Below are 52,743 nucleotides of genomic sequence, written 5' to 3'. Positions count from 1 at the left end.
AGTTGGCCTCGGACTCATTGACGTTCGGCGGCAGCACCTTGATGCCCATACGACGGCACTCGTTCAGATAGACCGCCGACTTGTCCTTGTCGTCACGCACCGAGGTGAGCAGCGCCGCCATGTACTCGGCGGGGTAGTTGGCCTTGAGATACGCGGTCCAGTAGGTGACCAGGCCGTACGCGGAGGAGTGCGCCTTGTTGAACGCGTATCCGGCGAACGGGACCAGGACGTCCCACACCGCCTGGATGGCCTCGTCGGAATACCCCTTGTCGCGGGCGCCCTGCTGGAAGGGCACGAACTCCTTGTCCAGGACCTCCTGCTTCTTCTTGCCCATGGCACGGCGGAGCAGGTCGGCCTGGCCGAGCGAATAGCCGGCGAGCACCTGGGCGGCCTTCTGCACCTGCTCCTGGTACACGATGAGGCCGTGGGTGATGCCCAGGACCTCCTTGAGCGGCTCCTCCAGCTCGGGGTGGATCGGGGTGATCTCCTGCTGCCCGTTCTTCCGCAGCGCGTAGTTGATATGCGAGTTCATGCCCATCGGGCCCGGCCGGTAGAGGGCCGAGACGGCGGAAATGTCCTCGAAGTTGTCGGGCTTCATCATGCGCAGCAGGGAGCGCATGGGGCCGCCGTCGAACTGGAAGACGCCGAGGGTGTCGCCGCGGCAGAGGAGTTCGAAGGTCTTGGGGTCGTCCAGGGACAGATCGAGCATCTTCAGGTCGATGCCCTTGTTGGCGCGCACCATCTTGACGGCGTCGTCCATGATGGTGAGGTTGCGCAGGCCCAGGAAGTCCATCTTCAGCAGGCCGAGCGACTCACAGGTGGGGTAGTCCCACTGGGTCACGACCTGGCCGTCGTTCTTCGGCGAGAAGACCGGGACATGGTCGGTCACCGTCTCGCTCGACATGATCACGCCGGCGGCGTGCACACCCATCTGGCGCACCAGGCCCTCGATACCGCGCGCGGTGTCGATGACCTTCTTCACATCCGGCTCGTTCTCATACATCCCGCGCACCTCGCCCGCCTCGCTGTAGCGGGGGTGCTTCTCATCGGTGATGCCGGAGAGCGGGATGCCCTTGCCGAGGACGTCGGCGGGCATGGCCTTGGTGATGCGGTCGCCCATCGCGTACGGATAGCCCAGCACGCGGGCCGAGTCCTTGATGGCGTTCTTGGCCTTAATAGTGCCGTAGGTGCCGATCTGGGCGACCTTGTCGTGGCCGTATTTCTCGGTGACGTACCGGATGACCTCACCGCGCCGACGCTCGTCGAAGTCGATGTCGACATCGGGCATGGACACACGCTCGGGGTTGAGGAACCGCTCGAAGATCAGCCCGTGCTCGACCGGGTCGAGGTCGGTGATGCCCATCGCGTACGAGACGATCGAACCGGCCGCGGAGCCTCGGCCGGGGCCGACCGCGATGCCGTTGTTCTTCGCCCACATGATGAAGTCGGCGACCACGAGGAAGTAGCCCGGGAACCCCATCTGGATGATGACGTCCATCTCGTACTCGGCCAGCTTCTGACGATCCTCGGGGACGCCGCCGGGGAAGCGGCGGGCCATCCCCTTGCGGACCTCCTCCTGGAACCAGGTGACCTCGGTGTACCCCTCGGGGACGTCGAACCGCGGCATCAGGTCGCGCTTTTCGAACCATCCGGTGGCGTCGATCTGCTCGGCGACCAGCAGGGTGTTGCGGCAGCCCTCCTGCCAGGCGTCCGAGGAGTCGATGGCGTACATCTCGTCGGTGGACTTCAGGTAGTAGCCGGTGCCGTCGAAGCGGAAGCGGTCCGGGTCGGAGAGGTTCTTGCCGGTCTGGACGCACAGCAGCGCGTCATGGGCCACGGACTCGCGGGAGTAGGTGTAGTGCGAGTCATTGGTGACCAGCGGGGGGATGCCCAGCTTCTTGCCGACCTCCAGCAGCCCGTCCCGGACCCGGCGCTCGATCTCGATGCCGTGGTCCATCAGCTCCAGGAAATACCGGTCCTTGCCGAAGATGTCCTGGTACTCGGAAGCGGCCTTCACGGCCTCGTCGAACTGGCCGAGCCGGAGCCGGGTCTGCAACTCGCCGGAGGGGCAACCGGTGGAGGCGATCAGGCCCTCGGACCACTGGGCGATGGTCTCCTTGTCCATCCGGGGCCACTTGACGAAGTAGCCCTCCATATAGGCGTCGGAGGAGAGCCGGAAGAGATTGTGCAGACCGGTCTTGTTCGCCGCCCAGATCGTCTTGTGGGTGTAACCACCGGAACCGGAGACGTCATCGCGCTTCTGATGCGGCTGGCCCCACTGGACACGCCGCTTGTAGCGCCGCGACTCGGGCGCCACATACGCCTCGATCCCGATGATCGGCGTGACCCCGGCGCCCGTCGCCTGCTGGTAGAAGTCGTACGCGCCGTGGAGGTTGCCATGGTCGGTCATGGCGATGTGGGTCATGCCCATCTCGTTGCACGCGTTGAACATGTCCTTGAGCCGCGCCGCACCGTCCAGCAGCGAGTACTGGGTATGGACATGCAGGTGCGTGAAGGGCGGCTTGGTCACGGTGGAAGACCTCCGGCGAACAATCGATGACGGCAGGGCGAGACAGCTCCGAAGGTTACCCCTCCGCACTGACACCAGCCGGGCACTCACGAGTAGCCTCAGGCGTTGATCCCGACGGGTCATCCGGTCTTCCCGCGCACCCGGCGCGACGGAACATACCCTGTCGTATCTGCCACACCGATCACATCCCTCATGCCCCAGGAGGCGTTCCGCGATGCCGAACCAGCAGACCCAGGCGGAACAGCGCGGCGAGCACATCCTCGCCGTATTCGACACCGCCTTCGGCGAGCTGCTCGCCGCCGACCCGGCCGCCTTCCGCGTCAAGTTCCGGAAGATGGCCGCCTCGGCGTTCGCGTTCTACCGCGGCACCGCCTGTCTGTTCTATTCCGATGTGGAGCGGGAGCGCGCCGGCGGGCCGTACCTGGACGACCGCACCAGCCGGGTGTGGATCCACGGTGACCTCCACGCCGAGAACTTCGGCACCTACATGGACGCCAACGGCCGGCTGATCTTCAATGTGAACGACTTCGACGAGGCATACGTCGGCCCCTTCACCTGGGACCTGAAGCGCTTCGCCGCCTCCGTGGCGCTCATCGGCTACACCAAGGCGCTCAGCGACGAGAAGATCACCGAGCTGGTGCGGACGTACGCCGACGCCTACCGCGAGCGCGTTCACGCCCTGGCCACCGGCGCCAAGAACGACGAGGTGCCGCCCTTCACCCTGGAGACCGCCGAGGGCCCGCTGCTGGACGCGCTGCGTGACGCCCGCTCGCTGACCCGCTTCGGGCTGCTGGACTCGATGACCGAGATCCGCGACTTCGAGCGCCGCTTCACGGCCGGCGGCGGGTCCATCGAGCTGGACGCGGCCACCCGCTACAAGGTCCTGGCCGCCTTCGACGGCTATCTGGAGACGCTCCCCGAGTCCAGTCTCTCGCGCCCGGACTCCTACCGCGTCAAGGACGTCGTGGGCCGCCGGGGCATCGGCATCGGCAGCGCCGGGCTCCCCTCGTACAACATCCTTCTGGAGGGCAACAGCGACGCCCTGGAGAACGATGTGGTGATCTACATGAAGCAGGGGCAGACCCCGGCGGTCTCCCGGCACATCACCGACGAGCAGGTGCGGTCGTACTTCCACCACGAGGGCCACCGCACGGTGATCTCCCAGCGCGCGCTGCAGGCCCACGCCGACCCGTGGCTGGGCTGGACCGAGCTGGACGGGGCGGGGCAGCTGGTCGCCGAGGTGTCGCCGTACGCGGTGGACCTCGACTGGTCCGACATCGACGACCCGGCCGAGATCGCGGCGGTCGTGGCCGACCTGGGGCGGGCCACGGCCACCATGCACGCGGCCGCCGACGACCAGAGCGGCCACTCGCTGGTGCCGTTCTCCACCGAGCGCGCCATCGACGCGGTGATCGCCGCCGACGAGGACGGCTTCGCCGACCTCCTGGTGGACTTCGCGCACTCTTACGGTGCCCGCGCCCGGGCCGACCACCAGATCTTCGTGGACCTCTTCCGCAACGGCCGCATCCCCGGCCTCTGATCGTCACACCGGCCTCTGATCGTCACACCGGCCTCTGATCGTCACACCGGCCCCTGATCGTCCCCCGGCCATGGCCGCGGTCTGCTCGCCCCTCTATCGTTACCCGTCATGTGGCCTGGACAGCAGCCGCCGGGGGGCGAGCAGAACCCGCAGCAGAACCCGTACCAGCAGCCGGAGCACCCGCAGCCGGCTCATCCGCCGCCTCCGGCCCAGCCCCCGGGCTTCCCGCCCGGTCCCCCGCCGCCCGGCCCGGGCGGCGGGCCCTGGGGTGGCGCTCCCGCCCCGGCGGACCCGCAGCGCAAGGCCGGGCTCACGGCCGTGGTGGCGGTGACGGTGGCCGCCGCGGTGGTCGCGGGCGTTCTCATGATCACGGATGACGACAAGGACTCCAGGGCCGGTTCCGTGGACGATGTCGTCCAGGGCCCGACGGGCTCCGGCGGCTCCAGCGGTTCGGACAGCTCGGAGGACCCGGGCGGAGCGGGCGGCTCAGGGGGCTCGCGGAAGCTCGTCCTGCCCGCCCACAGCTCCGGTCCGAGCGGCACCACCGTGGTGATCGGCGAGGCCGGTGCCGGGCACACCCTCGACGTCTACGCGGACGTCCGCTGCCCACCGTGCGCCACCTTCGAACAGGAGGTCGGGCCCACCATCGCGAAGGACATCGAGGCCGGTAAGTACAAGGTCTCGTTCCACTTCGCCACCATCATCGACAAGAGCATGGGCGGCAGCGGCTCCAAGAACGCCGTGAGCGCCCTCGGGGCGGCGCTGAACGTGAGCACCGACGCCTTCCTCGACTACAAGGCCGCCCTGATGTCGCCGAAGAACCACCCCGAGGAGAGCGAGGACCTCTACGCCGACGACAACCAGCTACTGACCGTCTCCCAGGAGGTGCCCGCACTCGAGCGGAACGACTCCTTCCGGGAGGCTGTACGCGAGGGCACCTACGTCCCCTGGGCGCAGGAGATGATCACCGACTTCGACGCCTCCGGGGTGAACAGCACCCCCACCGTCAAGCTCGACGGCTCCCAGCTGACCGGCAGCGGCGGCTCCACCCCGATGACCGCGACGGAGTTCACGGAAGCGGTGAAGAAGCAGCTCAAGGGCGGTTAGCCGGCCACCGGGGCCAATTCTTCACATGGTCCCTACAGCCGTTCATGGCAGAATTCGAAGTCATGGACGGCACCGGACCGCAGCTGAGGGCAGTGCGCGCGGCGCTCTTCACGGCGCTGTGCGTCACGCTGTCCTCGGCTTCGCATGTCCTGCTGTCGCGGACTCCGCTGCCGCTGGGCACCGTCGCCGCGCTCTCGGTGGCCGTCTTCGCCGTCGCCTACGCCCTCGCGGGGCGGGAGCGGGGCTTCTGGTCCATAGCGACCCTGCTGATCCCGCTGGAGCTGGCGGCCGACACGATCTTCACCACCGGCCAGCAGGCGTGTTACGGCCAGTCCGGCGGCCCCGTGGCGGGCTCCCTGCGCTCCATGGGGGTCACCGTGCTGTGCGGCGGCGGCGATCTCGGCAGTCCGCTGCCCGGGGTCTCCCAGAACGGCGTCGGCACCCCGCTGGCGGCCGCCGTGAGCTCCGCCACCCCCTGGCTGCTGCTCGCCGCGCACGTCGCGGTGGGTCTGATCGCCTCGGCCTGGCTGCGGCGCGGCGAGGCCGCCCTGAGCCGTCTGCTGGCCTCCCTGGCCGCCTTCGCCTTCCGGCCGCTGCTGCTGGCCGTCGCGGTCCACGCCGCGGCCCTGCGGCCCCGTCGTCGCCCGGCCCCGCGGACCGTACGGCCGGTACGCCCGGCGCCGGCGCTCCCTCTCCTCGTGCACTCCGTGGTGCGTCGTGGACCGCCCTGCTCGGCCGCTGCCTGAGCACAGCGATCCACACCCCCGTACGCCTCACTGACGACGCACACCCACGGAGATCGATCCATCATGAGCAACCGCAACAACCAGCAGAACAAGCAGGCCGCGCGCGAACGGCTGCGCGCCGAGCGTGAGCGCCAGGCCAAGAAGGACCGGACGCGGCGCCAGCTGTTCGTCGGCGGCGCGGTCGTCGCGGTCCTCGCGATAGCCGGCGGCATCGGCTACGCCGTCACCAACATGGACTCGGACGACGCCAACCAGAAGTGGCGGGCGGCGGCCGAGAAGAAGACGTTCGCGAAGCCCGCCAACGCCACCGGCTCCCAGGGCACGACGGTCGTCATCGGCGACAAGAAGGCCAAGAACACCCTGCACGTCTACGAGGACATGCGCTGCCCGGTCTGTGCCCAGTTCGAGAAGTTCACCGGCCCGACCGTGCTCAAGGACATCAAGGACGGCACCTACAAGGCGCAGTTCACCATGGGCACCTTCCTCGACGACAACAAGCAGATGCCCGGCGCCGGCTCGAAGAACGCGCTGAGCGCGCTCGGCGCGGCCCTCAACGTCAGTCCGCAGGCGTTCCTGGACTACAAGGAGGCGCTGTACGCGCCGAAGAACCACCCGGAGGAGACCGATGACGCTTTCGCGAACGACCAGAAGCTGATCGACGTCGCCCAGCAGGTCAAGGAGCTGAAGGGCAACACGGCCTTCGAGAAGGCCGTGAAGAACGGCACCTACGACCGGTGGGCGCTGGCCATGTCCAAGTCGTTCAACGACACCAAGGACGTCGACGCCACCCCGACCTTCAAGCTGAACGGGAAGAAGCTGCAGGTGGGCCAAAACCCGCCGATGACTCCGGACCAGTTCACCCCGCTCGTCAAGCAGGGGCTCGAGAAGTAGCGTCCGGCTCTTCCCGGCCGAGTCGGCGGGCGTGCCCCTGGGGCGCGCCCGCCGACGGCGTTGTGGCCCGGCGACGACGGCAGCGGCAGCGGTGACCCGGCAGCCGCGGTGGTGACCTCACGCCCACGACGGGGGTGACCTGGCGGCGACGGGTGGGCGAACATCCCCCAAGCCCCCTGTCCGTGCCCGCTACTTGTCAGTAATGTCCTCGGCCGTGACCGACCTCCACATCTCGCGCCGCAGCGCCGTCACGGCCGCGGCGGCTGCCGCCGCCCTGCTGCCCCTCGTCTCCGGACCCGCCGCCCACGCCGGCTCCGGGCCCGCCTTTCTGCACGGCATCGCCTCGGGTGACCCGCTGCCCGACGGGATCCTGCTGTGGACCCGTATCACGCCCGCCCCCGACGCCGTGCCCGGTTCGGGGCTCGGCCCGGCCATCGAGGTGACCTGGGAGGTCGCCGAGGACCGGGACTTCCGCTCGGTCGTCGCCCGCGGCACCGTCAAGGCCGCCGCCGGCACCGACCACACCGTCAAGGCCGATGTGCGCGGGCTGCGGCCCGCCACCGACTACTTCTACCGCTTCGGCGTGGACGGTGGCGTCCGCTCCCCCGTGGGGCGCACCCGCACCACCCCCGCGCCCGACGCCGCGGCCGACGGGGTCCGCTTCGGCGTGGTCTCCTGCGCCAACTGGGAGGCGGGCTGGTTCGCCCCGTACCGCCATCTGGCGGCCCGTACCGACCTGGACGCGGTGCTCCATCTCGGTGACTACATCTACGAGTACAAGAGCGGCGAATACCCGGAGGCGAAGGGCGTCGTCCGCCCGCACGCCCCCACCCACGAGATCGTCACGCTCGCCGACTACCGCGTCCGGCACGGGAACTACAAGACCGACCCCGACGCCCAGGCGCTGCACGCCGCGCTCCCCCTGATCGCGATATGGGACGACCACGAGTTCGCCAACGACGCCTGGTCCGGCGGGGCGGAGAACCACACGCCCGGCACCGAAGGGGCATGGGCCCAGCGGGTGGCCGCCGCCAAGCAGGCGTACTTCGAGTGGATGCCGGTGCGCCCCTCCACCCAGGGCACCACCTACCGGCGGCTGCGCTACGGCACCCTCGCCGATCTCCATCTGCTCGATCTGCGCTCGTTCCGCTCCCAGCAGGCGGCCACCGGCAGCGGCGACGTGGACGACCCGGAGCGCACCCTGACCGGCCGCGCCCAGCTCGACTGGCTGAAGTCGGGCCTGACCGCCTCGGACACCACCTGGCGGCTGGTGGGCAACTCGGTGATGATCTCACCGGTCGCCTTCGGGGCCCTCCCCGCCGAGCTGCTGGGCCCGCTCGCCGAGCTGCTGGGGCTGCCCAAAGGCGGCCTGGCCATCAACACCGACCAGTGGGACGGCTATACGGACGACCGGCGCGAGCTGCTCGCCCACCTCACCGACCACGCGATCGGCAACACGGTCTTCCTCACCGGTGACATCCATATGGCGTGGGCCAACGACGTACCGGTGAAGGCCGCCACCTATCCGCTCTCCCAGTCGGCCGCGACCGAGTTCGTGGTCACCTCCGTCACCTCGGACAACCTCGACGATCTGCTCCATGTGGCACCGCACACGGTGTCCTTGGCCGCGGCGGCCGCGATCAGGGTCGCCAACCGCCATGTGAAGTGGGTGGACATGGACTCGCACGGCTACGGCGTGCTCGATGTCACTCCCCAGCGGGCCCAGATGGACTACTACACCGTCTCCGACAAGACCGATCGCAACGCCACGACCGCCTGGGCGCGGTCGTACCGCACCCAGGCGGGCAGCCAGCGGGTCGAGCGCGCCGACACACCGGTGCGCTGAGGCACCCGTGCGCTGAGGCACCCGTGCGCTGACCCGGCGGTTCACAGACGATTTACGGGCTCAGGGGCCGGCCAGGAAACCGAGCGCCACCCGCCAGGTGGCCTCGGCGGCCTCCTTGTCGTAGTCCGGCAGCTCGGGGTCGGTGAAGATGTGCCCGGCCCCGGCGTAGCGGAAGACCTCCACATCGGCACCGGCCCGCCGCATCCGCAGATACCAGGCATTGAGCCAGTCGTGTGGCTCGAACGGGTCGGGGTCGGCCACATGCAACTGCACCGGCAGCTCATCGACCGTGGTGTCGTCGGCGATGTCCGAGGTGCCGTGCAGCAGAAGCAGTCCGCGCGCCTTGTCGTCGGCCAGCGCCAGATTCTGCGCCAGGGCGCCGCCGAGCGAGAAACCGGCGTAGACCAGCCCGCGGTCCGAGTACGGCGCGGCGGCGGTGATGGCCCGTTTCAGCAGCTCGTCGCGGCCGATCCGCTCCTTGATCACCATGCCGTCCTCGACGGTTTCGGCGGTCTGCCCCTCGTACAGGTCCGGCACGACCACCTCATGCCCGGCCGCACGCAGTCGGTCGGCCGCCTCCTGTACGGCGGGCCGCAGCCCGTACGCGGAGTGGAACAGAACAATCGTCGAGGTATCGGCCACCGCTGTCACTTTCCTTTCCGTGGATCGCCCCCTCCCATCGTGCCAGTCGCGGTCTGAGGACACCCGATCCGGGGAAGGCGGGACAGGACACCCGGAGTCTCCCTGAGGGAAGGATGAGGTAGGTGTCCATGGAGGACGTGCTGCGTCCGCTCGTCGTCATCGGCGGCTCACTGGCCATCACGCTGTTCATCGGCTGGGCCGTCGACTGGCTGCTGCGGAGGGTCGATGCCCGGCACCCCGAGACCCCCTTGTGGGGCCATCTGCGCCGCTGCCGGCTTCCGCTGCAGGTGACCGTGTGCACGGCGCTGCTGAGCGGTTCGTACGACAAAACACAGGCGAGGGTCGTCCAGGAGCATGAGTCGGCGATCGGCCGGCTGCTCGCGCTGGTGCTGATCGCGGCCACGGCGTGGCTCGTGGTGCGGGTCTCGTCGGCCGTCGTGGAGTCCTCCTACTTCCGCTACGCCTCCAGCGCGCACGACGCCGCGCGGGTGCGCCGGGTGCGCACCCAGGTGACGCTGATCCAGCGGGTGGTGGCCGCGATCGTCGGCGTGGTGGCGGTCTCCGCCATGCTGCTGACCTTCCCGGCGATGCGCACGGTCGGCACCTCCATGCTGGCCTCCGCCGGGATCCTCGGTGTGGTCGCCGGTGTCGCCGCCCAGTCCACGCTGGGGAACCTCTTCGCGGGGCTGCAGATCGCCTTCGGCGACATGGTGCGGATCGGCGACACGGTGGTGGTGGACGGCGAGTGGGGCACGGTCGAGGAGATCACGCTGACCTTCCTGTCCGTACGGACCTGGGACGAGCGCCGGATCACCATGCCGGTGTCGTACTTCACCAACAAGCCGTTCGAGAACTGGTCGCGGGGCGGCACCCAGAAGGTGGCCACCGTCCTCTTCCATCTCGACCACACGGCGCCGATCGAGGAGATGCGGGAGCGGCTGCGCGAGATCGTGCAGAAGTCCCCGGCCTGGGACGGCCGGGACTGGAACCTGGTGGTGACGGACACCACCCCGAGCACCATCGTGGTGCGGGCGCTCATCACGGCGCGGGACCCGGACGACGCCTGGACCGTGCGCTGTGAGGTGCGCGAGAAGATGATCACGTGGCTGCGGGACGCCCATCCCCACGCCCTGCCGCGTATCGCCACCGCCCCGGCCGCCCAGCCCCCGCCGGCACGGCTGGAGCGCGAGCGGGGCCGTGAGCTCCACGACCGCCAGGGCAGTCATGACCGTCTCGCCCGCTTCGAGGACGGGCTCCGTAAGGACGCCCCACGGTGACGGCCCCACGGTGACGGCAGAGGTCCCGCGGGCTCTGGCGGGCCGCTACAACGGCCGTCGCATCGCGCGGTGGGGGATGCCGCTGCCCTCGTCGAACTCCGGGCCGAACGCCTCGTAGCCCAGCCGCTCGTAGAAGCCGAGCGCATGGGTCTGGGACTCCAGATAGACCTCGGCCAGGCCGCGCCGGTGGGCCTCCGCCTCGACGGCCCGGACCAGGTCGGCTCCCAGCCCCGTGCCCCGCGCCGCCTTGGCCACCGCGAGGCGGCCGAGAACGGCGGTGGTGGCGCCGTCGACACCGGCGTGGGCGTACTTCTTGTCCGCGGCGGCGCCGTGCAGAAAGCGCGCGGTGCCCACCGGGCTGCCCGCGCCGTCGGTGGCCAGGAGGTGGACGGCGTGCGCGTCGTACGCGTCCATCTCCTCCTCCTCGGGGATCCGCTGCTCCACCACGAAGACCTCCCGGCGGACAGCGAAGCAGCCGGACAGGTCCCCGTCGGCCACGACCTCGATCACGCGCTCTCGGCCTTCACGATGTCCAGCGCCCCGCGCAGATCGTCGGGGTAGGCGCTCTCGAACTCGACCCACTCGCCGTGCGCGGGGTGCTCGAAGCCGAGCCGCATGGCATGCAGCCACTGCCGGGTCAGCTTCAGCCGCTTGGCGAGCGTCGGGTCCGCGCCGTAGGTGAGGTCGCCGACGCAGGGGTGGCGGTGGGCCGCCATATGCACCCGGATCTGGTGGGTGCGGCCGGTCTCCAGCTTGATGTCCAGCAGGCTCGCGGCCCGGAACGCCTCGATGAGGTCGTAGTGGGTGACGCTCGGCTTGCCGTCCGCCGTCACCGCCCACTTGTAGTCGTGCTGCGGGTGGCGCCCGATCGGGGCGTCGATGGTGCCGCTCAGCGGGTCCGGGTGGCCCTGGACCAGCGCGTGGTAGCGCTTGTCCACGGTGCGCTCGCGGAAGGCCTGCTTGAGCACGGAGTACGCGAGCTCGGACTTGGCGACGACCATGAGCCCGGAGGTGCCGACGTCCAGCCGGTGCACGATGCCCTGGCGCTCGGCGGCGCCCGAGGTGGAGACGCGGAAGCCGGCGGCCGCGAGCCCGCCGATCACGGTGGGGCCGGTCCAGCCGGGGCTGGGGTGGGCGGCGACGCCGACCGGCTTGGAGACGACCACGATGTCCTCGTCGTCGTGCACGATCGCCATGCCCTCGACGGGTTCGGCGACAACCCGCACCGGCGGCGCGGCCTGCGGCAACTCGACCTCGAGCCAGGCCCCCCCGGAGACCCGGTCGGACTTCCCGGCCACGGTGCCGTCGAGCTGCACCTTTCCGGCGGCGGCCAGCTCGGCCGCCTTGGTCCGGGAGAAGCCGAACATGCGGGCGATCGCGGCGTCGACGCGCTCGCCCTCCAGACCGTCCGGTACGGGCAGGGTGCGGATCTCGGGAATCGTACTCACCCGACGAGTATGCCGGACCGGAAGCACCGGTTCGTACGCCCGTCGGATACCGGCCGCCCGGCCCTCGTCAGTCCTTGTGGACCGTGCCGTCCGGGTCCAGACCGCGGAAGGACAGGATCACGATCAGAAAGCCGCCGCAGACGATGGCCGAGTCGGCGAGGTTGAAGACCGCGAAGTGGGAGGGCGCGATGAAGTCCACGACCGCCCCCTGGAAGTCTCCGGGCGCCCGGAAGATCCGGTCGGTGAGATTGCCGAAGGCGCCGCCGAGCAGCAGACCCAGCGCGATGGCCCAGGGCAGGCTGTGGAGCTTGCGGGCCAGCCGCGCGATCACCACGATGACGCCGACCGCGATCACCGTGAAGACGATGGTCATGGCCTCGCCGAAGCCGAAGGCCGCGCCCCGGTTGCGGATCACCTCGAACTGCAGCCAAGTGCCGATCACCTCGACCGGAGCGTGGTGCTCCAGCTTCGCGACCACGGCCAGCTTGCTGACCAGATCGATCAGATAGGCCAGCGCCGCGACCGTAAGGAGCACGCCGACGTGCCGCTTCCCCCTGCCCGCCGCGGCCTCATCGGCTCCGGCAGCGCTGGGCCCGGCACCCTCCTCTGCCTTCCCCGCATCCGGCGTACCGATGGCCTGCTCCGCCTCTGTCACGTGAGTCCCTCAACTCGTCCGGGCCAGTCTCCCCCTGTGAGGGACGAGGGTACGGCACATGCGTACGGGCGTCAGCGCCGCTCCTGGCGCTGCTTGCACTCGACGCACAGCGTGGCCCTGGGGAACGCCTGCATCCGGGCCTTGCCGATCGGATTGCCGCAGCTCTCGCACAGCCCGTAGGTCGCGGTGCCCAGCCGCTCCAGGGCCCGCTCGGTCTGCAGCAGCATCTCGCGGGCGTTTCCGGCCAGGGCCATCTCATGCTCGCGGGTGATGTTCTTGGTTCCGGTGTCGGCCTGGTCGTCACCGGCGCCGTCACCGGAGTCGCGCATCAGCCCGGTGATCGCCTGCTCGGAGGCGAGGATCTCGGCGCGCAGCCGGCCGGCCTCGGTCAGCAGCCCGGCGCGCGCCTCGTCCACCTCCTCGGCGGACCAGGGGTCCTCGCCGGGGCGGACCGCGAGCTCGCTGGGGTCGGCGGGCGCGCCCACCGCACGGGCCTTGGGCAAGGGGGATGCGGTCGTCGTGGCCTTCTTGTCGGTCGGCGCACCACCCGGAGTCTTCTTCGCAACCACTTTCCTGGCTCCCGTCTTCTTCGCGGGCACCGCCTTGTCGGCGGGCGCGGCCTTCGTGGCCGTGGTCCTACCGGCCGTGGCCCCGGCCACGGTCTCCTCGGCCACGCCCTCCTCGGTCGGCGCGACCGTCTTGGCGGATGCGTGCTTCCTGGTGGGCGTCTCCGAGTTCTTCCTCGGGGCGCTCTTCCTGGCCGCCTTGGCGGCGCCTTGCGCGGCGGCTCCGGCGGGCGCCGCGGTCTTGTTGTTGACGGCCTTCTTGCCCGAGGCGCTCTTCTTGCCGGGCGCGGCCTCCGTCGCCTTCGCCGTGCTCTTCTGCACGGCGGTCTTTCTCGCCACCATGGCCGCGGCCCCTTCACATATTGTGATCTTGCGCGCGAATCGTTCCGGAACGATAAATCGACTCCGGGCGGGCGGCAACGGGGCACGCCGCCCGATTCGCCCGGCTTGCCCGTACGACAACCCGGTCCCCACCTTTGTGCCCCACTCCGCGTCCGGTAATCCGTCCGGAATCCGGTACCCGTCGGTGACCCAGCGTGACGACCGCGGCCACGACACCCGGCGTATCGCCATTCGGGTCAATCCCCGGAGCCGGCCGTCCCCCACTCGGCGCAGTGCCGTATTCGGGTGGGCCCCGCTCCCCTCGGCCCCGTACACTGGGGCGCAGCGAGAGGCGTGGATGGGGACGAGTAGCGTCGTAGGCGGCCCAGAGCGACCCGGGGACGGTGTGAGCCCGGGGGCGAGCGCGATGTGAAGGATCACCCCGGAGCCGCCGGAAGAACGCCCGCACTGGGTCAGTAGAACCGGCATCGCGATCCCAATGAGGGGGCCGGGAGCCGACCAGCTACCGGTCAAGGAGGGTGGTACCGCGGGAGCGCACGGCTCTCGTCCCTCCGACGGAAACGGAAGAGCACGTGTCCGCCGGAGGAAGAAGAGCCCCGATGACGCCGCAGTACCGCCAGGTGCCCGCCCAGGTCGACCTGCCCGCCCTCGAGCACGCCGTGCTCGACTTCTGGCGGGAGAACAAGATCTTCGCCCGTAGCCTCGAGCAGTCCGAGGGACGGCCCGAGTGGGTCTTCTACGAGGGCCCCCCGACCGCAAACGGCATGCCGGGCGCCCACCACATCGAGGCCCGCGTCTTCAAGGACGTCTTCCCGCGCTTCCGCACCATGCGGGGCTACCACGTCGACCGTAAGGCGGGCTGGGACTGCCATGGCCTGCCGGTCGAGCTGGCGGTCGAGAAGGAGCTGGGCTTCAACGGCAAGAAGGACATCGAGGCGTACGGCATCGCCGAGTTCAACGCCAAGTGCCGGGAGTCCGTCACCCGGCACACCGACGCCTTCGCCGAGCTCACCACGCGGATGGGCTTCTGGACCGACCTCGACGGCGCGTACTGGACCATGAACCCCGGCTATATCGAGTCGGTGTGGTGGTCCCTGAAGGAGATCTTCAACAAGGGGCTGCTGGTCCAGGACCACCGGGTCGCCCCCTGGTGCCCGCGCTGCGGCACCGGGCTGTCCGACCACGAGCTGGCCCAGGGCTACGAGACGGTCGTCGACCCCTCGGTCTTCGTCCGCTTCCCGCTGACCTCGGGCCCGCTGGCGGGCGAGGCGGCGCTGCTGGTGTGGACGACCACGCCGTGGACCCTGGTCTCCAACACCGCCGTGGCCGCGCATCCGGAGGTGCGCTATGTGGTCGCCACCAACGGCGAGGAGAAGCTGGTCGTCGCCGAGCCGCTGGTCGGGCAGGCGCTCGGCGAGGGCTGGACCGTCACCGGGGAGTCCTTCACCGGGGCCGAGATGGAGCGCTGGACCTATCGGCGCCCCTTCGAGCTGGTGGAGATCCCCGACGCGCACTTCGTCGTCAACGCCGAGTACGTGACGACCGAGGACGGCACCGGTCTGGTCCACCAGTCCCCCGCCTTCGGTGAGGACGACCTGCTGACCTGCCGTGCCTACGGTCTGCCGGTGGTCAACCCGGTCCGCCCGGACGGCACCTTCGAGGAGGGTCTCGACCTGATCGGCGGCCAGTTCTTCAAGAAGGCCGACGAGGCGCTCACGGCGGACCTGAAGGAGCGCGGGCTGCTGTTCCGGCATGTGCCGTACGAGCACAGCTACCCGCACTGCTGGCGCTGCCACACAGCGCTGCTCTACTACGCCCAGCCGTCCTGGTACATCCGCACCACCGCGATCAAGGACGCGCTGCTGCGGGAGAACGAGAAGACCAACTGGTATCCCGAATCGGTCAAGACCGGTCGCTATGGCGACTGGCTCAATAACAACATCGACTGGGCGCTGTCGCGCAATCGCTACTGGGGCACCCCGCTGCCCATCTGGCGCTGCGCCGAGTCCCATCTCACCTGCGTCGGCTCCCTCGCCGAGCTCTCCGAGCTGACCGGCACCGACCAGAGCGGTCTTGACCCGCACCGCCCGTACATCGACGACATCACCTTCACCTGCACCGCCGACGGCTGCTCGCTGACGGCCGAGCGGGTGCCCGAGGTCATCGACGCCTGGTACGACTCGGGCTCGATGCCGTTCGCGCAGTACGGCTACCCGTACCGGAACAAGGAGCTCTTCGAGAGCCGCTACCCGGCGCAGTTCATCTCCGAGGCCATCGACCAGACCCGCGGCTGGTTCTACACGCTGATGGCGGTCGGCACGCTCGTCTTCGACAAGTCCTCGTACGAGAACGTGGTCTGCCTCGGTCATATCCTGGCCGAGGACGGCCGCAAGATGTCCAAGCACCTGGGCAACATCCTTCAGCCGATCCCGCTGATGGATCAGCACGGCGCCGACGCGGTCCGCTGGTTCATGGCCGCGGGCGGCTCGCCGTGGGCGGCCCGGCGGGTGGGCCACAGCACCATCCAGGAGGTCGTGCGCAAGACGCTGCTCACCTACTGGAACACGGTCGCCTTCCAGGCGCTGTACGCCCGCACCTCGGGCTGGGCGCCATCCGCGGCCGACCCGGCCCCGGCCGAGCGGCCACTGCTGGACCGCTGGCTGCTGGGCGAGCTGGGCACGCTCACCGAGCAGGTCACCGAGGCCCTGGAGGCGTATGACACCCAGCGCGCCGGAAAGCTGCTGTCGGCCTTCGTCGACGATCTGTCCAACTGGTACGTGCGCCGCTCCCGCCGCCGCTTCTGGCAGGGCGACGCCGCCGCGCTGCGCACCCTGCACGATGTCATCGAGACGGTCACCCGGCTGATGGCGCCCCTGGTGCCCTTCATCACCGAGCGGGTCTGGCAGGACCTGGTCGTCCCGGTGGTCCCGGAGGCCCCCGCCTCCGTGCACCTGACCACCTGGCCGGAGCCGGACCGGTCGATGATCGACCCGGCACTCTCGGTGCAGATGGCGCTGGTGCGGCGCCTGGTGGAGCTGGGGCGCGCGACCCGCGCGGAGTCCGGTGTGAAGACGCGCCAGCCGCTGTCGCGCGCGCTGGTCGCGGCGGCCGGCTTCGAAACCCTCGGCGCCGAACTGCGCGCCCAGATCGAGGAGGAGCTGAACGTCTCCTCGCTCGCGTCGCTGAGCGAGGTCGGCGGCTCCCTGGTCGACACGACCGCGAAGGCCAACTTCCGCGCGCTGGGCAAGCGGTTCGGCAAGGGCACCCAGCCGGTCGCCAAGGCGATCGCGGAGGCGGAAGCGGCCGCGCTGTCGGTCGCGCTGCGCGAGGGGAACGCGTCGGTCGTGGTGGACGGCGAGACGGTAGCCCTCTCCCCCGACGAGGTCATCATCACCGAGACCCCGCGCGAGGGCTGGTCGGTCGCCTCCGATGCGGGCGCCACGGTCGCCCTCGACCTGGAGATCACCCCGGAGCTGCGCCGCGCGGGTCTCGCCCGTGACGCGATCCGGCTGATCCAGGAGGCCCGTAAGAACAGCGGGCTGGACGTGGCCGACCGGATCGCGCTGCGGTGGGAGACGGCGGACGAGGAGCTGCGGCAGGCGCTCATGGATCACGCGGGCCTGATCGCGGATGAGGTCCTCGCGACCGACTTCGCCACAGGCGAGGCCGACGCCGCGTACGGCACCCCCTTCGAGGACGCCCCCCTGGGCCTGACGTTCCGCCTCCGCAAGGCGTAACGCTCCGGCGGGGGTTCTGTTCCCCTACCCGCCCTTTCCCGAACCAGGGGCTTCGCCCCTGACCCCGGACGCCCTTCGGGCGTGTCCTCAATCGCCGGACGGGCTGATATTCAGCCCGTCCGGCGATTGAGGACCGGGGTCCGGGGCAGAGCCCCGGTTACGGGAAGGGGCGGGTAAGGGAAAGCCTCCGGCAGTCCGCATGCACGGCAAGGGCCGGGCCCCAGGAGTCTGCTCCTGGGGCCCGGCCCTTGTGATTGCCGAACGCTCCGCGCTAAACGGCCCGCGTCAGTTGTCGTCCTCGTCGATGAGGAAGCCCCGCATCGGGCTGGGCGCCTGCTGCATCGGCTGCGGACTCTGCGGCCGCACCGGTGCCATCGGCTGGGTCATCGCGGGAGACATCTGCTGCTGCCCACCGTAGGACGGCGCTCCGCCGTTCGGGTTGTGGCCGCCCATGGTCTGGTTGCCGCCCATGGTGTGGCCGCCCATCGAGCCGGCGCCGGCCGAGGCCATGGAGCCGCTCATCGACGGGGACGGCGGCAGCGAGGCGGTCGCCGGGGTACGCGGCGGGGCGAGCGAGTCGTCGGCCTGGTTCTCCAGCTGGCGCAGCTGGCTCTCCAGGTACGACTTCAGCCGCGTGCGGTACTCGCGCTCGAAGCCGCGCAGGTCCTCGACCTTGCGCTCGAGCGTGGCACGAGCGGACTCCAAGGAGCCCATCGCGACACGGTGCTTCTCCTGCGCGTCCCGCTCCAGAGCGTCGGCCTTGGCGCGGGCGTCCCGCTCCAGGCCCTCGGCGCGGCTGCGGGCCTCGCCGACGATCTTGTTGGCCTCGGAACGGGCCTCCGCGATCGCCTGGTCGGCGGTCTGCTGCGCGAGCGAGAGCACGCGCGCGGCGCTGTCGCCGCCCGGGCCCTGACCCGGCTGCGGCAGCTGCGGGCCACCGGGGCCGCCAGGACCGCCGGGACCGCCCATCGGGCCACCCATGGGACCGCCGGGACCCATGGGGCCGTTCTGGCCCATCGGACCGTTCTGACCCATGGGGCCGGGTCCGCCCTGCTGCATCGGACCGGGGCCACCCTGCTGCATCGGACCGGGTCCGCCCTGCTGCATCGGACCGGGGCCACCCTGCTGCATCGGTCCGGGGCCGTTCTGGCCCATCGGACCCGCCGGCAGCTGCGGGGCTCCGCCCGGGAGTTGGGGCGGACCACCCATCTGCTGCTGGCCGGGCGGCACCGGCTGCGGTCCGGATATGGCGGCGGGCACAGGCGCGCCGGGCCTCTCCTGCTGTTCGGGAGGCTTGCGCATACCTTGTTGCTGGCTCTGGGCGGCGGCACGGGTCGCTGCGGCCAGCTTGGCGCGCAGGTCCTCGTTCTCCCGTAGCAGCCGGGTCAGTTCGGCTTCGACCTCGTCGAGGAAGGCATCGACCTCGTCCTCGTCATAGCCTTCTCGGAGGCGGACGGTCGTGAACTGCTTGTTCCGCACGTCCTCGGGGGTCAACGGCATCTCTACTTCACCTCAACGTAGTCGTCGGCAATCGGCAAGACCGTATCGTTCACACCCTGCTCGCAAAATTGCTCACGACGGTGATCAGGATCCAGACGATGATCATCAGCACGAAGAAGGACAGGTCGAGCGCCACACCCCCGAGACGCAGCGGCGGAATGAACCGCCGTAGCAGCTTGAGTGGCGGATCGGTGACAGTGTAAGTGGCCTCGAGGATGACCACCATCGCCCTACCGGGTTGCCACGAGCGCGCGAACTGGAAGACATAGTCCATCACGAGCCTGAAGATCAGCACGATCAGGTAGCAGTAGAGCGCGATGTAGATCACCTGTAGTGCGATGCCCATCCCGCGCGTCCCTCTCCCCTGGTTCGTACCCGGCCTTTCGGCCTCGGATGACTCGGTGTTGCCGGTTTGCCGTTTTTGCGTCTCAGCTCTGGTTGAAGAACCCGCCCTCTGCGATACGGGCCTTGTCCTCCGCCGTGACATCGACGTTAGCAGGAGACAACAGGAACACCTTCTGCGTCACCCGCTCAATGCTCCCATGGAGACCGAACACCAGACCGGCGGCAAAGTCGACAAGTCGCTTCGCATCCGTGTCGTCCATCTCCGTCAGATTCATGATCACGGGAGTGCCCTCACGGAAGTGTTCCCCGATAGTACGGGCCTCGTTGTAGGTCCGGGGGTGCAGTGTGGTGATGCGGTACGGCTCCCGCTCGGACACAACCTTGGGCATGATCACTGGCGCGTTCTTCTCCAAGTTCTGACGTTCAGGTGTGATGGACGCCACGGGGGCAATTCGCGCGGGTCGCCCGGTTTCCACCGCAAGAGGAGCCGGTTCACGTTGTGCGGGAGGGTGGACGACTCGCACAGATTCGCCCCTTTCCGGCCGCGGTTCGGTCTCCACTACCTGATGACGCCGACGGTCCCGCTCCCGTTCGGGCTCCGGCTCGGGCTCGAAGTCGTCGTCGGGGTCGAATCCCCGGCCGTCGTACCCATCGTCCTCCACGAGGCCGAGGTAGACCGCCATCTTGCGCATCGCGCCGGCCATTCTCTGCGTCCTCCGCTCTGTGGTGGATCGGCTCCGCCACCGGATGCCATGGATCCACGTGGCCAGCCCGCCTTTTGACGGGAATGACCATATTTTCTGCTGTGGTCCGACTTCTTCGCGACGTTACCGGAGGCTGGGTCGGACTCCGAGTACCGCAGTGCCGACGCGCACATGTGTCGCTCCCGCCGCCACGGCTTCCTCAAGGTCCGAGCTCATCCCCGCCGAGACCATGTTCGCAGCCGGATGAGCCACGCGCAGGCGGGATGAGATTTCCATCAGCCGGTCGAACGCCGCCCGCGGCCGCCCCTCGTAGGGGCCCGTCAGCGGGGCGACGGTCATCAGACCGTCGAGCCGGAGCCCTTCGGCCTCGGCCACGGACTCCGCGAGCCGTTCCACTCCGCCCGGTCCCACGCCCCCGCGCGCTCCCCGTTCATCGGAGTCCGCGTCGAGCGCGACCTGAATCAGGACGCCCATCTCCCGCGCGGCCCCCACAGCCGCACGGGAGAGCGCATCGACCAATCGCTTACGATCGACAGATTGCACCACATCGGCATAACTGGATACGGAACGCACCTTATTGGTCTGCAATTGCCCGACAAAGTGCCAGATCAACGGCAGATCCGCGCATTCCGCGGCTTTGGGGGCGGCCTCCTGATCGCGGTTCTCGGCGACATGCCGTACGCCGAGTTCCGCGAGCAAACGAACATCGCTCGCCGGATAGGTCTTGGTGACCACGATCAGGGTCACCTCTTCGCGCTTGCGACCGGCCTCGGCACAGGCGGCAGAGATACGTTCCGTCACCCGTGCCAGATTCGCGGCCAGTTCCGTCTTGCGATCCGTCACAGCTCAGCCGCCCAACCAGACGTAGCTCGCGAGCCGCCCCGTGGTGTGCTCGCGCCGGTACGAGAAGTGGTCCGCCGACTCCAGGGTGCAGATGTGAGATTGTCCATCCTTCTCGTCCATCCGCACACCCACGCGGGTCAGTTGGGCCCGCACACCGGCCGCCACATCCACCGCCGGGGTACCCCACCGGGTCTCGGCCCACGCCTCCGGCACGCTCTGCGCGACATCGGCGCGCATATCCGCGGGAACCTCGTAGCAGCGGCCGCAGACCGCGGGGCCGGTACGGGCGACGATCCGGGCGGTCTCGGCGCCCTGTTCGGTCATCGCCTTGACCACCGCTGGGACCACTCCGGCGACCAGTCCCGGCCGGCCCGCGTGGGCGGCGCCGACGACTCCGGCCACCGGATCGGCCAGCAGCACCGGGGTGCAGTCGGCGGTGAGGACGGCCAGGGCGAGCCCCGGACGCCGCGTCACCACCGCGTCCACCGCCGGAATCTCGTCGTCCGACCACGGTCCGTCGACCACCGCGACGTCCCGGCCGTGCACCTGGTTCATCCATACGACGGCCGCCGGGTCCAGGCCCATCGCCTTGGCGGCCAGTTCGCGGTTGGTCCGTACGGCCTGGGGGTCGTCGCCGACCGCCCCGCCGAGATTGAGCTCGTCATACGGAGCGGCGCTCACCCCGCCCCACCGGTCGGTGAAGGCGAAGTGCGCGCCGCTCGCGTCGTGCTGTTGCGCTATCACGTCTGATTCACTTCAAGGTCGCCGTCGAGCCATGCCGGACGGCTCACTTCAGGAAGTCCGGGACGTCCAGCTCCTCGGCCTGGCTCTCCGGGTAGGGGCGGGCCGGCGGGACCTGGGGGTGCGGGGTGGGCACCGGGGGCGGCGGCACCTCGGCGACCGGGGCCGGGTCCGCCGGGGCGGACTCCTCGTCGCGTGAGGTGACGCTGCCGAGCCCGCCGAAGGACGGGCGGCTGTTCTCCTGGCCGGACGGGCGGCTCGAAGAGCTGCCGGACCCCTCCTCGCGGCCGCCGCCGTAGGAACCCAGCACCTTGTCGCGGTTCTTGGGGGGCGGCTGACCGCCGTCGAAGCCCGCCGCGATCACGGTGACCCGGACCTCGTCGCCGAGCGCGTCGTCGATCACCGCGCCGAAGATGATGTTGGCCTCGGGGTGGGCGGCCTCGCTCACGAGCTGGGCGGCCTCGTTGATCTCGAACAGACCGAGGTCGGAACCGCCGGAGATGGAGAGCAGCACGCCCCGGGCGCCGTCGATGGACGCCTCCAGCAGCGGCGAGGAGATCGCCATCTCGGCCGCGGCCACCGCGCGGTCGTCGCCGCGGGCCGAGCCGATGCCCATGAGCGCCGATCCGGCCTCGGACATCACGGACTTGACGTCCGCGAAGTCGAGGTTGATCAGACCCGGGGTGGTGATCAGGTCGGTGATGCCCTGAACACCCGACAGCAGCACCTGGTCGGCCGACTTGAACGCGTCGAGCACGCTCACCTGACGGTCCGAAATGGACAGCAGCCGGTCGTTCGGGATCACGATGAGGGTGTCGACCTCGTCCCGCAGACCCGCGATGCCGTCCTCGGCCTGATTGGCGCGGCGGCGGCCCTCGAAGGTGAACGGGCGGGTGACCACACCGATCGTCAGGGCACCGAGCGAGCGGGCGATATTGGCGACCACCGGCGCACCGCCGGTGCCCGTGCCACCGCCCTCACCCGCGGTCACGAAGACCATGTCGGCCCCCTTGAGGACCTCCTCGATCTCCTCGCGGTGGTCCTCGGCGGCCTTACGGCCTACATCCGGGTTGGCGCCGGCTCCAAGGCCCCGGGTGAGCTCACGGCCGACGTCCAGTTTGACGTCTGCGTCACTCATCAGCAGGGCCTGTGCATCGGTGTTGATCGCGATGAACTCGACGCCCTTGAGCCCGACCTCGATCATCCGGTTGATGGCATTCACGCCACCGCCGCCGATGCCGACGACCTTGATGACTGCGAGGTAGTTCTGCGGTGCTGCCACGTCGAAGGCCTCTCGCCTCGAGTTACGTGTCGCCACCCCGCCGTTGCCGCGGTGCGCCGACTGATGCCGAATGGGACGGTTCCGATTGCCGACCCCAACCCTAACGCTGAAGTTTAGGGTTACCAGTGCCTCTGTTTCCCGGACTCTTCGGAACAGGACACTAAGTCGACAAGTGGCGCGCGTTCAATGAACACGCCGAACCTCCCGCTTTTCTTTTCACCCTATGTGATCACCCAGTGGGCTAGCCAACCAGGGTGCTGGCCTGCCGGTATCAGGTCAACTGCGAGACACCGCCGGAGCGCTCGGCGCACTGACGTCGAAGTGGTCGGCGTCCGGCTGCGCTTTCATCAGTGCGGTGAGCGTCTTCGCCTTCACCTCGCCTCGCTCTCCGCTCCCCCAGGCGATCGTACGGCCTCCGGCAAGCTCCAGGGTGATCGAATCGTACGAGCGGACCCGGAGGGAACGGGTGTCCTGGCGGACCTTCTCGGGAAGTTGGGTGACCACCCGGACCGCCTCGCGGCGCAGTCCGGCGGGGCCGAAATGGCGCGAACTCGGCGACCGGTCCGGCTCCATTTCCAGCAGCGGAACCCCCTTCGGACGCTTGCTCACGGTCGAGAACCGGACTCCCGCGGCGTCCACTTCATGGAACTTCCCGCCCTCTTCGACAATGGCTTCGGGCCTGCGTTCCGTCACTACCAGACTGATGGTGTGCGGCCATGACCGGGATACGTCCACTTTTGCAATCCGCGGCAGCCGCTCGCGCAACCGGTGTTCGATCGCCGCCGTGTCCACCGCGACCATCGGGGTGTTCAGCGGAACGTCGGCGGCGGAGCGCACCTCCTCGGTGGTGAGGACGGTGGTGCCGGCGACCCGCACCCGCTCGGCCCGCAGCCAGCTCGAGCCGTACAGCAGCCAGACGGCGCCGGCGCCGAGCAGGGTCACCGCCACCGCCGTCACCAGCAGGGGGCGGCGGCCGGGCAGCCGGAACCGGCGGCGCGCCCGGAGGAAGCGTGGGGGCGGGCCGGACGGAGTCGTCCCTCGTGCGCCGCGCTCGGCGGTCGACGGTCCGGCCACGCTCCCTGCCTTCTCACGCCTGGCGGCGTGCGCTGATCGCCTCGTACACCATGCCGACCAGCAGCTCGTCGGCGTCCCTGCGGCCGAACTCGGCGGCCCGGCGGGACATCTCGTACAGCCGGTGCGGGTCGCCGAGCACCGGCAGCACATTGCCCTGCACCCACTCGGGGCTCAGCTCGGCGTCGTCGACCAGCAGTCCGCCGCCCTCCTTGACCAGCGGCTGGGCGTTGAGCCGCTGTTCGCCGTTGCCGATCGGCAGGGGGACGTAGACGGCCGGGAGCCCGACGGCGGACAGTTCGGCGACGGTCATCGCGCCCGCGCGGCAGAGCATCATGTCGGCCGCGGCATACGCGAGGTCCATCCGATCCAGGTACGATACCGGGATGTAGGGGGGCATTCCGGGCATGTTGTCCACATGCGGCAATTCGTTTTTCGGACCGACCGCGTGCAGCACCTGGATCCCGGCGCGCTGCAGGAACGGCGCCACCGCCTGGACCACCTCGTTGAGCCGGCGTGCGCCCTGCGATCCGCCGGAGACCAGCAGCGTCGGCAGGTTCTGGTCGAGCCCGAAAGCCGCGCGGGCCTCGGGTCGGACCGCCGCCCGGTCGAGGGTGGCGATGGAGCGGCGCAGCGGGATGCCGACGTAGCGGGCGTTGCGGAGCTTGCTGTCGGGGGTGGAGACCGCCACGTACTTGGCGTAGCGCGAGCCGATCTTGTTGGCGAGCCCGGGGCGGGCGTTGGCCTCGTGGACGACGATCGGCACACCGAGCCGCTTGGCCGCCAGGTATCCGGGCAGGGCCACATAGCCGCCGAAGCCGACGACACAGTCGGCCTTGGTGCGCTCCAGAATCTGCTCGGCGGCCTTGATCGTGCCGCGCAGCCGCCCGGGGACGGTGATCAGTTCGGGGGTGGGCTTACGCGGCAGCGGTACGGCCGGGATGAGCCCGAGTTCATAACCACGCTCCGGTACGAGCCGGGTCTCGAGCCCACGCTCCGTTCCGAGCGCCGTGATCCCCACGGTCGGGTCCTGCCTCCGCAGGGCGTCCGCGAGGGCGAGCGCGGGCTCGATGTGGCCGGCGGTCCCCCCACCGGCGAGTACGACATGCACCGAAATTCACCGCTCTCCGGACGGCCGCCTCTTGACGGGCCGTCGCATCGTCTTCCGTCTCACCCGAGCCAGCTTCTTCCGCAAAGCAGGCTGCCGCATGGCCAGCGCCGCTCGCGCACCGGGCTCAGCCCGTGCGAAGGCGATCAGCAGGCCGACGGCGAACATGGTCGGCAGCAGGGCGGACCCTCCGTAGGAGAACAGCGGGAGCGGAACCCCGGCGATCGGCAGCAGACCGAGCACCGCACCGATATTGACCACGGCCTGGGCCGTGATCCAGGTGGTCACGCCTCCCGCGGCGTACCTCACGAAGGGGTCCTCCGTGCGTCCGGCCACGCGGATACCCGCATAGCCTAGAGCCGCGAAGAGAACGAGAACCGACAGCGTCCCCGCCAGACCGAGTTCCTCCCCGGTAATGGCGAAGATGAAGTCAGTATGCGGTTCCGGTAGTTCGCCCCATTTCTCCATGCTCGCCCCGAGTCCGGATCCGAACCAGCCGCCGTTGGCGAGCGCGTAGATCCCGTGGACAGCCTGCCAGCACTGATCGTGCGCCCCGGGCTCGGTGGCGCCGATACAGGCGAGCCGGGACATCCGGTTGGCGCTGGTCTTGATGAGCAGCATGCCGATGGCCCCGGCGAAGGCGAGGACGCCCACGAAGAGCCGGGTAGGGGCGCCCGCCAGCCAAAGCAGGCCGAAAAGGATCGCCGTGAGAATGATCGCGGTGCCCATGTCCCCGCCCAGCATGATCAGGCCGAGCAGCATGCCGGTCGCGGGCACCAGCGGGACCAGCAGGTGCTTCCACTGGGCAAGCAGCCGCTTGTCCTGTTTGCGGGCGAGAAGATCGGCGCCCCACAGGACGAGCGCCAGCTTGCCGAACTCACTGGGCTGGAGCAGGAACGGGCCGCCGAAGGAGATCCAGTTCTGATTGCCGTTGACCGCGATGCCCATGCCCGGGACCTGCACCAGACACATCAGGAAGACCGAGACCGCGAGCAGCGGATAGGCGAAGGCGCGGTGCAGTTTGATGGGCATCCGCACGGCGAGCAGCATCAGCGCGCCGCCCAGCGCGGCGGCGAAAAGCTGTTTGCGGAAGAAGTACGACGGTGAGAGCCCGGACTGCAGCGCCTTGATCTGGGAGGCGGAGTAGACCATCACCAGACCGAGCACCAGGATCAGCAGCGAGCCGCCGAGCAGCAGGTAGTACGCGGTCAGCGGCCGGTCCCAGGCCCTCCGGAGGCGCTGCTGCAGCCCGCGCAGCGCGTCCAAGGCGTTTCCCCTCGACGGGCGGCGCGGAGGGCGGGAGGCGCCCGCTGTGCCGCGCGGGCGGGCCGGGGACGCCGCCTTGCCCTTCGCCCGTACGGCCTCCCGCAGCCGGGGGGCGCCGCCCGAGCGCGGCGCGGGGCGGCCGGTGCCGGGGCGGGCCGGCCGGGAGCGCGGGGCGGCGGGCTGGTCAGGCGTCATGTTCTTATCCCCTCCGGTTTCCCCGCGCGGGCGGTCCTCGCCGGGGGACCGGCGGGCTACTGATCGTCCGGGCCCCGGCCGGAGGCCAGATCCTGAACCGCCGCGGCGAAGGCGTCGCCCCGCTTGTTGTAGTTGATGAACATGTCCATCGAGGCACAGGCCGGGGCCATCAGGACGGTATCGCCCGGCCGGGCGAGCCGCGCCGCTTCGCGCACAGCCGCCGCCATCGCCCCAGTGTCGGTCCGGTCGAGGTCCACGACCGGGACATCTGCTGCGTGTCGCGCGAGCGCTTCGCGAATCAGCGCGCGGTCGGCGCCGATCAGCACGACACCGCGCAGCCGCTCGGCCGCCGTAAGGACGAGCTCGTCGAAGGTGGCCCCCTTGGCGAGCCCGCCCGCGATCCACACGATGTGCTCATAGGCGCCCAACGACGCCTCCGCGGCATGGGTGTTGGTCGCCTTGGAGTCGTCGATGTAGGCCACGCCGTCGACGTCCGCCACATGCTCCACCCGGTGCGGATCCGGCCGGAAGGCGCGCAGCCCGTCCCGTACGGCCTTCGGCGGGACGCCGAAGGAGCGGGCCAGGGCCGCCGCCGCGAGGGCGTTGGCGATGTTGTGCGGGGCCGGCGGGTTCACATCGGAGACCTCGGCCAGCTCCTGCGCCTGCTTCTGCCGGTCCGCCACGAAGGCCCGGTCGACGAGGATGTTCTCCACGACGCCGAGCTGGGAGGGGCCGGGGGTGCCGAGGGTGAAACCGATCGCCCGGCAGCCCTCCTCGACATCGGCCGCGCGCACCAGGTCCTCGGTGGCGGGGTCGGCCACGTTGTAGACGCAGGCCACCTGGTTGCCCTCGTAGATCCGGCCCTTGTCGGCCGCGTACGCCGCCATGGAGCCGTGCCAGTCGAGGTGGTCGGGGGCGAGGTTGAGCACCGCCCCGGAGTGGGCGCGCAGCGAGGGCGCCCAGTGCAGCTGGTAGCTGGAGAGCTCGACGGCCAGCACGTCGTACGGCGTATCGCCCAGCACGATGTCCAGGAGCGAGACGCCGATGTTGCCGACGGCGGCGGTGCGCAGCCCGGCCGCCTCCAGGATGGCCGCCAGCATCCTTACGGTCGTCGTCTTGCCGTTGGTGCCGGTGACCGCGAGCCAGGGCGGGGCGTCCTCACCGCGCAGCCGCCACGCCAGCTCCACATCGCCCCAGATGGGCACGTTCGCCTCGGCGGCGGCCAGGAAGAGCGGGCTGGTGGGCTTCCACCCGGGGGTGGTCACGATCAGCTCGGTGCCCTTCGGCAACGTCTCGCCGTCGCCGAGGCGGACCGTGATGCCCAGCGGCTCCAGTTCGGCCGCCTGGGCGCGCTGCGCTTCGCCGTCGCTGCCGTTGACCACGGTCACCGAGGCCCCGAGGCCCCGCAGCGCACGCGCCGCGGGGACCCCGGAGACGCCGAGTCCGGCGACGGTGACCTGCCGTCCGGCGAGGTCGGACACGTCGAGGGCGACGGCGTGGGACGTCACGAAGCTCGCCACCCCGCGTAGAACAGGCCGAGGCCGACGATCACGCACATGCCCTGGATGATCCAGAACCGGACCACCACAAGGACTTCGCTCCACCCCTTGAGTTCGAAGTGATGCTGGAGTGGCGCCATCCGGAAGACCCGTCGCCCGGTCGTCCGGAACGAGCCGACCTGGATGACCACGGACATGGTGATCAGCACGAACAGGCCGCCGAGGAGGGCCACCAGCAGCTCCGTACGGGAGCAGATGGCGAGGCCCGCGAGCGCGCCGCCGAGCGCGAGCGAACCCGTGTCCCCCATGAAGATCTTGGCGGGCGAGGTGTTCCACCACAGGAAGCCGAAGCACGCGCCCATCAGGGCAGAGGCGACGACCGCGAGGTCGAGCGGGTCGCGGACCTCGAAACAGGACGCGGGGTTGGTGAGGGTCTCCGCGTTGGCGCAGGACTCCTGGTACTGCCAGACGCCGATGAAGGTGTAGGCGCCGAAGACCATCACGGAGGCGCCGGTGGCCAGACCGTCGAGACCATCGGTGAGGTTCACGCCGTTCGACATCGCCAGGATCATGAACAGCGCCCAGATCGCGAAGATCACCGGGCCGAACGACCAGCCGAAGTCCTGGACGAAGGAGAGCCGGTCGGAGGCGGGGGTCTGCTGGCGCGCGTCGGCGAAGTTCAGCGCGAGGATCGCGAACGCGACACCGACGATCAGCTGACCGGCCATCTTGGCCTTGGCCCGCAGGCCCAGGGACCGCTGCTTGACGATCTTGATGTAGTCGTCCAGGAAGCCGACCAGGCCCATGCCCGCGAACAGGAAGAGCACCAGCACGCCGGAGAAGGTCGGCTGGCTGCCCGTGATCAACTTCGCCAGGGCGTAGGCGATCAGCGTGGCCAGGATGAAGGAGATTCCGCCCATCGTGGGCGTGCCCTTCTTGCTGCCGTGAGTGCGCGGGCCGTCGTCCCGGATGAACTGGCCGTAGCCCTTGCGCGCCAGCAGCTTGATCAGCAGCGGGGTGCCGATCAGGGTCAGAAAGAGCCCGATGGCTCCCGAGAAGAGGATCTGCCTCATGCCACCCATCAGCGGACGCCCTCACCCTCGCCCTCGAGCAACGTCTGCGCGACCCGCTCCAGCCCCACCGACCTGGATGCCTTCACCAACACGACGTCCCCCGGTCGCAGCTCGCTGCGCAGCAGATCGACCGCTGCCCGCACGTCGGACACGTGCACCGACTCCTCACCCCACGAACCCTCGTTCTTGGCGCCCATGTCCAGCCAGGCGGCCTCCTGGCCGCCGACCGCCACGAGCTTGCTGACGTTGAGCCGGACGGCCAGCCGCCCGACCGCGTCGTGCTCGGCCAGTGACTCCTCGCCCAGCTCGGCCATCGGGCCGAGCACCGCCCACGTGCGACGCCCCGGTGTGGCAGCGCCCATGGCGACCAGCGCGCGCAGCGCTGCTCGCATGGACTCGGGGTTCGCGTTGTAGGCGTCGTTGACGACCGTCACGCCGTCCGAGCGCTCGGTGACCTCCATCCGCCAGCGGGAGAGCTGCCCCGCCTCGGAGAGCGCCACGGCGATCTCGTCGACGGACAGGCCCAACTCGTGGGCGACGGCGGCCGCGGCGAGCGCGTTCGACACGTGGTGCTCACCGTACAGGCGCATGGTCACTTCGCTGCACCCGGTAGGGGTGTGAAGCGTGAAGGCGGGGCGGCCGCCGTCGGCGAGCCGGACATTCCCGGCACGCACATCGGCGTCCTCGGCCTCGCCGAACAGGACGGTACGGGCCTTGGTGCGCGACACCATGGCGCGCACCAGGGGGTCGTCGGCGTTGAGCACCGCGACCCCGCCCTCCTCGGCGGGGGGCAGGGCCTCCACGAGCTCGCCCTTGGCCTCGGCGATCTGCTCCCGGCCGCCGAACTCTCCGATATGGGCGGTGCCGACGTTGAGCACGAGTCCGATACGGGGCGGGGTGAGGGTGGCCAGATACTGGATGTGGCCCTTACCGCGGGCACCCATCTCCAACACCAGGTGCAGGGTGGCCTCGTCGGCGCTGAGCGCGGCCACGGGCAGCCCGATTTCGTTGTTGAAGTTGCCCGGCGTCCATACGGTGGGGCCGCGGCGCTGGAGCAGCTGGGCGATGAGGTCCTTGGTGCTGGTCTTGCCCGCGGAGCCGGTGAGCCCGACCACGGTGGCGTCCAGGCGCTCCACGACGGCGCGCGCGAGCGTTCCCATGGCGGCGATGACATCGGGCACGACGATCGCCGGTACGGGGGCGTCCGCGGTGCCGACGGGGCGGGCGGCCAGGACCGCCGTGGCCCCGGCCTCGATCGCCCTTCGGGCGAAGTCGTGGCCGTCCACGCGCTCCCCGGGGAGCGCGGCGAAGAGGCTGCCGGGCCGCACCTCACGGGAGTCGATCACAACAGGGCCCGTGACCTTCAGGTCCGGGTCCGGTATGTCGTGCGGCTGTCCACCGACTAGGCCGGCGATCTCGGTGAGGGACAGTGCGATCACTGATCACCTCCGGCCGTGCGGGAGAGCTGCCTTGAGGGGGCTGGTGCGCGCATGGCGGTCTGTCATCCCTGGTCGTCTTGGTGATTGTCCCGGTGTTGTGAACTCGCCTCGGGGCGCGTGGCATCGCGCCTGTGGGCTCGCTCACTGAGCTCGATGGCTTCGCGGAGTACCTGGCGGTCGTCGAAGGCACGGATCACGCCGGCGATGTCCTGGCCCAGTTCATGGCCCTTGCCGGCCACGATGACGGTGTCACCCGGCTCGGCGCGGGCGACGGCGGCCGCGATGGCGTTGGCCCGGTCCTCCTCGACCAGCACATCACCGCGCTCGTGAGCGGGCACCTCGGCGGCGCCCGCGAGCATGGCGGCGAGGATCGCGAGCGGGTCCTCGGAGCGCGGGTTGTCGGAGGTGAGGACGGCCGTGTCGGAGTACCGGGCCACCGCGGCGCCCATGGGGCCGCGCTTGAGCCGGTCGCGGTCCCCGCCGCAGCCGAGGACGGCGTGCAGCTTGCCGTCGGTCACCTTACGGAGGGCACGCAGCACCGACTCCACGGCGTCGGTCTTGTGGGCGTAGTCGACGACCGCGAGGTAGGGCTGGCCCACGTCGACCCGCTCCAGCCGGCCCGGTACGCCCGGGACGGCGGCGATGCCGTCGGCGGCCGTCTGCGGGTCGATCCCGGCGACGGCGAGCGCGACGACGGCGGCGAGCGCGTTGGCCACGTTGAAGGGGCCCGGGAGGGGCGCGGCGGCCCGTACGGACTCACCGTTCGGGCCGACGGCGGTGAAGGTCGAGCCCAGCGGGCCGACCTCGACATCCGCGGCGCGCCAGTGGGCGTCGGGGTGGCCCTCGGCGGAGAAGGTGGTGACGGGTACCTCGGACTGCTCGATCAGCCGCCGGCCGTACTCGTCGTCGTAATTGATCACTCCGGCGCGGCTGCGGGCCTTGGTGAACAGCTGGGCCTTGGCCTGGAAGTAGTCCTCCATGCCGGAGTGGAACTCCATGTGCTCCGGGCTGAGGTTGTTGAAGACCGCGACGTCGAAGACGCAGCCGTCGACGCGGCCGAGGACCAGGGCGTGGCTGGAGACCTCCATGACGACCGAGTGGACGTCGCGCTCCCGCATCACCGCGAACAGGGCCTGCAGATCGGTGGCCTCGGGAGTGGTGCGCTCGGACTTGATGCGCTCGTCGCCGATCCGCGTCTCCACGGTGCCGATGAGACCCGTAAGGCCGCCGTCGTGCTTCGCGGCGGCTTTGAGGCCGCCCTCGATGAGATACGCGGTCGTGGTCTTGCCGGAGGTGCCGGTGATGCCGATCTGCAGCAGGTCCGCACCCGGCTCGCCGTAGATCGTGGCGGCCAGCGCGCCCATCCGGCCGCGCGGGTTGTCCACCGCCAGGACCGGCAGTCCGGTGGCGGCGGCGCGCTCGGCGCCGGCCGGGTCGGTCAGCACCGCGACCGCGCCGAGGTCGGCGGCCTGGGCGGCGAAGTCCGCGCCGTGCAGGCGGGCGCCGGCCAGCGCGGCGTACACATCGCCGGGGCGCACGGCTCGCGAGTCATGGGTGATCCCGGTGACCGCGGCCCCCTCCGAGGCTTCGGGGGCATCGACGCCCAGCTGATCCGCCAGCTCCGCCAGCGGGATCGGGCGGACCTGGAGAGGGCGGGGCGCTCCCGGGTATTCCACAGAAACGTCCTTCTGAGGGGTTTGGGACTGATCAGCGTGGGGCACGGCGGTGAGCGTACCCGGGACACCCGCTCCCCCGCGAAATGAGGCGGCGAAGCGGGACCGTACCGGACCGTGGTTCCCGGAGTCCGGCGTGATCGTCGTCACTGCTGGGTCCGCTCACTGGCCCGGGTTGTAGCTCACGGGGAGCCGTTTGGGCTGCTTCCCGGACGGCGGGACTTGCAGGGCCTTGAGGCCGAACTCCATGACCTTCTTGTAGACCGGTCCGCAGACCTGACCGCCGAAGTAGCTGCCCTTCGTCGGGTTCTGAACGGCACAGTAGACGGTCAGCCGCGGTTTGTCGGCCGGGGCGAAGCCGGCGAAGGACGCGGTGTAGCCGCGGTAGCGGCCGGTCTTGGGGTCCACTCGGTTGGAAGTGCCGGTCTTGCCCGCGACAAGATAGCCGGGGATCTTCGCCTTGGCGCCGGTGCCCTGCTGATCGTCGACGACCGATTCGAGCATCTCGGCGAGCGTCTTCGCGGTCTCCTTACCGACGACACGGGTCTTCTCGGGGGCGGGCGCGGCCGTGTAGTCGCCGCCGGGCCCCCTGGTGCCGCGCACGAGGGTGGGCGCGACGCGCTCGCCGCCGTTGGCGATGGTGGAGTACACGGAGGCCGCCTGGACGGCGTTGAGCGACAGCCCCTGGCCGAAGGGGATGGTGTACTGCTGCGAGGCGCTCCAGTCCTGCGGCCGGGCCAGGATGCCCGGGGTCTCGCCGGGGAAGCCGAGCCCGGTGGGCCGGCCGATCCCGAACTTCCGCAGATAGGAGTAGAGGATCTGGTTCTTCTGCTTCTTGGTCTTCCCAAGCTGCTCGGTGGCGAGGATCGTGCCGATGTTGCTGGACTTGGCGAGCACGCCGTTGAGCGTGAGGTACCAGGTGGGATGGTCGATGTCGTCGGCGAAGGCCCGGTCGGCGCGCGGCAGCCGGTTGGGGACCACCACATGGGTGTCCCAGCGGGCCACGCCCTCCTGGAGGACGGCCGCCATGGACATCAGCTTGCTCACGCTGCCAGGCTCGTAGGCGTCGGAGACCGCGGCGTTGCCCAGGTCGTCGGCGTCCGTGGTGGTGATGTCGCCGGGGTCGAAGCCGGGGGCGTTGGCCATCGCCAGGAGCTGTCCGGTGCGGGTGTCCTGGACGATGACATAGCCGCGGTCGGCCCCGGACTTGCGGACCTGGTCGGCGATGGCGCTCTGGGCGGCCCACTGGATGTCCCGGTCGATGGTCAGCTCGTAATCGCTGCCGGGGACCGCGGGCTGCTCCTTGAGGTCCCCGGTGGGCACCTGGTGGCCACCCGACTGGGCGTAGACGCGCTTGCCGTCCTTGCCCGCGAGCTTCTTGTTGAGCTGCTGTTCGAGCCCGGCGGCGCCGCGGCCGTCGGCGCCCACGAATCCCAGTATCCCGGCGGCGAGATCCCCGTTCGGATAGACCCGCTTGCTGTGCGCCTCGCGGTTGACCCCGGCCAGCACATTGGTGCCCTTGCCCTTGGACGCCGAGTCGTCCAGGGCGCTCTTCAGGTCCTTGATCTGGTTCCAGACCTGCGGGGACTGCTGCCGGGCGAGCACGACGTACTGCGACTTGGGGTGGTCGGTGAGCTTCTTCTCCAGGTCCGCCTCCTCCTTGCCGAGGATCGGCGCGAGGAGGGCCGCGGCCTGGCGCGGCGCGTCACGGGTCTTGGCCGTCTTGGGCGTGAGCAGGTCGGGCGCGGCGGTGATGTCGTACGCGTCCACCGTGGTCGCCAGGTCGACGCCGTTGCGGTCGGTGATGGAGCCGCGCTCGGCGGACAGCTTCACCGGGATGTAGCGGTTGACGTTGGCCTTGGCCGCGTAGGCGCTGGCGTCGACGGCCTGCACCTGCAGTAGCCGTACGACGAAGACCAGCATGACGAGGGTGAGGCCGAGGCTGATCAGCCGCAGCCGGGGGCGCGGGCTGCCCAGTCGCAGCGGCTGGGCGGCACCGGGGCGCGGGCGCTGCGCCGGACGGCCGGACGATCCTCCCTGGCGCTCGCCGGGGCGCCGCGCCGCGTCCTGGCGCGGGCGGCGGTCACCGCGCGGACCGGCCGGGCCGGGCACTCCGCGGCGGCGGGGATCCTGGGGCGCGCTCACGCGACGGCCGCCCTCGGCTCGGCGGCCGCCCACCGCGCGCGGGCGGTGCTCCGCGCGGGCGGGCCGGGCTGGGCGCGGGCTGGGGATCGCGTCACCGTGTCACCTACTGAGGGGCCGGGGTGGACTGCGCGGAGGCGGAGGAGGTTGTGGAGAGGGCGGTGGGCAGCCCCCACGGGGTCACGGAGGCCGTGCCCGTGCCCGCCCCGGACGGGGTGGTGGTCGGCGGCGCGAGGGCGGACGGGGTGGGCGACGCCCCGGACAGGGCGGGCGACGCCTGGGACGGCGCGGGGTCGAGCGCGGACGGCAGCACCGGGCCGGGGGCGCCGAGCACCGAGGGCTGCCCCGAGGCGGGGGCGGGCACCCCGCTGACCGAGCCGTCCGGGTTGAGGAAGGCGGGGCTGCCGCCGGGCACCATCCCCAGCTCCCGGGCGCGCCGCTCCAGCGCGGTGGGCGCGGAGAGCTGGTCGACGTCCTGCTGGAGCGCCTGGCGCTCGTCGGTGAGTTCCTCGGTCTGCTTCTCGAGCCTGCTGAGCTCGAACGACCCCTGGTTGAGGGAGGAGTTCAACAGCAGCAGCGCGATCAGGCCGGAGCCGAGCAGGACCACGACGAGCAGCACGAAGGGCGTGCGCCTGGCCGTGGCACCCCCCGGCACCGGCCGGCCTTTCGGCCCTGTCCCCCTCGTGCTCATGGACCGACCTCTTCCCGGATGCGCTCCGCCCCCCGGAACCGGGCCGGGGCGGCCCGGCGGTTCTCGGCGATCTCCTCCTCGGTGGGCAGCTCCGCGCCGCGGGTGAGCAGCTTCAGCCGGGGCTGGTACTGCTCGGGGATGACCGGCAGCCCGGGAGGCGCCGTATTGCGGGCACCGGCCGCGAACACCTGCTTGACCAGGCGGTCCTCCAGCGAGTGATACGAGAGCACGGCGATCCGCCCGCCGACCGCGAGCGTCCCGACGGCCGCCGGAATGGCCCGCTCCAGGACCGCGAGCTCGCCATTGACCTCGATCCGCAGCGCCTGGAAGGTGCGCTTGGCCGGATTGCCGCCGGTGCGCTTGGCGGCCTGCGGGAGCGCCGCGCGGATCAGCTCGACGAGCCGGGCGCTGTTGGTGAACGGCTCCTTGGCGCGCTCGCGCACCACGGCGTCCACGATCTTCTTGGCGAACTTCTCCTCGCCGTAGGCCCGCAGGATGCGCACCAGCTCGCCCGGCGGATAGGTGTTGAGCACCTCCGCCGCGCTGACGCCGGTGGTCTGGTCCATCCGCATGTCCAGCGGGGCGTCCTGGGCGTAGGCGAAACCGCGCTCGGCCTCGTCCAGCTGCATGGAGGACACGCCGAGGTCGAAGAGGATCCCCTGGACGCGCGGGACGCCGAGCCGGTCGAGGACCTCGGGCAGCTCGTCGTAGACCGCGTGGACCAGCGTGGCCCGATCGCCGTACGGGGCGAGCCGCTCACCGGCGAGTCGCAGCGCGGACGGGTCGCGGTCGAGCGCGATGAGGCGGGCCTCGGGGAAGTCGCGCAACAGGGCCTCGCTGTGGCCGCCGAGGCCCAGGGTGCAGTCGACCACGACCGCGCCGGGCCGGGCGAGAGCGGGGGCCAGCATGTCCAGGCAGCGCTGGAGCATGACGGGAACATGGAGAGCGTTGCTGCTCATTGCGCTGCTGGTGCGCCCTTCTGAGGATCGGGCGAGGATGGTACGCACCTCCGGGTCCCCGCCCGCTCTGAAGGGGAAGTGGCCTACTGGCGCCGGGGAAGTGACGTCAGGCGACCGGAGCGGGAGGAGGCCGAGGGGTACGTACGCACCGCGCTCACGCGAAATTCCGGAATCCGAGGGGAGCGTCACGCCTCCCACTTCGCGCCACTTTAGTCCACTCGTCCCTTCGGTCAACCAACTGGCCAGCGCGTCCCGCCCCGGGGGTGGCATCACCTCCCCCAGGCATCACACCGCGGGGCACAGGGTGCTGTGGGTTGCCTCACATCACCCACTCGGCCCACCCCGTTGCCCTCGTTTGCCCTACCTAAAGAAAAGACAAAATCCGCTGGTGAGAGGTAACGTCGTCATCATGTCGATATCAGCGCCGCAGCCGAATCCGTCCGCCGACCGCGACGCCCGTACGGGAGACACGGTCACCGACCGCCTCGTGGAGGCCAACCGCAAGTACGCCGAGAAGTTCACCGACCCTGGAATGGACGCGCGGCCCGTGCAGCGCGTCGCCGTCGTCGCGTGCATGGACGCCCGCCTGGACCTGCACGAGGCACTCGGCCTGGAGCTGGGTGACTGCCACACCATCCGCAACGCCGGCGGTGTGGTCACCGACGACATCATCCGGTCCCTGACCATCAGCCAGCGCGCGCTCGGGACCCGCAGCGTCGTGCTCATCCACCACACCGGCTGCGGTCTGCTGAACCTCACCGAGGACTTCCGGCATGAGCTGGAGGCGGAGGTCGGCCAGCGTCCGTCGTGGGCGGTCGAGGCGTTCAAGGACCTCGACGCCGATGTCCGCCAGTCGATGCAGCGGGTGCGCACCTCGCCGTTCCTGGTGCACACCGACGACGTCCGCGGCTTCATCTTCGATGTGACGACGGGTCTGCTGCGGGAGGTCACGCCGCGCACGTGACGGATGCTGAGGTTACTGAAGGGATTCAGCACCCGAACTCGTACAAGCGTGACAAATAACCCCGGGTTATCCACAGCCGAGTGACGCGAGGCCGCGGAGACCGCAAGAATGCATAGGTGACATCGTCCCCCGCAACCACGCGGGGGACCGATGCCAGCGTTTGCGGTGGGCCGGTCCGTTCCGAGGGCAACGGCCCTGAGAACGGGCCGAGGAGGGCCGGGTGACGACCTATGACGAGCGAGCGAGCCTCAGCGATCTGACCACCACAGCGGAGCGGATCCGCCGGTCGGTGGAGGGTGTGATCGAGGGCAAGCCCGAGGTCGTACGGCTTTCGCTGACCGTGCTGCTCGCCGAGGGGCATCTGCTGATCGAGGACGTCCCGGGCGTGGGCAAGACCATGCTGGCCAAGGCGCTCGCGCGGTCCATCGACTGCTCCGTGCGGCGGATCCAGTTCACCCCGGACCTGTTGCCGTCCGACATCACCGGCGTGAGCATCTTCGACCAGCAGCGCAAGGAGTTCGAGTTCAAGCCGGGCGCCATCTTCGCCCAGATCGTGATCGGCGACGAGATCAACCGCGCCTCGCCCAAGACCCAGTCCGCGCTGCTGGAGTCGATGGAGGAGCGCCAGGTCACCATCGACGGGGAGAGCTACGAGCTGCCCAACCCCTTCATGGTGGTGGCCACGCAGAACCCGGTCGAGATGGAGGGCACCTATCCGCTGCCCGAGGCGCAGCGCGACCGCTTCATGGCCCGTGTCTCCATCGGATACCCCAGCCCGCAGGCCGAGCTGCAGATGCTGGACATCCACGGTGGCGTCTCCCCGCTGGACGACCTGCAGCCCGTCGCGCACGCCCACGAGATCGTCAAACTGGTCGAGGCGGTGCGCTCGGTGCATGTCGCCGAGGCCGTCCGGCGTTACGCGGTGGACCTGGTGGCCGCCACCCGCAACCACCCCGATCTGCGACTGGGCGCCTCGCCCCGGGCCACGCTGCATCTGCTGCGGGCCGCCAAGGCGTCGGCCGCGCTGGCCGGGCGGGAGTTCGCGCTGCCGGACGATGTGCAGTCCCTCGCCGTGGCGGTGCTGGCGCACCGGCTGCTGCCCACCGCGCAGGCCCAGCTGAACCGGCGCACCGCGGAGCAGGTCGTCACGGACATCGTGCAGCGCACCCCGGTGCCCACCTCCGGCTCGCGCGGTGCGGGTGGCGGGATGCCCCCCATGCCGCCCATGCCCCCGGCCGACTTCGGCCGGCAGCAGCCGGGCGCGCGGAGGCTGTGATGGCCGCAGGGGGGACGGACATGGGCCCCGAGGGCCCCGGCGCCGGCGAGGACTCGGGCGGGCTGCGGGCCGCCCTCGCCGGTCTGACCACCCGCGGCCGTTCCTTCCTGGCCGCCGGGGTGGCCGCCGCGGTGTGCAGCTATGTCCTGGGCCAGGCGGATCTGCTGCGGGTCGGGCTGCTGCTGGCCGCGCTGCCGCTGGTCTGCGTGGCCGTGGTCTACCGCACCCGGTACCGGGTGGCGGGCAGTAGACGGCTCGCGCCCGCGCGGGTGCCTGCGGGCTCCGAGGCCCGGGTGCATCTGCGGATGGACAATGTCTCGCGGCTGCCCACCGGGCTGCTGATGCTCCAGGACCGGGTGCCCTATGTGCTGGGGCCCCGCCCCCGGTTCGTGCTGGACCGGGTGGAGCCGGGCGGCCGGCGCGAGGTGTCCTACCGGGTCCGCTCGGATCTGCGCGGCCGCTATCCGCTGGGCCCGCTGCAGCTTCGGCTGAGCGATCCGTTCGGGATGTGCGAGCTCACCCGCGCCTTCAGCGCCTACGACACGCTCACGGTGGTCCCCCGGGTCGAGCCGCTGCCCCCGGTGCGCCTGACCGGCGAGGCCGCGGGGTACGGGGACGGGCGGCACCGCTCGCTGGCCCTGGCCGGGGAGGACGATGTCATCCCGCGCGGCTATCGCATAGGCGACGATCTGCGCCGGGTGCACTGGCGGTCCACCGCGCGCTACGGGGAGCTCATGGTCCGCCGGGAGGAGCAGCCGCAGCGGGCCCACTGCACGGTGCTGCTGGACACCCGGCGTACGGCGCACTACGGCTCCGGGCCCGACTCGGCCTTCGAATGGGCGGTCTCCGGGGCGGCTTCGACCGCGGTCCATCTGCTGGAGCGGGGCTATGCGGTCCGGCTGCTGACCGACTCCGGAAGCTCGGTGCCGGGCCCGGACGGCGGAGGCGGCTTCACCGGCTCCACCCATGACTCGGCGGAGACCGCCGGGCTGATGTTGGACACCCTCGCCGTGGTGGACCACTCCGACGGCGGAGGGCTCTCGCCCGCCTTCGAGGTGCTGCGCGGCGGCGGTGAGGGGCTGCTGGTGGCCTTCCTGGGCGATCTGGACGAGGAGCAGGCGGCGACGGCCGCCCGGATGCGGCACCGCACCACGGCCGCGGTGGCGTTCGTGCTGGACGGCGCGGCCTGGTCGCGCGGGGCGGAGTTCGGGGGCACACAGGAGCTGGAGGAGCGGCTGCGGCAGCTCCGCGAGGCGGGGTGGACGGCGCTGCCGGTCGGCCCGGGGGCCTCGCTCACACAGCTCTGGCGGCAGGCCGACGCCCAGGGCGCCACTCGGGCCGACGCCGGAGGTCCCGCGGTCGGCGGCATGACAGGGAGCTGGGCATGAGTGGGAGCGTTCGGCTCGCGATATGTGCGGCGCTGGCCACGGTGGCGGCGGCCTGTGCGCTGCTGCCGCTGGTGGACCCGGCGAGCTGGCTGTTGCAGGCCACTCTGTTGCTGGCGGTCCAGAGCGGGACGGGCGCGGCGGCCCGCCGGGTGCCGCTGGCCCGCCCGCTGACGGTGGCCGCGCAGGCCGTGGTGACGCTGCTGCTGCTCACCCTGGTCTTCGCGCACGAGCAGGCGCTGGGCGGGGTGCTGCCGAGCCCGCAGGCCCTCGACGAGTTCGCGCTGCTGCTGCGCGACGGCGCCGACGACGTGGGGCAGTACGCGATCCCCGCGCCGCTCACCGATGGCATCCGGCTGATGCTGGTGGCCGGGGTGCTGGCGATCGGCCTGGTGGTCGACGCGCTCGCGGTGACGTACCGCAGCGCGGCCCCCGCCGGACTGCCGCTGCTCGCGCTGTACTCGGTCGCGGCCGGGCTGTCCGACGCCGGGAGCGACTGGCTGTGGTTCCTGCTGGCGGCGGCCGGCTATCTGCTGCTGCTCCTGGCCGAGGGCCGGGACCGGCTGTCCCAGTGGGGCCGGGTGTTCAGCGGCGGTGCCCCGCATCCGGCGGGTATGCCGCCCTCGGGCCTGGCCGGGGCCGGAGGCGCCCCGGCGCTCGCCCCGGTCCGCACCGGCCGCAGGATCGGCGTGCTGGCGCTCGGCATCGCGCTGGTGGTGCCCGCGGCGCTGCCGTCCCTGGACGGCGGGCTGCTGGACCGGCAGGGCAGCGGTGGCGGGTCCGGCAGCGGCGGCGGCACGATCTCGGCGGTCAATCCGCTGGTGTCGCTGCAGGACAGCCTGAACCAGCCGGAGAACAAGGAGGTGCTGCGCTATCGCACCTCCTCGCAGACCACGCAGGACCTGTATCTGCGGATCGTGGCGCTGGACCGGTTCGACGGCACCTCGTGGAAGTCGTCCGAGCGGCATGTCACCGATGTGCCCGGGCAGCTTCCGTCGCCCGCCGGGCTCGGCCCCTCGGTCCGGGTCTCCTCGATCGACACCTCGATCTCGGCCGCCGACTGGTACGCGCAGAACTGGCTGCCCCTCCCCTACCCCGCGTCCAGGGTCGAGATCGACGGGCGCTGGCGCTATGAGCCGGAGGGCCGGACGCTGGTCGGCGACCGCGGCCAGACCACCCGGGGCGCGCGCTACCGGGTCACCAGCCTGCTGGTGGAGCCGACGGCCGAGCAGCTCGCGGCCGCACCGGCACCGCCTTCGCGGCTGCGGAAGGAGTACACCGAGGTGCCGGACTCGCTGCCGTCCGTGGTGGCCAGTACGGCACGGGAGGTGACCGCCGGCGCGGCGAACGCGTACGAGAAGGCGGTCAAGCTCCAGGACTGGTTCGCGGTGAACGGAGGATTCCGTTACGACACCGAGGTGCAGTCCGGTAGCGGCTCGGCCGCCATCGTCCGGTTCCTGAAGCAGAAGGAGGGCTTCTGCGTCCACTTCTCCTTCTCGATGGCGGCGATGGCCCGGACGCTGGGCATTCCGGCGCGGGTTGCGGTCGGGTTCACCCCCGGCACCGCCCAGGCGGACGGCTCGGTGTCGGTGGGCCTCAAGGACGCGCACGCCTGGCCCGAGCTGTACTTCGAGGGCGTGGGCTGGACCCGTTTCGAGCCCACCCCGAGCCGTGGCACCCAGCCCGACTACACGATGGAGCAGACGCCCTCGGGCACCCCGTCCGACGAGCCGACGAGCGAGCCCAGCACGACCTCCGAGCCGACGGCCGCCCCGACCGCCTCCGACAGTTGCACCCCGGAGATGAAGAAGCTGGGCACCTGTGGAGGTGCCGCGGCCCAGCAGCCGGACAACGGCGCCTCGGGCGGGGGCTGGTCGGCGTCCAAGGTCACGAGTTGGAGTTCGCTGGCGGTGCTGCTGGCCGTGGTGCCCCTGCTGCCCATGCTGTGGCGGCGGCGGAAACGGACCCGCAGACTGGACGGCTCGGGCGGGCGCACCGAGCAGGACGCGGCCGACCGGATCCTCGCCGCATGGCGTGAACTCACCGATTCGGCCTGGGACTTCGGCGTGCTGCCGGACGACTCGCTGACCTCCCGCAGAGCGGTGGCCCGCATGGTGCGGATCGCCGACCTCGACGACGATTCGGCCCGGGCGGCGCAGCGGGTGGCCGAGGCGGTCGAGCAGGTGCTGTACGCACCGCAGCCGCGCCCGTTCGCGGGCGTCGCCGACGACGTCCGGCAGGTGCTGGCCGGATTCCGGGCCAAGGCGGGGCGGCGGGAGCGGCTGCGGGCGCTGCTGGCGCCGCGGTCCGCGGCTCAGCTGGTGTGGGCGTGGGGACAGCGCTGGTCCGCGCTGGTCCAGCGGTGGGGAGCCCCCCGCTGGGCCCGCTGGGCCTCTCAGCTCCGGCCCCCGCGCGGCCAGGGGAGCTGACCTCCGGGCGGCCCTGAGCCCTTGTGGCTGAGGCCCTGCCCGAGCCCCCGCGACTGAGCCCCTGCGGCGCGTGCGGGGGCTCAGGCCGCTCGCGCACGCCACGGGGCCGCTCGCGCAGGCCACGGGGGCTCAGGGGCCGCCCAAGCTCGCTTCAGGGCCCTGTGCGGGGCCAGGGCCAGGCCCCAGGGTCCAGACCCCGTGGGCCCAGGACGCGGTTGCGGGCCCAGGACGCGGTTGCGGGGCTGGGCACGGCTGAAGGGCTACGGCGCGGAAGGGCTACCGCACGGTTGAGGGGCGGTCGCCAGTCGGCGACCGCCCCTCAATCACTCATCCAAGAATTATTTCTCAGTGGCCCTGCTCATCGCGGCGACGCTGCCACCGCTCCTCGATACGCGCCATCATCGAACGGCGCTGACGGCCCTGACGGCGGGGAGCCGCCCCGCCACCGCCCTGCGCCTCGCCGGGTTTGGGAGCCTTGCGCCAGCCGGTCACCGCGAGCACCGCACACCCCAGCATGATCAGGAAGCCCACCACGCTGATCCAGATCTGGGGAACGATCACTCCGACCATGAGGAGTGCGATGCCCACCAGAAAACCCGCGACCGCCTGGTAGACCCGTCGCCGGGTGTACGTGCGCAGGCCGCTTCCCTCAAGCGCTGTCGCGAACTTGGGATCTTCGGCGTACAACGCTCGCTCCATTTGCTCGAGCATGCGCTGCTCGTGCTCCGAGAGCGGCACGGAGTCCTCCTACTCGTCGGTCGCGGGGGGCGACCGGGTGCGACCCTTTCAGGATAGGCAGGGAATCGCCCCCGTGAAACCCGCCCCTCAACGCCAATTCGCCCACCCCCACGGGCGTGGCGAAAGTTGACGCTGAGACGTCCATTCCCCTCCCGCCGATTGGCCATGCCGGACGGTGTACCCCGATCATACGGGGCCGGACGGCCAAGCGGGTCTCCTGTGGCCGACTCCACCTGCACCGCCCGTCGTCCGGTGGGGCGGGAGGAGCCGCTCAGTCCCGCTCGGCGAGAACGTGCAGCTGAGTGGCGACGGAGCGGAAGGCGGGCAGCCCGGCGGCGGCCTCCTCCAGCTGCAACAGGGCGTCCAGCGCCCCGGGCTCGGTGTCCACGAGCACTCCGGGGACCAGATCGGCGAAGACCCGCACCCCGTGCACCGCGGCGATCTCCAGACCGGCCGCCTCCACCAGCTCGGACAGCTGGTCGGCGGTGAAGCGGCGCGGCATCGGGTCTCCGGAGCCCCAGCGGCCCTCGGGGTCGGTAAGCGCTTGCCGAGCCTCGGTGAAGTGACCGGCCAGGGCACGGGCCAGCACGGCGCCGCCCAGGCCCGCCGCGAGCACGCTGAGGGTTCCGGCGGGGCGCAGGGCCGCCGCCGCGTTCCGCAGGCCCTCGGCGGGGTCGTCCACGTACTCCAGGACGCCATGGCAGAGCACCACGTCGTAACCGCCCCGCTCGACCACGTCGAACAGCCCGTGGGCATCGCCCTGGACTCCGCGCACCCGGTCGGCCACCCCGGCCTCGGCGGCCCGCCGCTCCAGCGCGAACAGGGCGTTCGGACTCGGGTCGACCACGGTGACGCGGTGGCCGAGGCCGGCCACGGGGACGGCGAAATTGCCGCTGCCGCCGCCGGTGTCCAGGACGTCCAGCGCGCCGTGCACGGCCCCACCCTCGGCCACCTCCCGGCCTGTGGCCTTGGCCCGCCGTTCCAGGGCGTCTTTCAGGACCTCCCAGACCACGGCGGTACGGAGGGACGCACGGGGGCGCTGCGGGTCTGACACGGCGGGTGGCTCCTCGGCGCGGTGCCGCCACCGCCCGGAGGCGGTGACGACGGCTTACTGACGTCGGCGGTCCCAGCCTATTGCCTCCATGGGGCGGGGTGCGCCGAGGCGGCCGCCCCACCGGCCCCCAGCGGATACCGGACGGACAGCGGCCGGCGCCCGAGCGGTACCCGGCGGACAGCGGCCGTCGTCCGAGCGGATACCGGGCCGGGCCGGGGCGGTCGCCGGGTCATCTCTCAGGCTCCCGACGGGCCCGGCTCGTCGCCCGGCGGGGCCTGGTGGGGCAGGGTCGGCTGCAGCATCAGCATGCGCTCCACCAGCCGCAGGAACATCGCGGTGGCACGCAGCAGATCGTCCGCGTCCCGCCGGCTCGCGGCGCCCTGTATCCCCGCCTCGGCGCGGGCCCGGCGCTCGGCGCCGGAGGCGAACAGCGCGCTCCACTCGGCCAGTTCGGGAGCGACCTCCGGCAGGACCTCCCAGGCGCTGCGGATCCGGGCGCGGCGGCGCGCGGTGGGCTCGGGGCGGCCGTGCACGGCGAGCACGGCTGCGGCCGTGCGCAGGGCGGCCAGATGTGCGGTCGCAAAGCGCTCGTTGGCGGTTTCGAGCGCGGCGGCCTCCTCCAGGCCCTGATGGGCCTGGGTGAGCAGACCGGCCGCGGCGGGCGGGGCGGACGCGCGGCGCAGCACGGGGTGGACATCGGTCGCGGGGCCGGTCAACGAGGGGGCAGGGGCGGCGGCACGGTGCCGGCGCGCTGCGGCGGTACTGGCCATGACGAACCTCCTGTCGTCGCGTGGCGGCCGGTCGTGTGGTAGAGCGACCGCCGTATGGGGCCATCGTGGGGCACACCACTGACAATCGGCTCTGACCAGCGCGAACGACCCCGACACCACGCCTCGCCCCGTCATACTCCATACTGCTTTTGCACTGACCAGTCAGTTCAAAAATCAAGGAAGTGATCTGTGTGGGGGGCACCCCAGAAGCGGAGACCGGGGCGGCGGTGACGGCCGAGGGGCTCGGCGTCAGGGGGTCGCACGGCTGGGCGTTCCGCGGTGCCGACATCGCCGCCGACTCCGGTGCGCTGATCGCGATCGAGGGCCCGTCCGGCTCGGGCCGCACCTCCCTGCTGCTCACGCTCACCGGCCGGATGCGCCCCACCGAGGGACACGGCGTGGTCGGGAGCTTCCGGGTTCCCCAACAGATGGCGCGCATACGCCGGATCAGCGCGCTCGCGCACGTACCGGGCGTCATCGAGCTCGATCCGGTGCTCACGGTCGCCGAGCATCTGCGGGAGCGGGCCCTGCTGCGGCGCCGGTTCGCCGACTCCCCGCGCGGGCTGCTGCGCCCGCGCCGTGAGCGGGCCGCCGCCTCCCGGGCCGGGATCGACGCGGCCCTCACGGCCGCCGGGCTGGACCTCGACACGCTGCCCAAGGGGCCGCGTACGGCCGTACGGGACCTGGAGCGGCTGGAGGCGCTGCGGCTGTCGATCACGCTCGCGCTCATCGCCCGGCCGCGGCTGCTGGCCGTCGACGACGCCGACATGAAGCTCTCGGACGCCGAACGCGAGCGCGCCTGGGCGCTGCTGCGGCAGATCGCGGAGGGCGGCACCACGGTCCTCGCCGTGTGCAGCCAGGCCCCGGCCGACGCGGTCGTGGTCCGGACCGCTCGGAAGAGCCCGGCCGAAAAGAGCCAGCAGGCCGACGGGGACCCCTCCGACACTCCCGCCGCCCACGAGGCCGGACACGACGAGAACGAGAAGGGGGCGGCGGATGCGCTCGCCGAAACTCGCCGCGCTTGAGCTGAAGCGGTTCGGGAGGGGAAAGCTGCCACGGGCGGCGCTCGCCGCCCTGCTCCTGCTGCCGCTGCTCTACGGCGCGCTGTACCTGTGGTCCTTCTGGGACCCGTACGGCAAGCTGGACAAGATCCCGGTGGCCCTCGTCAACTCGGACAACGGCGCCACCGTGAAGGGCGAGCGCCTCACCGCGGGCGACGACATCAGCGGCAAGCTGCTCGACAGCAAGACCTTCGACTGGCACCGCACGAGCGCCGCCGAGGCCCGTAAGGGCGTCGCGCACGGCACGTACTACCTGTCGCTGACCGTGCCCTCGGACTTCAGCCGGCAGATCGCCACCAGCTCCGGCAAGTCCCCGGAGACCGGCGCCCTCAAGGTGCGCACCAACGACGCCAACAACTACATCGTCGGCCAGATCTCCCACTCGGTCTTCTCCGAGGTGCGCGCCGCGGCCTCCACCAAGGCGTCCCGCGGGTTCTACGACAACATCTTCATCTCCTTCGCCGATATCCACGGCGAGACGGAGAAGGCCGCCAAGAGCGCCGACAAGCTCGGTAAGGGCATCGGCAAGGCCAAGAAGGGCGCGGACGACCTCGCCAAGGGCCTGGCCAAGGCCAAGGAGGGCAGCCGCGATCTGAAGTCCGGGCTCGGCACGCTCTACCAGGGCTCCGGGACGCTCAAGACCGGCGCGGGCGGCGTCGCCGACGGCACCCAGTCGCTGTCCGACAAGGTCAACGACGTGGCGGCCAAGGTACGCCCGTTCCTCAAGGAGCACGGCAAGGAGATCGGGGACGTCTCCCAACTGGTCGCCGACGCCTCCCAGAAGGCGTCCGACAGCCTCGACACCCTGCCCGAGACGACCTCCACGGCGGCCACCAAGGCCCGTAAGGCGTCCGACGTCCTCGCCGCCGACTACCGGACCCGCTGCGAGGGGGCGGTGCCCGCCGACCCGGACTGTCCCGCGCTCAAGAAGTCGGTGGCGGCGGCCGACACCGCCGCCGATGTGGCCGAGGACGTCAACAAGCTGGTGCAGGACCACACCACCCAACTCGACGCCCTCGGCGGTCATCTGGACGATCTGCACGACCAGGCGCTGTGGCTCGCGCAGAACGCCCCGCACCTGGGCACCGACCTCGACACCGCCGTACGGAAGGTCAACGCCCTCAACTCCGGGGCGCAGAAGGTCGCCAAGGGCGCCGGAACCCTGCACACCGGGCTGAGCACCGCCAAGACCGGCGCCTCCGACCTCGACAGCGGCGTCGGTAAGGCGCGCGGCGGCGCGGACACCCTGGGCGGCGGGATGTTCCGGCTCGTCGACGGCTCCGGCAAGCTCTCCGGCGGGCTGCACGACGGCGCCGGCAAGATCCCCGACTACGGCAAGCAGGACCGGGACGCCCGGACCGAGGTGATGGCGGATCCGGTGCGGCTGGTCAACCAGGCGCTGCACAAGGCGCCCAACTACGGCACCGGTTTCGCCCCGTACTTCATCCCGCTCTCCCTGTGGGTCGGCGCGATGGTGGCCTACATGCTGATCCAGCCGCTCAACAGGCGCGCGCTCGCGGTGGGTGCCTCCTCCTGGCGGATCGCGTTCGCGGGCTGGCTGCCGGTCGCCGTGATCGGGGTGTTCCAGACACTGGCCCTGATGGCGGTGTTGCACTGGGCGATCGGCCTCCAGATGGCGCGAGCCGCGGGCACGCTCGGCTTCCTGATGCTGGTGACGGCCTGTTTCGCGGCGATCGTGCAGTGGCTGAACGCCCGCTTCGGACCGGCCGGCCGGATCCTGGTGCTGGCCCTGCTGATGCTCCAGCTGACCTCGGCGGGCGGCACCTATCCGGTGCAGACCAGTCCGCGCTTCTTCAACGCCATCCATCCCTTCCTGCCCATGACCTACGTGGTGGACGGGCTGCGCCGGCTCATCACCGGGGGTGGGCTCGGCCCGGTCTGGCTGGCCTGCGGGGTGCTCCTCGGATTCAGCGCGGCCGCCCTGGCGCTCACCGCGTGGTCCGCGCGGCGCCGGCAGGTGTGGTCGGTGGACCGGCTGCATCCGGAGCTGAGCCTGTGAGCGGCATAACATCAACAACGGGCAGAATCGGCGCCATGGACAGCAGCAGCACGCGCCGCCAGGCCACACGCCAGAAACTCTTCGAGGCAGCGGTCACCCTCATCGCCGAACAGGGCTTCTCCTCCACCACCGTGGACGAGATCGCCGAGCGGGCCGGGGTGGCCAAGGGCACGGTCTACTACAACTTCGCCAGCAAGACCGTGCTCTTCGAGGAGCTGCTGCAGCACGGCATCGAGCTGCTGACCGCATCCCTCCAGAGCGCCGCCGACGAGAACGCAGAGCGCGGCGGCAGCCATGTGGACGCGCTGGACGCCATGGTCCGGGCCGGGCTGGACTTCATCTCCCGCTATCCGTCGCTGACCCAGCTGTACGTGGCCGAGCTGTGGCGCACCAACCGCGCCTGGCAGTCCACCTTGATGATGGTCCGGCAGCGGGCCATAGCGGTGATCGAGGCCGAGCTGCGGGCCGGGGTGGCCGGGCACGAGTTCAGCGGGGACATCGACATCCCGCTGACGGCGTCGGCGCTGTTCGGGATGGTGCTGGTGGCCGCGCTGGACTGGCAGTCCTATCAGCCGGAGCGGTCGCTGGAGGATGTGCACGCGGCGCTGTCGCGGCTGCTGCAGGGCCGCGTGGGCGGGACCGTGGCCTCCGGATAGCCGGCCGCGCCTCCGGATAGTCGGCCGCGCCTCCGGATGGCCGACCGTAGCCTCCGGATGGCCCGGTGTGGCGGGCGGATCAGCTCCTCCGGGGACACGTAGAAGGCGCTGTTCCGGCAGATCGACTTTCATCGAGCTGACCGGAACAGCGCCTCCCCCCGTAACTCCCCCGTACTTCCCCCGTTGGAGGCTCCTGGTCCCGGAGACTCCCGGCGACTCCCACCTTTCGTCCGGGCCGTCGCGCCGTTCCGCCGCCCCGTGCCGGCGGTCCGGCGCGCGGCCCTTCCGTATGCACCACTCTCTCGTCCGAGCAGGTGTCGGCCCATCCGCGCGACTACTCATCTCCCCGGCTGAGTACGCGTACTCAGGTCTGCGCACTCGTCCCCAGGCGTGGTGCCCCGGCTGTCGGTGGGGGCGGATAAAGTCGCGGTCATGGCACGGATTGTGGTGATCGGCTCCGGGATGGGCGCCATGGCGGCGGCGGCCCGGCTGGCCGTGGCGGGCCACCGGGTGGTGGTGTACGAGCGCGGGCGAACCCATGGCGGCGGGGTCGGCCGCTTCGCGCGGGACGGATTCCGCTTCGACACCGGCCCGGGGCTGCTGCACCTGCCCGCCGTCTACCGGGATCTGTTCGTGAAGACCGGCAAGCAGACCCTGGAGCAGAGTGTCGAGCTCAGCCAGGTCGACCCGGCGAGCCGGCATCTCTTCGCCGACGGCACGGATGTCCGGCTGCCCAATGCCTCACGGGCCGGGGTGCTCCAGGCGCTGGACGGCGCCTTCGGCGCGGGCGCGGGCGAGCGCTGGAGCGATCTGGTCAACCGGGCGCGCGAGGTGTGGGACGCCACCCGCAGGCAGCTCCTGGAGGAGCCACTGCGCGCCGACTGGCGGGTCCTGGGCCGCGATCCCTATCCGGCCGCCCCCGTGCGGCGCGGGCGGCTCGGGGGCCTGTTCGGCCGGGGCGGTGCCGACGGCCCGCCCACGCTCGCCGGAGTGGCCCGCCGTGAGCTGAAGGATCCGCGCGCCGTGGCCCTCCTGGAGAGCCATGCGCTGGCGCACGGCCTCGACCCGCGCTCCGCCCCCGCCGCGGCCACCGTGCTGCCCTATATCGAGCAGACGTTCGGCACCTGGTATGTGCGCGGGGGTATGCGGGCGCTCGCCGATGCCCTCCATGAGCGCTGCCGTCAGCGGAAGGTCGAGTTCCACTTCGACGCCGAGGTCACCGGCATCGTGGAGAAGGACGGCCGTGCGGCGGGCGTGGAGCTGGCCGACGGCACCGTCGCGGAGGCCGACGCGGTGGTCTCGGGCATCGACCCCGCGCTGCTGCCCCCGCTGCTCGGCGGGCAGGCGCCCTGGCGGGAGGGGGATGTGCGGCCGGAACGCGGCGCGGGCGGCGGCACGCCGGGGCGGCTGACCGTCCTTGTGGCGCTGCGCGGCGCCCGCCCCGAGGACGCCGCGCATCGCACCGTGGTCCACGCCCCCGACCGGGAGGCGGAGTTGGCCGCCGTCTTCGGCGACGGGCACGGGCTCCGCGAGCCCTGCCCCCACCCCACGGTGACCGTGCTGCGCCCGGACGACCCCACGGTGCGCCCGGACGAGGAGCACGAGGCCGTCACCCTTACCGCCGTCGTCGCCCCGCACGGCCCGGTGGACTGGACAGACGGCGCGGCGGCGGAGCAGGCCGCCCAGCGGCTGATCACGGCCGCCGAGGCCGCGATACCGGGGCTGCGGGACCGGATGCTGTGGCATGAGGTCCACACGCCCGCCCACACCGAGGCGGAGACGGGCGCCAGGGGTGGCGCCGTGCCGGGCCCGGTGCTCGCCGGGGCGGACGGCGCGTTTCTGCGGCCCGCCAATGTCACCCGGCTCCCGGGCCTGTATCTGGCAGGCGGCTGGGCCCATCCGGGCGGCGGGCTCGCCCACGCCGGGATGTCGGGCGCGCTGGTGGCCGGGCTGATCGTCGAGGGCGAGGACTGGCGCGGCTCCCAGTAGAGCGGCTCCCAAGGCTCCCAGGAAACACGCGAGCCCGCTCCCGGAGAGCGGGCTCACCTGGCAGCGGGGCTCAGTAGCGGTACTGCTCGTCGAAGCCCTGGGGATAGCCCTGGGCCTGGCCCTGTTGCTGCTGCTGGTACGGGTACCCCTGCTGGTCCGCCGCGGGCGCGGCGTCGCCTTCGCGCTGCTGCGGCACCCAGGGCCCGCCGGACTGCATCACGTCGTACGCCGGGTCCGGCGAGGGGTAGGAGGCGTCGGCCGCCCAGTGGTCGCCGCCGTAGGCCCCGCCGCCGCCGTACGGATCCTGCTGGCCGTAGGCCGCGTACTGGTCGGCGTACTGCTGCTGGCCGTAAGCCTGCTGGTCGTATGCCTGCTGCTCATAGGACTGGGCCTGGGACTGAGGCTGGGCCTGGGGCTGGGCGCCGCCGTACGGGTCCTGGCCGTAGGCCGCGTACGCCTCGTTCCCGTAGCCGTACTGCCCGCCCTGGCTCATCTGATCCGCGTACACGTCCTGGCCGTAGTTCTGGCCGTGCCCCTGGCTGTGGTCCTGCTGCGAGCCGTAGCCGCCGTACGTCTCGTACGCGCTGTAGCCACCGGCCGCCTCGCCGCCGTACGCGCCCGCGGCCGGGGTGAAGGCCGACGGCTCCTCGTAGACGCCGTACTCGCCGGTGTCGTCGGGCAGCGGCTGCGGCTGGTACGTGGGCGGCTCCGGCTGCGCCGCCGGGACCGCCTCCAGGTCGGACACCTCGAGGATCGGCTCCTTGTCCGAGTCGTCCGGCCGGGGGCGCTCCTCGCGGCCGAGCAGTCCGGGCAGCCCGCCGCTCAGCGCCCAGCCCGCGGCGAAACCGCGCCGGAAGGAGAGCGTCACATACGTCTGGCCTATGGCGAAGGCGATCGCCCCCACCCCGATCACCGGAACCGACGGGATCAGCACGCCGACGACCACGCCCAGAAAGCCGACGAAGGCCAGCAGCCGCCAGCGCAGCCGCGCCTTGTACTGGAGGAGGACCTCCCCCAGCAGCCACAGCGCGACGACGCCGAATGCGATGTAGAGGACCGTCCAGCCCATGCCCGCCCCTCTCAATGCGGCCGCCCGTCGGCTGCCGTCATCAGGATCAGGACCGCTGATGCAGTCCCAGATTCTCGTAGATTTCCAGCGTCGCCGGGGAGTGGTTCAGGGTAATGAAGTGCAGCCCGGGGATCTCCTCGGCCATCAACCGCGCGCACACCTCTGTGGCGTAGTCGATTCCGATCGAGCGTACAGCCGCCGGGTCGTCTTTCACCGCCAGGATCCGTTCAGCCAGTTCGGGCGGGAACGCGGCATTGCTGAGCTGTGCGAACCGCTCGATCTGCTTGACGTTCGTGACGGGCATGATCTCAGGGATGATCGGTGTCGTACAGCCCGCCGCCGCGACCCGGTCGCGCAGCCGCAGATAGTCCTCGGGGTAGAAGAACATCTGCGTGATGGCGAAGTCGGCGCCCGCACGGCACTTGTCGATGAAGTGACGGATGTCGGTGTCCCAGTCCGTCGAGCGGGGGTGCATCTCGGGGAACGCGGCCACGCCGACGCAGAAGTCTCCGGACTCCTTGATCAGCCGGACCAGCTCGACGGCGTAGTCGAGGCCGTCGGGGTGCCGGATCCACTCCCCCGTGGGGTCGCCCGGCGGGTCGCCGCGCAGGGCCAGCATGTTCCGGATCCCGGCGCCGGCGTACTGCCCGATGATGTTGCGCAGCTCGGCCCGGGAGTGGTTGACGGCGGTCAGATGGGCGACGGGGGTGAGCGTGGTGTCCGTCGCGATGCTCTCGGTGACGCGCACGGTGCCCTCACGGGAGGAACCGCCGGCTCCGTAGGTCACGGAGACGAAGGTGGGCGAGACGGCTTCCAGCTTGCGGATGGCGTTCCACAGCGTCTGCTCGCCCTTCGCCGTCTTGGGGGCGAAGAATTCGAAGGAATACGACTGCTCGCCCGACGCGAGCAGATCGCGCACGGTCCGGGCGCGATCGGTCCTGGTGGAAGCGGTGCCTAGGGCCATACGTGCAGGCTATCCACCCGGCTCGGCTACGCCCACCCGGCCGCGGAGGTTTGGGGGTTTTGCCAGCTTTCTGTCCGCAGTGCGGACAGCTCGGCGCGCCCTCGACCGGCGGACGAGCCGAGCCGGATGAAAACCGGGTGAAAGCCGGGTGAAAAGCCGGGGCCGGGCCCCGGTCAGGCCGCGCGCACCCGCTTGGCCAGCTCCGCCGTCGCCACCGCCGGGTCGTCGGCAGCGGTGATGGCCCGGACCACGACGATGCGGCGGGCGCCCGCCTCCAGGACCTGATCCAGGTTGGACGCGTCGATTCCGCCGATGGCGAACCACGGCCGCTCGGTGCCCAGCGCCGCGGCGTGGCGCACCAGGGACAGCCCGGGGGCGGGGCGGCCCGGCTTGGTGGGGGTGGGCCAGCAGGGGCCGGTGCAGAAGTAGTCCACACCGGGCTGGACGGCCGCCGCGTCCACCTCCGCCTCCGCATGCGTGGAGCGCCCGATCAGCACGTCCGCGCCGAGG

43 protein-coding genes (1 of these 43 running past the window's edge) are annotated in these 52,743 nt (G+C 71.0%); 15 read left to right on the top strand and 28 right to left on the bottom strand.

The window, feature by feature from the left end:
- Positions 1 to 2,530: DNA polymerase III subunit alpha (gene dnaE, locus J5X86_RS42625; RefSeq protein WP_208521988.1), on the bottom strand; the 2,530-nt coding region annotated here is incomplete at its 3' end.
- Between the two features lie 214 nt (positions 2,531 to 2,744).
- Between dnaE and J5X86_RS42620 the strand changes: the two genes are divergently transcribed.
- From J5X86_RS42620 to J5X86_RS42600, 5 genes are all read left to right on the top strand, one after another.
- Positions 2,745 to 4,070: a DUF2252 domain-containing protein gene (locus J5X86_RS42620; RefSeq protein ID WP_208521987.1), complete on the top strand. Its 1,326-nt coding sequence runs from the start codon at positions 2,745 to 2,747 to the stop codon at positions 4,068 to 4,070.
- A gap of 108 nt (positions 4,071 to 4,178) precedes the next feature.
- Positions 4,179 to 5,177: a thioredoxin domain-containing protein gene (locus J5X86_RS42615; protein WP_208521986.1), complete on the top strand. Its 999-nt coding sequence runs from the start codon at positions 4,179 to 4,181 to the stop codon at positions 5,175 to 5,177.
- 62 nt (positions 5,178 to 5,239) lie between these two features.
- Positions 5,240 to 5,923: a hypothetical protein gene (locus J5X86_RS42610; RefSeq protein WP_208521994.1), complete on the top strand. Its 684-nt coding sequence runs from the start codon at positions 5,240 to 5,242 to the stop codon at positions 5,921 to 5,923.
- A 63-nt stretch (positions 5,924 to 5,986) separates the two neighbouring features.
- Complete coding sequence (locus J5X86_RS42605; RefSeq protein WP_208521985.1) at positions 5,987 to 6,814, top strand: thioredoxin domain-containing protein; 828 nt, start codon at positions 5,987 to 5,989, stop codon at positions 6,812 to 6,814.
- A gap of 202 nt (positions 6,815 to 7,016) precedes the next feature.
- A complete protein-coding gene (locus J5X86_RS42600; protein ID WP_208521984.1) occupies positions 7,017 to 8,660 on the top strand; it encodes an alkaline phosphatase in 1,644 nt (547 codons plus the stop codon).
- A gap of 60 nt (positions 8,661 to 8,720) precedes the next feature.
- On the opposite strand, the gene J5X86_RS42595 is transcribed toward J5X86_RS42600, so the two are convergent.
- Positions 8,721 to 9,311 carry a dienelactone hydrolase family protein gene (locus J5X86_RS42595; protein WP_208521983.1) on the bottom strand — a complete coding sequence of 197 codons (591 nt, stop codon included), beginning with the start codon at positions 9,309 to 9,311 and terminating at the stop codon, positions 8,721 to 8,723.
- A 119-nt stretch (positions 9,312 to 9,430) separates the two neighbouring features.
- Between J5X86_RS42595 and J5X86_RS42590 the strand changes: the two genes are divergently transcribed.
- A complete protein-coding gene (locus J5X86_RS42590; RefSeq protein WP_208521993.1) occupies positions 9,431 to 10,579 on the top strand; it encodes a mechanosensitive ion channel family protein in 1,149 nt (382 codons plus the stop codon).
- A gap of 45 nt (positions 10,580 to 10,624) precedes the next feature.
- Here J5X86_RS42590 and J5X86_RS42585 read toward each other — a convergent pair whose 3' ends face one another.
- The 4 genes from J5X86_RS42585 to J5X86_RS42570 all read right to left on the bottom strand — a co-directional run bounded on the left by J5X86_RS42585 (position 10,625) and on the right by J5X86_RS42570 (position 13,590).
- Positions 10,625 to 11,089: a GNAT family N-acetyltransferase gene (locus J5X86_RS42585; protein WP_208521982.1), complete on the bottom strand. Its 465-nt coding sequence runs from the start codon at positions 11,087 to 11,089 to the stop codon at positions 10,625 to 10,627.
- Entirely contained in the window at positions 11,086 to 12,027 is a 942-nt protein-coding gene (locus J5X86_RS42580) for an RluA family pseudouridine synthase (protein ID WP_208521981.1), read from the bottom strand. The genes J5X86_RS42585 and J5X86_RS42580 overlap by 4 nt, the downstream gene beginning before the upstream one ends.
- 67 nt (positions 12,028 to 12,094) lie before the next feature.
- Positions 12,095 to 12,682 carry a signal peptidase II gene (gene lspA / locus J5X86_RS42575; RefSeq protein WP_078640917.1) on the bottom strand — a complete coding sequence of 196 codons (588 nt, stop codon included), beginning with the start codon at positions 12,680 to 12,682 and terminating at the stop codon, positions 12,095 to 12,097.
- A gap of 71 nt (positions 12,683 to 12,753) precedes the next feature.
- Positions 12,754 to 13,590, bottom strand: a complete 837-nt coding sequence (locus tag J5X86_RS42570; protein ID WP_208521980.1) for a TraR/DksA C4-type zinc finger protein — start codon at positions 13,588 to 13,590, stop codon at positions 12,754 to 12,756.
- 599 nt (positions 13,591 to 14,189) lie between these two features.
- Between J5X86_RS42570 and ileS the strand changes: the two genes are divergently transcribed.
- Positions 14,190 to 17,327 carry an isoleucine--tRNA ligase gene (gene ileS, locus J5X86_RS42565; protein WP_208521979.1) on the top strand — a complete coding sequence of 1,046 codons (3,138 nt, stop codon included), beginning with the start codon at positions 14,190 to 14,192 and terminating at the stop codon, positions 17,325 to 17,327.
- A gap of 285 nt (positions 17,328 to 17,612) precedes the next feature.
- Here the strand turns inward: ileS and J5X86_RS42560 are convergent, their stop codons facing one another.
- The 16 genes from J5X86_RS42560 to rsmH form a co-directional block, all read right to left on the bottom strand.
- A complete protein-coding gene (locus tag J5X86_RS42560) occupies positions 17,613 to 18,827 on the bottom strand; it encodes a DivIVA domain-containing protein (RefSeq protein WP_208521978.1) in 1,215 nt (404 codons plus the stop codon).
- A gap of 49 nt (positions 18,828 to 18,876) precedes the next feature.
- Entirely contained in the window at positions 18,877 to 19,173 is a 297-nt protein-coding gene (locus tag J5X86_RS42555; protein WP_014060001.1) for a YggT family protein, read from the bottom strand.
- An 82-nt stretch (positions 19,174 to 19,255) separates the two neighbouring features.
- Positions 19,256 to 19,876 (bottom strand): cell division protein SepF, encoded by a 621-nt coding sequence (locus J5X86_RS42550; RefSeq protein ID WP_014060002.1) that lies wholly within the window; start codon positions 19,874 to 19,876, stop codon positions 19,256 to 19,258.
- 123 nt (positions 19,877 to 19,999) lie between these two features.
- A complete protein-coding gene (locus J5X86_RS42545; RefSeq protein WP_208521977.1) occupies positions 20,000 to 20,719 on the bottom strand; it encodes a YggS family pyridoxal phosphate-dependent enzyme in 720 nt (239 codons plus the stop codon).
- A 3-nt stretch (positions 20,720 to 20,722) separates the two neighbouring features.
- Complete coding sequence (pgeF, locus tag J5X86_RS42540; RefSeq protein ID WP_208521976.1) at positions 20,723 to 21,463, bottom strand: peptidoglycan editing factor PgeF; 741 nt, start codon at positions 21,461 to 21,463, stop codon at positions 20,723 to 20,725.
- Between the two features lie 43 nt (positions 21,464 to 21,506).
- Complete coding sequence (gene ftsZ / locus J5X86_RS42535) at positions 21,507 to 22,742, bottom strand: cell division protein FtsZ (protein WP_208521975.1); 1,236 nt, start codon at positions 22,740 to 22,742, stop codon at positions 21,507 to 21,509.
- Positions 22,743 to 23,018: 276 nt separating this feature from the next.
- The gene (locus J5X86_RS42530; protein ID WP_208521974.1) at positions 23,019 to 23,816 is read right to left on the bottom strand and encodes an FtsQ-type POTRA domain-containing protein; all 798 of its coding nucleotides are present in this window, start codon (positions 23,814 to 23,816) and stop codon (positions 23,019 to 23,021) included.
- Positions 23,817 to 23,829: 13 nt separating this feature from the next.
- Positions 23,830 to 24,924 carry an undecaprenyldiphospho-muramoylpentapeptide beta-N-acetylglucosaminyltransferase gene (gene murG / locus J5X86_RS42525; RefSeq protein ID WP_078640925.1) on the bottom strand — a complete coding sequence of 365 codons (1,095 nt, stop codon included), beginning with the start codon at positions 24,922 to 24,924 and terminating at the stop codon, positions 23,830 to 23,832.
- Between the two features lie 6 nt (positions 24,925 to 24,930).
- A complete protein-coding gene (ftsW, locus tag J5X86_RS42520) occupies positions 24,931 to 26,382 on the bottom strand; it encodes a putative lipid II flippase FtsW (protein ID WP_119987129.1) in 1,452 nt (483 codons plus the stop codon).
- Positions 26,383 to 26,438: 56 nt separating this feature from the next.
- A complete protein-coding gene (gene murD / locus J5X86_RS42515) occupies positions 26,439 to 27,890 on the bottom strand; it encodes a UDP-N-acetylmuramoyl-L-alanine--D-glutamate ligase (protein ID WP_208521973.1) in 1,452 nt (483 codons plus the stop codon).
- On the bottom strand, positions 27,887 to 28,954 hold the full coding sequence (gene mraY, locus J5X86_RS42510) for a phospho-N-acetylmuramoyl-pentapeptide-transferase (RefSeq protein ID WP_078647351.1): 1,068 nt from the start codon (positions 28,952 to 28,954) through the stop codon (positions 27,887 to 27,889). The genes murD and mraY overlap by 4 nt, the downstream gene beginning before the upstream one ends.
- Positions 28,955 to 28,962: 8 nt before the next feature.
- The gene (gene murF / locus J5X86_RS42505; protein ID WP_208521972.1) at positions 28,963 to 30,393 is read right to left on the bottom strand and encodes a UDP-N-acetylmuramoyl-tripeptide--D-alanyl-D-alanine ligase; all 1,431 of its coding nucleotides are present in this window, start codon (positions 30,391 to 30,393) and stop codon (positions 28,963 to 28,965) included.
- A gap of 62 nt (positions 30,394 to 30,455) precedes the next feature.
- Entirely contained in the window at positions 30,456 to 32,216 is a 1,761-nt protein-coding gene (locus tag J5X86_RS42500; RefSeq protein WP_208521971.1) for a UDP-N-acetylmuramoyl-L-alanyl-D-glutamate--2,6-diaminopimelate ligase, read from the bottom strand.
- A gap of 12 nt (positions 32,217 to 32,228) precedes the next feature.
- Positions 32,229 to 34,211, bottom strand: coding sequence for a penicillin-binding protein 2 (locus J5X86_RS42495; protein WP_208521970.1), 1,983 nt, complete (start codon positions 34,209 to 34,211; stop codon positions 32,229 to 32,231).
- A gap of 103 nt (positions 34,212 to 34,314) precedes the next feature.
- Positions 34,315 to 34,899, bottom strand: a complete 585-nt coding sequence (locus J5X86_RS42490; protein WP_208521969.1) for a septum formation initiator family protein — start codon at positions 34,897 to 34,899, stop codon at positions 34,315 to 34,317.
- Positions 34,896 to 35,858, bottom strand: a complete 963-nt coding sequence (gene rsmH / locus J5X86_RS42485; RefSeq protein WP_208521968.1) for a 16S rRNA (cytosine(1402)-N(4))-methyltransferase RsmH — start codon at positions 35,856 to 35,858, stop codon at positions 34,896 to 34,898. The genes J5X86_RS42490 and rsmH overlap by 4 nt, the downstream gene beginning before the upstream one ends.
- Positions 35,859 to 36,267: 409 nt before the next feature.
- On the opposite strand from rsmH, the gene J5X86_RS42480 reads away from it, so the two are divergent.
- The 4 genes from J5X86_RS42480 (at position 36,268) to J5X86_RS42465 (ending at position 41,912) form a co-directional block, all read left to right on the top strand.
- Positions 36,268 to 36,822, top strand: a complete 555-nt coding sequence (locus J5X86_RS42480) for a carbonic anhydrase (protein WP_208521967.1) — start codon at positions 36,268 to 36,270, stop codon at positions 36,820 to 36,822.
- Positions 36,823 to 37,042: 220 nt separating this feature from the next.
- Positions 37,043 to 38,098, top strand: coding sequence for a MoxR family ATPase (locus J5X86_RS42475; protein WP_208521966.1), 1,056 nt, complete (start codon positions 37,043 to 37,045; stop codon positions 38,096 to 38,098).
- A complete protein-coding gene (locus tag J5X86_RS42470; protein ID WP_208521965.1) occupies positions 38,098 to 39,486 on the top strand; it encodes a DUF58 domain-containing protein in 1,389 nt (462 codons plus the stop codon). The genes J5X86_RS42475 and J5X86_RS42470 overlap by 1 nt, the downstream gene beginning before the upstream one ends.
- Positions 39,483 to 41,912 carry a transglutaminaseTgpA domain-containing protein gene (locus tag J5X86_RS42465; protein WP_208521964.1) on the top strand — a complete coding sequence of 810 codons (2,430 nt, stop codon included), beginning with the start codon at positions 39,483 to 39,485 and terminating at the stop codon, positions 41,910 to 41,912. The genes J5X86_RS42470 and J5X86_RS42465 overlap by 4 nt, the downstream gene beginning before the upstream one ends.
- Positions 41,913 to 42,257: 345 nt before the next feature.
- On the opposite strand, the gene J5X86_RS42460 is transcribed toward J5X86_RS42465, so the two are convergent.
- From J5X86_RS42460 to J5X86_RS42450, 3 genes are all read right to left on the bottom strand, one after another.
- Complete coding sequence (locus J5X86_RS42460) at positions 42,258 to 42,650, bottom strand: DUF3040 domain-containing protein (RefSeq protein ID WP_078640935.1); 393 nt, start codon at positions 42,648 to 42,650, stop codon at positions 42,258 to 42,260.
- 271 nt (positions 42,651 to 42,921) lie between these two features.
- Complete coding sequence (locus J5X86_RS42455; RefSeq protein WP_208521963.1) at positions 42,922 to 43,704, bottom strand: methyltransferase; 783 nt, start codon at positions 43,702 to 43,704, stop codon at positions 42,922 to 42,924.
- A 236-nt stretch (positions 43,705 to 43,940) separates the two neighbouring features.
- Positions 43,941 to 44,474, bottom strand: a complete 534-nt coding sequence (locus J5X86_RS42450; RefSeq protein ID WP_208521962.1) for an SAV_6107 family HEPN domain-containing protein — start codon at positions 44,472 to 44,474, stop codon at positions 43,941 to 43,943.
- A gap of 191 nt (positions 44,475 to 44,665) precedes the next feature.
- On the opposite strand from J5X86_RS42450, the gene J5X86_RS42445 reads away from it, so the two are divergent.
- The 4 genes from J5X86_RS42445 (at position 44,666) to J5X86_RS42430 (ending at position 50,200) form a co-directional block, all read left to right on the top strand.
- The gene (locus tag J5X86_RS42445) at positions 44,666 to 45,499 is read left to right on the top strand and encodes an ATP-binding cassette domain-containing protein (protein WP_208521961.1); all 834 of its coding nucleotides are present in this window, start codon (positions 44,666 to 44,668) and stop codon (positions 45,497 to 45,499) included.
- Complete coding sequence (locus tag J5X86_RS42440) at positions 45,471 to 47,555, top strand: YhgE/Pip family protein (RefSeq protein WP_208521960.1); 2,085 nt, start codon at positions 45,471 to 45,473, stop codon at positions 47,553 to 47,555. Before J5X86_RS42445 ends, J5X86_RS42440 begins: the two co-directional genes overlap by 29 nt.
- Before the next feature lie 35 nt (positions 47,556 to 47,590).
- A complete protein-coding gene (locus J5X86_RS42435) occupies positions 47,591 to 48,211 on the top strand; it encodes a TetR/AcrR family transcriptional regulator (protein ID WP_078640940.1) in 621 nt (206 codons plus the stop codon).
- Between the two features lie 432 nt (positions 48,212 to 48,643).
- On the top strand, positions 48,644 to 50,200 hold the full coding sequence (locus J5X86_RS42430) for an NAD(P)/FAD-dependent oxidoreductase (protein ID WP_208521959.1): 1,557 nt from the start codon (positions 48,644 to 48,646) through the stop codon (positions 50,198 to 50,200).
- 70 nt (positions 50,201 to 50,270) lie between these two features.
- On the opposite strand, the gene J5X86_RS42425 is transcribed toward J5X86_RS42430, so the two are convergent.
- The 3 genes from J5X86_RS42425 to thiE all read right to left on the bottom strand — a co-directional run.
- On the bottom strand, positions 50,271 to 51,269 hold the full coding sequence (locus J5X86_RS42425; RefSeq protein WP_208521958.1) for a hypothetical protein: 999 nt from the start codon (positions 51,267 to 51,269) through the stop codon (positions 50,271 to 50,273).
- A 46-nt stretch (positions 51,270 to 51,315) separates the two neighbouring features.
- Positions 51,316 to 52,233 carry a methylenetetrahydrofolate reductase [NAD(P)H] gene (gene metF / locus J5X86_RS42420; RefSeq protein ID WP_208521957.1) on the bottom strand — a complete coding sequence of 306 codons (918 nt, stop codon included), beginning with the start codon at positions 52,231 to 52,233 and terminating at the stop codon, positions 51,316 to 51,318.
- A 173-nt stretch (positions 52,234 to 52,406) separates the two neighbouring features.
- On the bottom strand, positions 52,407 to 52,743 hold the 3' portion of the coding sequence (gene thiE, locus J5X86_RS42415) for a thiamine phosphate synthase (RefSeq protein ID WP_208521956.1). It continues 317 nt past the right edge of the window; the window shows 337 of its 654 coding nt (coding positions 318-654); its start codon lies off the right edge, out of view; the stop codon is at positions 52,407 to 52,409.

The sequence above is a fragment of the Streptomyces sp. NEAU-YJ-81 genome (assembly GCF_017592595.1).
Lineage (GTDB): Bacteria > Actinomycetota > Actinomycetes > Streptomycetales > Streptomycetaceae > Streptomyces > Streptomyces hygroscopicus_B.
The sequence above is the reverse complement of the archived record's forward strand: the minus strand, read 5'-3'. Positions and strand labels throughout refer to the sequence as shown.

Excerpts from the sequence above, each read along its gene's own strand:
- J5X86_RS42620 (WP_208521987.1), top strand. The coding sequence starts at position 2,745 with ATGCCGAACCAGCAGACCCAGGCGGAACAGCGCGGCGAGCACATCCTC.
- J5X86_RS42615 (WP_208521986.1), top strand. The coding sequence starts at position 4,179 with ATGTGGCCTGGACAGCAGCCGCCGGGGGGCGAGCAGAACCCGCAGCAG.
- J5X86_RS42610 (WP_208521994.1), top strand. The coding sequence starts at position 5,240 with ATGGACGGCACCGGACCGCAGCTGAGGGCAGTGCGCGCGGCGCTCTTC.
- J5X86_RS42605 (WP_208521985.1), top strand. The coding sequence starts at position 5,987 with ATGAGCAACCGCAACAACCAGCAGAACAAGCAGGCCGCGCGCGAACGG.
- J5X86_RS42600 (WP_208521984.1), top strand. The coding sequence starts at position 7,017 with ATGTCCTCGGCCGTGACCGACCTCCACATCTCGCGCCGCAGCGCCGTC.
- J5X86_RS42590 (WP_208521993.1), top strand. The coding sequence starts at position 9,431 with ATGGAGGACGTGCTGCGTCCGCTCGTCGTCATCGGCGGCTCACTGGCC.
- J5X86_RS42570 (WP_208521980.1), bottom strand. The coding sequence starts at position 13,590 with ATGGTGGCGAGAAAGACCGCCGTGCAGAAGAGCACGGCGAAGGCGACG.
- ileS (WP_208521979.1), top strand. The coding sequence starts at position 14,190 with ATGACGCCGCAGTACCGCCAGGTGCCCGCCCAGGTCGACCTGCCCGCC.
- J5X86_RS42560 (WP_208521978.1), bottom strand. The coding sequence starts at position 18,827 with ATGCCGTTGACCCCCGAGGACGTGCGGAACAAGCAGTTCACGACCGTC.
- J5X86_RS42555 (WP_014060001.1), bottom strand. The coding sequence starts at position 19,173 with ATGGGCATCGCACTACAGGTGATCTACATCGCGCTCTACTGCTACCTG.
- J5X86_RS42550 (WP_014060002.1), bottom strand. The coding sequence starts at position 19,876 with ATGGCCGGCGCGATGCGCAAGATGGCGGTCTACCTCGGCCTCGTGGAG.
- ftsW (WP_119987129.1), bottom strand. The coding sequence starts at position 26,382 with ATGACGCCTGACCAGCCCGCCGCCCCGCGCTCCCGGCCGGCCCGCCCC.
- mraY (WP_078647351.1), bottom strand. The coding sequence starts at position 28,954 with ATGAGGCAGATCCTCTTCTCGGGAGCCATCGGGCTCTTTCTGACCCTG.
- J5X86_RS42490 (WP_208521969.1), bottom strand. The coding sequence starts at position 34,899 with ATGAGCACGAGGGGGACAGGGCCGAAAGGCCGGCCGGTGCCGGGGGGT.
- rsmH (WP_208521968.1), bottom strand. The coding sequence starts at position 35,858 with ATGAGCAGCAACGCTCTCCATGTTCCCGTCATGCTCCAGCGCTGCCTG.
- J5X86_RS42480 (WP_208521967.1), top strand. The coding sequence starts at position 36,268 with ATGTCGATATCAGCGCCGCAGCCGAATCCGTCCGCCGACCGCGACGCC.
- J5X86_RS42470 (WP_208521965.1), top strand. The coding sequence starts at position 38,098 with ATGGCCGCAGGGGGGACGGACATGGGCCCCGAGGGCCCCGGCGCCGGC.
- J5X86_RS42465 (WP_208521964.1), top strand. The coding sequence starts at position 39,483 with ATGAGTGGGAGCGTTCGGCTCGCGATATGTGCGGCGCTGGCCACGGTG.
- J5X86_RS42450 (WP_208521962.1), bottom strand. The coding sequence starts at position 44,474 with ATGGCCAGTACCGCCGCAGCGCGCCGGCACCGTGCCGCCGCCCCTGCC.
- J5X86_RS42440 (WP_208521960.1), top strand. The coding sequence starts at position 45,471 with ATGCGCTCGCCGAAACTCGCCGCGCTTGAGCTGAAGCGGTTCGGGAGG.
- J5X86_RS42435 (WP_078640940.1), top strand. The coding sequence starts at position 47,591 with ATGGACAGCAGCAGCACGCGCCGCCAGGCCACACGCCAGAAACTCTTC.
- J5X86_RS42430 (WP_208521959.1), top strand. The coding sequence starts at position 48,644 with ATGGCACGGATTGTGGTGATCGGCTCCGGGATGGGCGCCATGGCGGCG.
- J5X86_RS42425 (WP_208521958.1), bottom strand. The coding sequence starts at position 51,269 with ATGGGCTGGACGGTCCTCTACATCGCATTCGGCGTCGTCGCGCTGTGG.
- metF (WP_208521957.1), bottom strand. The coding sequence starts at position 52,233 with ATGGCCCTAGGCACCGCTTCCACCAGGACCGATCGCGCCCGGACCGTG.